This is a genomic window from Streptomyces sp. LaBMicrA B280, assembly GCF_049222185.1.
Classification (GTDB): Bacteria; Actinomycetota; Actinomycetes; order Streptomycetales; family Streptomycetaceae; genus Streptomyces; species Streptomyces murinus.
The window spans coordinates 112,971-167,483 of the sequence record NZ_JBMJCT010000009.1 but is presented as its reverse complement, the minus strand read 5'-3'; the positions used below and the strand labels follow the sequence as shown (position 1 = coordinate 167,483).

At 72.5% G+C, this 54,513-nt stretch carries 58 protein-coding genes and 2 pseudogenes (1 of these 60 cut by a window edge); 39 read left to right on the top strand and 21 right to left on the bottom strand.

Features of this window, described 5'->3' with window-relative positions:
* Nucleotides 1-203 carry the 3' portion of a DUF779 domain-containing protein gene (locus ACLF5H_RS09445; protein WP_421675602.1) on the top strand. It extends 157 nt beyond the left edge of the window, so only the last 203 of its 360 coding nucleotides appear in the window; its start codon lies off the left edge, out of view; it ends in the stop codon at nt 201-203.
* A gap of 75 nt (nt 204-278) precedes the next feature.
* A complete protein-coding gene (locus ACLF5H_RS09440) occupies nt 279-1,517 on the top strand; it encodes a phosphodiester glycosidase family protein (RefSeq protein WP_421675601.1) in 1,239 nt (412 codons plus the stop codon).
* 5 nt (nt 1,518-1,522) lie between these two features.
* Here the strand turns inward: ACLF5H_RS09440 and ACLF5H_RS09435 are convergent, their stop codons facing one another.
* From ACLF5H_RS09435 to ACLF5H_RS09415, 5 genes are all read right to left on the bottom strand, one after another.
* Complete coding sequence (locus ACLF5H_RS09435; RefSeq protein WP_111585455.1) at nt 1,523-1,717, bottom strand: hypothetical protein; 195 nt, start codon at nt 1,715-1,717, stop codon at nt 1,523-1,525.
* A 129-nt stretch (nt 1,718-1,846) separates the two neighbouring features.
* Nucleotides 1,847-2,920: an acyl-CoA dehydrogenase family protein gene (locus ACLF5H_RS09430; RefSeq protein ID WP_421675600.1), complete on the bottom strand. Its 1,074-nt coding sequence runs from the start codon at nt 2,918-2,920 to the stop codon at nt 1,847-1,849.
* Complete coding sequence (locus ACLF5H_RS09425) at nt 2,917-4,098, bottom strand: acyl-CoA dehydrogenase family protein (protein ID WP_421675599.1); 1,182 nt, start codon at nt 4,096-4,098, stop codon at nt 2,917-2,919. Before ACLF5H_RS09425 ends, ACLF5H_RS09430 begins: the two co-directional genes overlap by 4 nt.
* Nucleotides 4,095-5,060, bottom strand: coding sequence for an NADPH:quinone oxidoreductase family protein (locus ACLF5H_RS09420; RefSeq protein WP_421675598.1), 966 nt, complete (start codon nt 5,058-5,060; stop codon nt 4,095-4,097). Before ACLF5H_RS09420 ends, ACLF5H_RS09425 begins: the two co-directional genes overlap by 4 nt.
* Nucleotides 5,061-5,149: 89 nt before the next feature.
* Nucleotides 5,150-5,725, bottom strand: a complete 576-nt coding sequence (locus ACLF5H_RS09415) for a helix-turn-helix domain-containing protein (protein ID WP_421675597.1) — start codon at nt 5,723-5,725, stop codon at nt 5,150-5,152.
* Nucleotides 5,726-5,899: 174 nt separating this feature from the next.
* Here ACLF5H_RS09415 and ACLF5H_RS09410 point away from each other — a divergent pair, with 174 nt between their 5' ends.
* The 4 genes from ACLF5H_RS09410 (at nt 5,900) to ACLF5H_RS09395 (ending at nt 9,631) form a co-directional block, all read left to right on the top strand.
* Nucleotides 5,900-7,438: an ATP-dependent DNA ligase gene (locus tag ACLF5H_RS09410; protein ID WP_421675596.1), complete on the top strand. Its 1,539-nt coding sequence runs from the start codon at nt 5,900-5,902 to the stop codon at nt 7,436-7,438.
* Nucleotides 7,435-7,908, top strand: a complete 474-nt coding sequence (locus ACLF5H_RS09405) for an NUDIX domain-containing protein (protein ID WP_421675595.1) — start codon at nt 7,435-7,437, stop codon at nt 7,906-7,908. The genes ACLF5H_RS09410 and ACLF5H_RS09405 overlap by 4 nt, the downstream gene beginning before the upstream one ends.
* Before the next feature lie 77 nt (nt 7,909-7,985).
* Nucleotides 7,986-9,371, top strand: coding sequence for an NADP-dependent succinic semialdehyde dehydrogenase (locus tag ACLF5H_RS09400; protein ID WP_421675594.1), 1,386 nt, complete (start codon nt 7,986-7,988; stop codon nt 9,369-9,371).
* Between the two features lie 26 nt (nt 9,372-9,397).
* Entirely contained in the window at nt 9,398-9,631 is a 234-nt protein-coding gene (locus tag ACLF5H_RS09395; RefSeq protein WP_397987438.1) for a DUF6213 family protein, read from the top strand.
* Between the two features lie 6 nt (nt 9,632-9,637).
* Here ACLF5H_RS09395 and ACLF5H_RS09390 read toward each other — a convergent pair whose 3' ends face one another.
* A complete protein-coding gene (locus ACLF5H_RS09390; protein WP_421675593.1) occupies nt 9,638-10,297 on the bottom strand; it encodes a transcriptional regulator in 660 nt (219 codons plus the stop codon).
* Nucleotides 10,298-10,482: 185 nt separating this feature from the next.
* Between ACLF5H_RS09390 and ACLF5H_RS09385 the strand changes: the two genes are divergently transcribed.
* Genes ACLF5H_RS09385 through ACLF5H_RS09375 form a run of 3 tightly spaced genes read left to right on the top strand, consistent with a single transcriptional unit; the run spans nt 10,483 to nt 13,320 of the window.
* On the top strand, nt 10,483-11,547 hold the full coding sequence (locus tag ACLF5H_RS09385; RefSeq protein WP_421675592.1) for a type III polyketide synthase: 1,065 nt from the start codon (nt 10,483-10,485) through the stop codon (nt 11,545-11,547).
* On the top strand, nt 11,544-12,767 hold the full coding sequence (locus ACLF5H_RS09380) for a cytochrome P450 (protein WP_421675591.1): 1,224 nt from the start codon (nt 11,544-11,546) through the stop codon (nt 12,765-12,767). Before ACLF5H_RS09385 ends, ACLF5H_RS09380 begins: the two co-directional genes overlap by 4 nt.
* A gap of 7 nt (nt 12,768-12,774) precedes the next feature.
* Nucleotides 12,775-13,320, top strand: coding sequence for a cupin domain-containing protein (locus tag ACLF5H_RS09375; protein WP_421675590.1), 546 nt, complete (start codon nt 12,775-12,777; stop codon nt 13,318-13,320).
* 109 nt (nt 13,321-13,429) lie between these two features.
* Here ACLF5H_RS09375 and ACLF5H_RS09370 read toward each other — a convergent pair whose 3' ends face one another.
* Nucleotides 13,430-14,659: an acyl-CoA dehydrogenase family protein gene (locus ACLF5H_RS09370; protein ID WP_421675589.1), complete on the bottom strand. Its 1,230-nt coding sequence runs from the start codon at nt 14,657-14,659 to the stop codon at nt 13,430-13,432.
* Nucleotides 14,660-14,830: 171 nt separating this feature from the next.
* Here ACLF5H_RS09370 and ACLF5H_RS09365 point away from each other — a divergent pair, with 171 nt between their 5' ends.
* Nucleotides 14,831-15,475 (top strand): TetR family transcriptional regulator, encoded by a 645-nt coding sequence (locus tag ACLF5H_RS09365; RefSeq protein WP_421675588.1) that lies wholly within the window; start codon nt 14,831-14,833, stop codon nt 15,473-15,475.
* Between the two features lie 26 nt (nt 15,476-15,501).
* On the opposite strand, the gene def is transcribed toward ACLF5H_RS09365, so the two are convergent.
* Nucleotides 15,502-16,041: a peptide deformylase gene (gene def / locus ACLF5H_RS09360; RefSeq protein WP_421675587.1), complete on the bottom strand. Its 540-nt coding sequence runs from the start codon at nt 16,039-16,041 to the stop codon at nt 15,502-15,504.
* 153 nt (nt 16,042-16,194) lie between these two features.
* Here def and ACLF5H_RS09355 point away from each other — a divergent pair, with 153 nt between their 5' ends.
* From ACLF5H_RS09355 to ACLF5H_RS09305, 11 genes and pseudogenes are all read left to right on the top strand, one after another.
* On the top strand, nt 16,195-17,433 hold the full coding sequence (locus tag ACLF5H_RS09355) for a MurT ligase domain-containing protein (RefSeq protein ID WP_421675586.1): 1,239 nt from the start codon (nt 16,195-16,197) through the stop codon (nt 17,431-17,433).
* 20 nt (nt 17,434-17,453) lie between these two features.
* Nucleotides 17,454-18,182 carry a type 1 glutamine amidotransferase gene (locus tag ACLF5H_RS09350; RefSeq protein WP_037658850.1) on the top strand — a complete coding sequence of 243 codons (729 nt, stop codon included), beginning with the start codon at nt 17,454-17,456 and terminating at the stop codon, nt 18,180-18,182.
* Nucleotides 18,183-18,384: 202 nt separating this feature from the next.
* On the top strand, nt 18,385-19,410 hold the full coding sequence (locus ACLF5H_RS09345) for a 6-phosphofructokinase (protein WP_421675585.1): 1,026 nt from the start codon (nt 18,385-18,387) through the stop codon (nt 19,408-19,410).
* A gap of 122 nt (nt 19,411-19,532) precedes the next feature.
* The gene (locus ACLF5H_RS09340; RefSeq protein ID WP_421675623.1) at nt 19,533-20,483 is read left to right on the top strand and encodes a cytochrome c oxidase assembly protein; all 951 of its coding nucleotides are present in this window, start codon (nt 19,533-19,535) and stop codon (nt 20,481-20,483) included.
* Between the two features lie 99 nt (nt 20,484-20,582).
* Nucleotides 20,583-20,801, top strand: a complete 219-nt coding sequence (locus tag ACLF5H_RS09335) for a hypothetical protein (protein WP_421675584.1) — start codon at nt 20,583-20,585, stop codon at nt 20,799-20,801.
* Between the two features lie 45 nt (nt 20,802-20,846).
* Nucleotides 20,847-21,332: an Lrp/AsnC family transcriptional regulator gene (locus ACLF5H_RS09330; RefSeq protein ID WP_037658848.1), complete on the top strand. Its 486-nt coding sequence runs from the start codon at nt 20,847-20,849 to the stop codon at nt 21,330-21,332.
* A gap of 177 nt (nt 21,333-21,509) precedes the next feature.
* Nucleotides 21,510-22,319, top strand: a complete 810-nt coding sequence (gene ddaH / locus ACLF5H_RS09325) for a dimethylargininase (RefSeq protein WP_421675583.1) — start codon at nt 21,510-21,512, stop codon at nt 22,317-22,319.
* Nucleotides 22,319-23,536, top strand: a complete 1,218-nt coding sequence (gene rocD, locus ACLF5H_RS09320) for an ornithine--oxo-acid transaminase (RefSeq protein ID WP_421675582.1) — start codon at nt 22,319-22,321, stop codon at nt 23,534-23,536. The genes ddaH and rocD overlap by 1 nt, the downstream gene beginning before the upstream one ends.
* 293 nt (nt 23,537-23,829) lie before the next feature.
* Nucleotides 23,830-24,659 (top strand): annotated as a pseudogene (locus tag ACLF5H_RS09315) (IS5 family transposase).
* 960 nt (nt 24,660-25,619) lie between these two features.
* Entirely contained in the window at nt 25,620-26,264 is a 645-nt protein-coding gene (locus ACLF5H_RS09310; protein ID WP_421675581.1) for a methyltransferase family protein, read from the top strand.
* Nucleotides 26,265-26,371: 107 nt separating this feature from the next.
* The gene (locus tag ACLF5H_RS09305; RefSeq protein WP_421675580.1) at nt 26,372-27,097 is read left to right on the top strand and encodes a lysophospholipid acyltransferase family protein; all 726 of its coding nucleotides are present in this window, start codon (nt 26,372-26,374) and stop codon (nt 27,095-27,097) included.
* Between the two features lie 24 nt (nt 27,098-27,121).
* Here the strand turns inward: ACLF5H_RS09305 and ACLF5H_RS09300 are convergent, their stop codons facing one another.
* From ACLF5H_RS09300 to ACLF5H_RS09270, 7 genes and pseudogenes are all read right to left on the bottom strand, one after another.
* On the bottom strand, nt 27,122-27,961 hold the full coding sequence (locus ACLF5H_RS09300) for an urease accessory protein UreD (RefSeq protein ID WP_421675579.1): 840 nt from the start codon (nt 27,959-27,961) through the stop codon (nt 27,122-27,124).
* Entirely contained in the window at nt 27,949-28,626 is a 678-nt protein-coding gene (gene ureG / locus ACLF5H_RS09295) for an urease accessory protein UreG (protein WP_421675578.1), read from the bottom strand. The genes ACLF5H_RS09300 and ureG overlap by 13 nt, the downstream gene beginning before the upstream one ends.
* Before the next feature lie 56 nt (nt 28,627-28,682).
* A pseudogene (locus ACLF5H_RS09290) lies at nt 28,683-29,377 on the bottom strand (urease accessory protein UreF).
* A gap of 19 nt (nt 29,378-29,396) precedes the next feature.
* Nucleotides 29,397-31,118: an urease subunit alpha gene (locus ACLF5H_RS09285; RefSeq protein ID WP_421675577.1), complete on the bottom strand. Its 1,722-nt coding sequence runs from the start codon at nt 31,116-31,118 to the stop codon at nt 29,397-29,399.
* Complete coding sequence (locus tag ACLF5H_RS09280; RefSeq protein ID WP_421675576.1) at nt 31,111-31,422, bottom strand: urease subunit beta; 312 nt, start codon at nt 31,420-31,422, stop codon at nt 31,111-31,113. The genes ACLF5H_RS09285 and ACLF5H_RS09280 overlap by 8 nt, the downstream gene beginning before the upstream one ends.
* Before the next feature lie 11 nt (nt 31,423-31,433).
* Nucleotides 31,434-31,736 (bottom strand): urease subunit gamma, encoded by a 303-nt coding sequence (locus tag ACLF5H_RS09275; RefSeq protein WP_421675575.1) that lies wholly within the window; start codon nt 31,734-31,736, stop codon nt 31,434-31,436.
* Nucleotides 31,737-31,979: 243 nt separating this feature from the next.
* On the bottom strand, nt 31,980-32,282 hold the full coding sequence (locus ACLF5H_RS09270; RefSeq protein ID WP_421675574.1) for a type II toxin-antitoxin system Phd/YefM family antitoxin: 303 nt from the start codon (nt 32,280-32,282) through the stop codon (nt 31,980-31,982).
* Between the two features lie 88 nt (nt 32,283-32,370).
* Between ACLF5H_RS09270 and ACLF5H_RS09265 the strand changes: the two genes are divergently transcribed.
* The 3 genes from ACLF5H_RS09265 to ACLF5H_RS09255 all read left to right on the top strand — a co-directional run bounded on the left by ACLF5H_RS09265 (nt 32,371) and on the right by ACLF5H_RS09255 (nt 34,361).
* The gene (locus ACLF5H_RS09265; protein WP_421675573.1) at nt 32,371-32,997 is read left to right on the top strand and encodes an ATP-dependent Clp protease proteolytic subunit; all 627 of its coding nucleotides are present in this window, start codon (nt 32,371-32,373) and stop codon (nt 32,995-32,997) included.
* Between the two features lie 7 nt (nt 32,998-33,004).
* Nucleotides 33,005-33,313 (top strand): hypothetical protein, encoded by a 309-nt coding sequence (locus ACLF5H_RS09260; protein ID WP_421675572.1) that lies wholly within the window; start codon nt 33,005-33,007, stop codon nt 33,311-33,313.
* A 574-nt stretch (nt 33,314-33,887) separates the two neighbouring features.
* Nucleotides 33,888-34,361: a C40 family peptidase gene (locus tag ACLF5H_RS09255; RefSeq protein ID WP_421675571.1), complete on the top strand. Its 474-nt coding sequence runs from the start codon at nt 33,888-33,890 to the stop codon at nt 34,359-34,361.
* A 153-nt stretch (nt 34,362-34,514) separates the two neighbouring features.
* Here ACLF5H_RS09255 and ACLF5H_RS09250 read toward each other — a convergent pair whose 3' ends face one another.
* The gene (locus ACLF5H_RS09250) at nt 34,515-34,973 is read right to left on the bottom strand and encodes an ATP-binding protein (protein WP_421675570.1); all 459 of its coding nucleotides are present in this window, start codon (nt 34,971-34,973) and stop codon (nt 34,515-34,517) included.
* A gap of 213 nt (nt 34,974-35,186) precedes the next feature.
* On the opposite strand from ACLF5H_RS09250, the gene ACLF5H_RS09245 reads away from it, so the two are divergent.
* Together ACLF5H_RS09245 and ACLF5H_RS09240 are read left to right on the top strand one after the other, a co-directional pair.
* Nucleotides 35,187-36,050: a helix-turn-helix domain-containing protein gene (locus tag ACLF5H_RS09245; RefSeq protein WP_421675569.1), complete on the top strand. Its 864-nt coding sequence runs from the start codon at nt 35,187-35,189 to the stop codon at nt 36,048-36,050.
* Nucleotides 36,051-36,060: 10 nt separating this feature from the next.
* Entirely contained in the window at nt 36,061-36,285 is a 225-nt protein-coding gene (locus ACLF5H_RS09240; RefSeq protein WP_421675568.1) for a DUF397 domain-containing protein, read from the top strand.
* Nucleotides 36,286-36,375: 90 nt separating this feature from the next.
* Here ACLF5H_RS09240 and ACLF5H_RS09235 read toward each other — a convergent pair whose 3' ends face one another.
* Nucleotides 36,376-37,503 carry an 8-amino-7-oxononanoate synthase gene (locus tag ACLF5H_RS09235; RefSeq protein ID WP_421675567.1) on the bottom strand — a complete coding sequence of 376 codons (1,128 nt, stop codon included), beginning with the start codon at nt 37,501-37,503 and terminating at the stop codon, nt 36,376-36,378.
* Nucleotides 37,504-37,650: 147 nt separating this feature from the next.
* On the opposite strand from ACLF5H_RS09235, the gene bioB reads away from it, so the two are divergent.
* From bioB to ACLF5H_RS09215, 4 genes are all read left to right on the top strand, one after another.
* Nucleotides 37,651-38,853: a biotin synthase BioB gene (bioB, locus tag ACLF5H_RS09230; protein ID WP_421675566.1), complete on the top strand. Its 1,203-nt coding sequence runs from the start codon at nt 37,651-37,653 to the stop codon at nt 38,851-38,853.
* On the top strand, nt 38,846-40,135 hold the full coding sequence (locus tag ACLF5H_RS09225; RefSeq protein WP_421675565.1) for an adenosylmethionine--8-amino-7-oxononanoate transaminase: 1,290 nt from the start codon (nt 38,846-38,848) through the stop codon (nt 40,133-40,135). Before bioB ends, ACLF5H_RS09225 begins: the two co-directional genes overlap by 8 nt.
* Before the next feature lies 1 nt (nt 40,136).
* Complete coding sequence (gene bioD / locus ACLF5H_RS09220; protein ID WP_421675564.1) at nt 40,137-40,853, top strand: dethiobiotin synthase; 717 nt, start codon at nt 40,137-40,139, stop codon at nt 40,851-40,853.
* Nucleotides 40,854-40,915: 62 nt separating this feature from the next.
* Nucleotides 40,916-41,602 (top strand): class I SAM-dependent methyltransferase, encoded by a 687-nt coding sequence (locus tag ACLF5H_RS09215; protein ID WP_421675563.1) that lies wholly within the window; start codon nt 40,916-40,918, stop codon nt 41,600-41,602.
* Here the strand turns inward: ACLF5H_RS09215 and ACLF5H_RS09210 are convergent, their stop codons facing one another.
* Both ACLF5H_RS09210 and ACLF5H_RS09205 read right to left on the bottom strand, forming a co-directional pair.
* Nucleotides 41,603-41,941: a fic family toxin-antitoxin system, toxin component gene (locus tag ACLF5H_RS09210; RefSeq protein ID WP_421675622.1), complete on the bottom strand. Its 339-nt coding sequence runs from the start codon at nt 41,939-41,941 to the stop codon at nt 41,603-41,605. It abuts the gene before it with no gap.
* A gap of 52 nt (nt 41,942-41,993) precedes the next feature.
* Nucleotides 41,994-42,236: a toxin-antitoxin system HicB family antitoxin gene (locus ACLF5H_RS09205; protein WP_421675562.1), complete on the bottom strand. Its 243-nt coding sequence runs from the start codon at nt 42,234-42,236 to the stop codon at nt 41,994-41,996.
* A gap of 206 nt (nt 42,237-42,442) precedes the next feature.
* Between ACLF5H_RS09205 and ACLF5H_RS09200 the strand changes: the two genes are divergently transcribed.
* From ACLF5H_RS09200 to mug, 9 genes are all read left to right on the top strand, one after another.
* The gene (locus ACLF5H_RS09200) at nt 42,443-43,270 is read left to right on the top strand and encodes an ABC transporter ATP-binding protein (protein WP_421675561.1); all 828 of its coding nucleotides are present in this window, start codon (nt 42,443-42,445) and stop codon (nt 43,268-43,270) included.
* Nucleotides 43,271-43,274: 4 nt separating this feature from the next.
* Nucleotides 43,275-45,839, top strand: a complete 2,565-nt coding sequence (locus tag ACLF5H_RS09195) for an ABC transporter permease (RefSeq protein WP_421675560.1) — start codon at nt 43,275-43,277, stop codon at nt 45,837-45,839.
* 78 nt (nt 45,840-45,917) lie between these two features.
* Nucleotides 45,918-46,802, top strand: coding sequence for an LLM class F420-dependent oxidoreductase (locus ACLF5H_RS09190; protein ID WP_421675559.1), 885 nt, complete (start codon nt 45,918-45,920; stop codon nt 46,800-46,802).
* Between the two features lie 45 nt (nt 46,803-46,847).
* Nucleotides 46,848-47,309 (top strand): GNAT family N-acetyltransferase, encoded by a 462-nt coding sequence (locus tag ACLF5H_RS09185; protein WP_421675558.1) that lies wholly within the window; start codon nt 46,848-46,850, stop codon nt 47,307-47,309.
* A gap of 173 nt (nt 47,310-47,482) precedes the next feature.
* Nucleotides 47,483-48,826: a hemolysin family protein gene (locus ACLF5H_RS09180; protein WP_421675557.1), complete on the top strand. Its 1,344-nt coding sequence runs from the start codon at nt 47,483-47,485 to the stop codon at nt 48,824-48,826.
* The gene (locus tag ACLF5H_RS09175) at nt 48,823-49,836 is read left to right on the top strand and encodes a hemolysin family protein (RefSeq protein WP_421675556.1); all 1,014 of its coding nucleotides are present in this window, start codon (nt 48,823-48,825) and stop codon (nt 49,834-49,836) included. Before ACLF5H_RS09180 ends, ACLF5H_RS09175 begins: the two co-directional genes overlap by 4 nt.
* A gap of 63 nt (nt 49,837-49,899) precedes the next feature.
* Nucleotides 49,900-50,715: an SGNH/GDSL hydrolase family protein gene (locus ACLF5H_RS09170; protein ID WP_421675555.1), complete on the top strand. Its 816-nt coding sequence runs from the start codon at nt 49,900-49,902 to the stop codon at nt 50,713-50,715.
* A gap of 82 nt (nt 50,716-50,797) precedes the next feature.
* On the top strand, nt 50,798-52,240 hold the full coding sequence (gene purB / locus ACLF5H_RS09165) for an adenylosuccinate lyase (RefSeq protein WP_358668460.1): 1,443 nt from the start codon (nt 50,798-50,800) through the stop codon (nt 52,238-52,240).
* A gap of 56 nt (nt 52,241-52,296) precedes the next feature.
* A complete protein-coding gene (gene mug, locus ACLF5H_RS09160) occupies nt 52,297-52,785 on the top strand; it encodes a G/U mismatch-specific DNA glycosylase (RefSeq protein ID WP_421675554.1) in 489 nt (162 codons plus the stop codon).
* Nucleotide 52,786: 1 nt separating this feature from the next.
* Here the strand turns inward: mug and ACLF5H_RS09155 are convergent, their stop codons facing one another.
* Both ACLF5H_RS09155 and ACLF5H_RS09150 read right to left on the bottom strand, forming a co-directional pair.
* Nucleotides 52,787-53,503, bottom strand: a complete 717-nt coding sequence (locus ACLF5H_RS09155; RefSeq protein ID WP_421675553.1) for an ABC transporter permease — start codon at nt 53,501-53,503, stop codon at nt 52,787-52,789.
* Nucleotides 53,504-53,505: 2 nt separating this feature from the next.
* On the bottom strand, nt 53,506-54,426 hold the full coding sequence (locus ACLF5H_RS09150) for an ABC transporter ATP-binding protein (RefSeq protein ID WP_421675552.1): 921 nt from the start codon (nt 54,424-54,426) through the stop codon (nt 53,506-53,508).
* Between the last annotated feature and the right edge of the window lie 87 nt (nt 54,427-54,513).

The window sequence follows — 54,513 nt, the reverse complement described above, 5'->3', positions numbered from 1 at the left end:
GCGGCTCCGACGTGCTGCTCGCCGAACTGGCCGTGCCGGGCGTGGCGGAGCCGGTCACCTTCTGGATGTCGCGCAGCCAGTACGAGGTCTGGAGCCACACCCGGCTCATCGTGGACGTGGTCCCGGGCCGGGGCAGCGGATTCTCCCTGGAGGCACCCGAGGGGGTGCGTTTTCTCACCCGTTCTCGCGTAGTCGACGCCTAGTCCGCCCGTCGGCCGCCCCGGTCTGGTGCACTGCCCCTGGAGACAGGGACAGTTGACGAGACATCAGGGGGCACGGTGACCAGACGTCGTAGGCGTTCGGCGGCGGGCAGAGCGGTTCTCACGGTTGTCACGGCGTTCGGCGTGCTGGCCGGCGCGGCCCTCGCGGGGGCGGCGCCGGCCGGTGCCGCCTCGGCGGGCACCGCCATCGCGCCGGGCGTCACCTACCGGCAGTTCGACCTCCCCGCGGCCGCGGGCACCACGCACGCCCATCTGCTCACGGTCGACCTCGGCGATCCGCGGGTGCGCGTCGGTCTGCTGCGTCCGGGCGCGGTGGCCGCCCGGGCCACGGTGTCCCAGATGGCGAACGCGGCCAGGGCGGTCGCGGGCGTCAACGGGGACTTCTTCGACATCACCGAGACCCAGCACCCGGGCGTGGACCCCACCGGGGCGAGCGTCGGCCCGGCCGTGGCGAGCGGCCGGGTCCTCAAGGCGGCGGTGCCGGACGGCCAGCGCTTCGGACCCGCGCTGCCGCCGGGCACGGACACCGAGGACGTCCTCGGCGTGGGCACCGACCACCGGGCCCGCCTGGACCGCCTCACCCTGACCGGCTCGGTCACCACCCCGGCGGGCAGGCTGCCGCTGAAGGGCCTCAACCAGTACGCGCTGCCGGAGAATTCGGTCGGCGCCTACACCTCCGACTGGGGTGACGCCTCGCGCGAGCGCGCGGTCTGCGGCACCGACACGGACCGGGGGGCGGGGTGCGGCGCCGAGACGTACGAGGTGACGGTGCGCGGTGGCTGGGTGGTCTCCGTCGCCGACGCCCCGGGCGGCGGCGCGATCCCGGCGGGCACCACGGTCCTGCTGGGCCGCGAGGAGGGCGCCCGGCGGTTGCGCGCACTCGCCGTCGGGGACGCGGTGTCCGTGACCCACCGGCTGGCCGCGGCGGACTCCCGGGTCGCCTACGCCTTCGCGCTCGGCGGCTTCCCGGTACTGCGCGACGGCGTGCCGCTCGCCGGGCTGAACGACACCACCTCGGCGGTGCGCACCGTGGTGGGCTTCGACGACGGCGGCCGGCGGCTGCTGATCCTGGCCCTGGACGGCGCCGTCGCCTACCGGTCCGGCCTGACGGTCGCCGAAGAGGCCACCGCCATGCGGTCGTTGGGCGCCACCGACGCGTTCAACCTGGACGGCGGCGGCTCCACCGAGATGGTCACCCGGGACGCCGGGGCGGCCGCCGTGACGGTCCGCAACCATCCGAGCGGCGGCGCCGAACGGCCCGTGGCGAACGGGGTCGGCGTCTTCGCCAGGGGCTGACCGGCTCAGGGCCGCAGGCTGCTCACCAGCGCGGCCGTCGCGTCGAGCCCGTTGTGAATGGTCGGCGCCATGCTCGAACACGCCAGATAGAAGCCGAGCATCATGCAGACCAAGGCGTGGGAGACCTTCAGCGAACCGTTGCGCATGAAGATCACGGCCAGGATCAGGAGCAGCAGCACCACAGAGATGGAAATCGCCATCGGGAACCTCCTCCGCCACGCCCATGAGCGGCGTTCGGCCGCAAGTGTGGCGTAGCGGAGGGTTCCACCGGGCAGCTGACATGTCCTCCGATCGTGTGATGTTTCAGGCGTTACAGCCCTGATGCGGCGCTAAGGGGCCCGCAGCTCGACCAGTTCGGCCAGGGCCTCGCGGTGGGCGCCCGCGGTGCCGTGGGCGAGGGAGTCGGCCTTGGCCCGCTTCAGGCACAGGTGCACGGGGTGCTCCCAGGTCATGCCGATCCCGCCGTGCAGCTGGAGCGCCTCCTCGGCGGCGCGCACGGCGACGGGGGCGGCGTACGCCTGGGCGACGGCCACCGTGATGTCGGTGTCCTCGCCGGTGGCCAGCGCGTCGGCGGCGGCGCGGGCGGCGGCCCGCAGGCTCACCACCTCCAGCCACAGCTGGGCGAGCCGGTGCTTGAGCGCCTGGAACCCGCCGACCGGCCGGTTGAACTGCTTGCGCTCCTTCAGATACCGCACCGTCTCCGTCAACGCCCAGTCGGCGAGGCCCAGTTGCTCGGAGGCGAGCAGCCCGGCGGCGGCCCGCAGGGCCCGTCGTACGGCGGGCTCCGCGTCGCCGAGGCGGCGGCCGGGCGCCCCGTCGAGGGTGACGGTGGCGAGCGGCCGGGTGAGGTCCAGGGAGACCTGGGGCGTGCGGGTGACGGCGTCGGCGGCCACCGCGTACAGCCCGCCGTCGTCGGCCGGGACAAGCAGCACATCCGCGACGGCCGCGTCCGCGATCCCGGTCAACTCGCCGTGCAGGGTGCCGCCTTCGAGCCGTACGACGGGCACCGCGGCGCCCGGGGCGAGGTGCAGCCCGACGGCGAGCACGCCGATGGTGCGCCCGGTCGCGAGCTTGCCCAGCAGTTCCCCGTCACCGCAGCCGAGCAGGGCCTCGGTGGCCACCACCGCGCTGGTGAGGTACGGCACCGGGGCGACCGCCCGGCCCAACTCCTCCAGGACGACGGCGGCTTCGCGGTGGCCGGCGCCCTGACCGCCGAGCGACTCGGGGATCAGCAGCCCGGCCAGGCCCATGCCCTGCGCGAGGGACGTCCACAGGGCGAGGTCGTGCGGGGCCGCCGACTCGGTGCGGGCGATGACCTCGGCCGGGGCGCAGTGGTCGGTGAGCAGGTCCCGTACGGCCGCCCGCAGCGCCTCTTCCTCCTCCGAGTACAGCAGGTCGGTCATCGGGCCAGGTCCTTCCAGGCGACGTCCTTGTCGGTGCGGGGCTCGGCGGGCAGCCCGAGGACGCGTTCGGCGACGATGTTCAGCAGGACCTCGCTGGTCCCGCCCTCGATGCTGTTGCCCTTGGCCCGCAGATAGCGGTATCCGGCGTCCCGTCCGGTGAAGTCCACCAGCTCCGGGCGGCGCATGGTCCAGTCGTCGTACAACAGGCCCTGTTCGCCCCGGAGTTCCACCTCCAGGCCGCTGATCTCCTGGTTGAGGCGGGCGAAGGCGAGCTTCATGCCGGCGCCCTCGGGTCCCGGCTGCCCGACGGTGAGCTGCTGGCGCAGGCGTTCGCCGGTGAGCCGGGCGACCTCGGCCTCCACCCAGAGCTTCAGCAGCCGCTGGTGCAGATCGTGGGTGCGCAGCTCCGGGCGCTCCCGCCAGGTCTTCGACACCGGGCCGATCATGCCGCCCTCACGGGGCAGCCGCATGCCGCCGATGGCGACGCGTTCGTTGTTGAGCGTGGTCTGCGCGACCCGCCAGCCCTCGCCGACCGCGCCGAGGCGACGGCTGTCGGGGATGCGGACATCGGTGAGGAACACCTCGTTGAACTCGGCCTCACCGGTGATCTGCCGCAGCGGCCGGACCTCGACGCCGGGATCGGTCATGTCGCACACGAAGTAGGTGATGCCCTGGTGCTTGGGCACGGCCGGGTCGGTGCGGGCGATCAGGATGGCCCAGCGGGCGAGATGGGCGCTGGAGGTCCACACCTTCTGCCCGTTGACCACCCAGTCCTCGCCCTCCCGGACGGCCCGGGTGCCGAGCGCGGCCAGGTCGGAGCCGGCGCCGGGCTCGCTGAACAGCTGGCACCAGACCTCCTCGCCCGTCCACAGCGGCCGCAGCAGCCGGCGCTTCTGCTCCTCGGTGCCGTACTGGAGGATCGTCGGGGCGGCCATGCCGAGGCCGATGCCGATCCGCCGGGGGTCGTTGTCGGGGGCGCCCGCCGCCGCCAGCTCGGCGTCCACCACGGCCTGGAGGGAGCGCGGCGCGCCGAGGCCGCCCAGCCCCTCGGGGTAGTGCACCCAGGCGAGGCCCGCGTCGAAGCGGGCGCGCAGGAAGTCCAGCCGCTCGGTCCGCCCGGGCGGGTGCGCGGCGAGGAACTCCCGGGTAAGGTCCCGCAGTTGACCGGCGCCGCTCACGCCGCCCCCTCCGTCGTCACGGCGATCCGGCCGGTGCTGCGGCCGTCCGCCACCTTCTGCACGGCCGCCGCCGCCCCGGCCAGCGGCACCCGCTCGCTCACCAGCGGCTTGATCGCGCCGCGCGCGGCCAGCTCGGTCAGCTGCTCGTGGCAGTGCTGGACCAGCTTGGGGTTCTTGGTGTTGTACAGGCCCCAATGGAGGCCCAGGACCGCGTAGTTCTTCACCAGGGCGTGGTTGAGCGCCGGGTTCGGGATGGTGCCGCTGGCGAAGCCGACGACCACGATCCGGCCCTCGAAGGCGACCAGCTTGGCGGACTGCGCGTAGGCCTCGCCGCCGACGGGGTCGTAGATCACATCCGCGCCGCGCCCACCGGTGGCCGCCTTCACGGTGGCGATGACGTCCTCGGCCCGCCGGTCCACGACCAGGTCGCAGCCCAGCTCCCGGGCGACCGCGGCCTTCTCGGCGCCGCCGACCACGCCGATCACGGTGGCCCCGGCCGCCTTGCCGAGCTGCACGGCCGCGCTGCCGACGCCACCGGCCGCGGCATGCACCAGCAGGGTCTCGCCCGCTTCGAGCCGGGCCCGGCGGTGCAGCCCGAACCAGCCGGTCTGGTAGCCGATGTGCAGCGCGGCGGCCTCCGCGTCGTCCAGCGCCCCGGGCGCGGGCAGCAGGGCGGCGGCGTCCGCGAGGGCGTACTCGGCGAAGCCGCCGTAGGGCAGCGCGGGAGTGGCGAGCACCCGGCGGCCGTCCTCGGTCTCACCGCAGATCTCCACGCCCGGGGTGAACGGCAGCGGCGGCCGCACCTGGTACTGCCCCCGGCACAGCAGCGCGTCGGGGAAGTTGACGTTGGCCGCCCGCACCCGCAGCAGCACCTGGCCGTCGCCCGGGACGGGCCGCCCGGTCTCGGTGAGGCGCATCACCTCGCTCGGCTCACCGTTCTCGTGCACCTGCCATGCCTGCATACGGGGCCTCCACGCGACCGCATCGTCCGACCGGATCCGTCCGCATACTAAGCGGTCGCTTGCCTATCAGGGAACACCCCCCGAAAGGCTCATGCGCGCGCCGCGGGGCGCGCCCGCACATGCATCCGCTCCCCCTGGGGTCCGAACAGGCTCAGAAACTCCACCGGGCCCTCCCCCGCGGACCCGAACCAGTGCGGGACCCGGGTGTCGAACTCGGCCGCCTCCCCCGCCGCCAGCACCACGTCATGCTCGCCGAGCACCAGCCGCAGCCGCCCGGACAGCACGTAGAGCCACTCGTACCCCTCATGGGTGCGCGGATCCGGCTCCCCCGTGCGCGGGGGTTCGAGGACCTTGTACGCCTGGAGGCCACCGGGCTGGCGGGTCAGCGGCCAGAACGTACGGCCGTGCCGCCGCACCGGCTCGGCGCGCACCCGGGGGTCGCCGACGGGCGGCGCGCCGACCAGTTCGTCCAGCGGGACCTGGTGGGCCTGGGCGATCGGCAGCAGCAGCTCCAGGCTGGGTCTGCGCAGGCCGGACTCCAGGCGGGAGAGCGTGCTCACGGAGATGCCGGTGGCCTGGGAGAGCGCGGCCAGGGTCACCTCCCGCTCCTTGCGGATCCGGCGCAGCCGGGGGCCCACCTCGGCCAGGACATCGTCGGTACTCATACAGACATTGCAGATTCGGCATGCCGAGTTGTCAATCCCGCAAATTCGAAGACCCGCGCAGGTGCGCCCCGAAGGGGCGCGGGGAACTGCGCGACCAGCCACAACGGACCCGCACCGGACAACGAAGCGCACCCACACCGCGCGTCCGGCGGAGCCCTGCGGCACCCTGGGGGCATGTTGCTCAGTCGGCTCGCGGAGGTCTCGGGGGAGGTGGCGGCGACGGCGGCCAGGTCGCGGAAGGTCGCGTTGCTCGCCGAGTTGTTCAGGGAGGCGGAGGCGGAGGACGTGCCGGTCGTCATCCCGTATCTGGCCGGGCGGCTGCCGCAGGGGCGGCTCGGGGTCGGCTGGAAGGTGCTGGGGCGGCGGGTGCCGGCGGCGGCCGAGGCCACGCTCACCGTCCGCGAGGTCGACGCGGCCCTCACCGAGCTGGGCCGGGTCTCCGGGGCCGGTTCCCAGGCCGAGCGGGCCCGGCTCGTCGGCGCTCTGCTGGGCGCGGCCACCGAGGCCGAGCAGCGCTTCCTCCTCGGCCTGCTCACCGGCGAGGTCCGCCAGGGCGCCCTGGACGCCGTCGCGGTGGAGGGCCTCGCCCGGGCGACCGGCGCGGTGGCGGGGGACGTACGCCGGGCGGTGATGCTGTCCGGCTCGCTCCAGACCGTCGCCGAGGCCCTGCTGGGCGAGGGGCCCGAGGCGCTCGGCCGGTTCCGGCTCACCGTCGGCCGGCCCGTGCTGCCGATGCTGGCGCACAGCGCGGCTTCCGTCGCCGAGGCCGTTCAGAAGCTGGGCGCGTGCGCGGTGGAGGAGAAGCTGGACGGCATCCGGGTGCAGGTGCACCGGGACGGCGACACGGTCCGCGTGCACACCCGCACCCTGGACGACATCACCGCCCGGCTGCCCGAAGTGGCCTCCGCCGCACTGGAGTTGAGCGGCGACCGGTTCATCCTGGACGGCGAGGTGATCTCCTTCGACGCGGCCGGACGGCCCCGGTCCTTCCAGGAGACCGCGGGCCGCGTCGGCTCCCGCACGGATGTGGCGCGGGCGGCCGAACAGGTCCCGGTCTCCCCCGTCTTCTTCGACGTCCTCGCGGCCGACGACCGCGATCTGCTCGATCTGCCCTTCGCCGAGCGGCACGCGCACCTGGCCCGGCTGGTGCCCGAGCCGATGCGGGTGCGGCGCACGCTGGCCGAGGGCCCCGGGGACATCCCGGCGGCGCGGCGCTTCCTCGCCGACACCCTGGCCCGCGGCCATGAGGGCGTGGTGGTGAAGTCGCTGACCGCCCCCTACAGCGCGGGCCGCCGCGGCGCCGCCTGGCTCAAGGTCAAGCCGGTGCACACCCTCGACCTGGTGGTGCTGGCCGCCGAATGGGGCCACGGCAGACGCACCGGCAAGCTGTCCAATCTGCACCTGGGCGCCCGCACCGCGGACGGCGGCTTCGCGATGCTCGGCAAGACCTTCAAGGGCCTGACGGACGCGCTGCTGACCTGGCAGACCGAGCGGCTGCTGGGACTGGCGGTCGAGGACGACGGCTGGACGGTCCGGGTGCGCCCCGAACTCGTCGTGGAGATCGCCTACGACGGCCTCCAGCGCTCCTCCCGCTACCCGGCCGGCGTCACCCTGCGCTTCGCCCGCGTGATCCGCTACCGCGAGGACAAGAGCCCCGCCGAGGCCGATACCGTGGAGGCCCTGCTCGCCGCCCACCCGGAGGTCACACCGTGACGGTGCGTACGACGAGACGCAGCGCGGGACTGCTGGTGTACCGGCGCACCGGCGACGGGCTCGAAGTGCTGCTCGGCCATATGGGCGGCCCGCTGTGGGCGAAGAAGGAGGCCGGCGCCTGGACCGCCCCCAAGGGCGAGTACGAGGCGGGCGAGCCCCCGTGGGAGGCGGCCCGGCGGGAGTTCCAGGAGGAGCTGGGCCTCGCGCCGCCCGACGGGGAGGCCGTACCGCTCGGCGAGGTCGTGCAGAAGAACGGCAAGGTCGTCACGGCCTGGGCGCTGCCCGGGGACCCGGACCTGAGCGGCTTCAGCCCCGGCACCTTCACCATGGAGTGGCCGCCGCGCTCGGGGCGGCAGGCGGAGTTCCCGGAGCTGGACCGGGTGGCCTGGCTCGGCCTGGCGCGGGCCCGTGAGGTGATCATCACCGCGCAGGCCGCGTTTCTCGACCGGCTGGCGGAGCACTCGGGCTGAACAGGCGACCTGGCGTTGCGCCCCGGCGGGCCGCGCGCGAAGGTCGAAGCACAGCCCGCTTCCAGGGGAGGTCAGCCATGCCCATCGCGACGGTGAACCCGGCGAACGGCGAGACGCTCAAGACGTACGAGGCCATGGGCGAGGAGGAGCTGGAACGCCGGCTCCAGCTCGCTGAGGCCACGTTCCGCACGTACCGGAGGACCCCGTTCGCCGAGCGCGCCCGGCTGCTGAACCGGGCCGCCGACCTGCTGGAGGAGGACCAGCAGGAGATCGGCAGGGTCATGACCACCGAGATGGGCAAGCCGGTCAAGCAGGCCCGCGCGGAGGCCGCCAAGTGCGCCAAGGCCATGCGCTGGTACGCGGAGCACGCCGAGGCCCTGCTCGCCGACGAGGAGCCCGCCGAAGCGGACGTCCGCGACTCCGGGGCGGCCCGGGTCCGGGTCCGCTACCGCCCGCTGGGCCCGGTGCTCGCGGTGATGCCCTGGAACTTCCCGCTCTGGCAGGTGATCCGGTTCGCCGCGCCCGCGCTGATGGCGGGCAATGTGGGCCTGCTCAAGCACGCCTCCAACGTCCCGCAGACCGCCCTGTACCTGGAGGACCTGTTCCACCGGGCGGGCTTCGCCGAGGGCTGCTTCCAGACACTGCTGGTCGGCTCCGCCGCGGTGGACGACATCCTGCGCGACGAGCGGGTCAAGGCGGCCACCCTCACCGGCAGCGAGCCCGCCGGGCGGGCGGTCGCCGCCACCTCCGGGGAGATGATCAAGAAGACGGTCCTGGAGCTGGGCGGCAGCGACCCGTTCGTGGTCATGCCCTCCGCCGATGTCGACCGGGCCGCCGAGGTCGCGGTGACCGCGCGCGTGCAGAACAACGGGCAGTCCTGCATCGCCGCCAAGCGGTTCATCGTGCACCGCGATGTCTACGACGCCTTCGCCGAGCGGTTCGTCGCGGGCATGAAGGCGCTCAGGATCGGCGACCCGCTGGACGAGGACACCGAGGTCGGACCGCTCTCCAGCGAGCAGGGCCGCGAGGACCTGGAGGAGCTGGTCGACGACGCGCGGCGCAGCGGGGCCGAGGTGCTGTGCGGCGGGAGCCGCTCCGAGGGGCCCGGCTGGTACTACCCGCCGACCGTGCTCGCCGGGATCACCCGCGAGATGCGCATCCACCGCGAGGAGGCGTTCGGACCGGTCGCCACGCTGTACCGGGCCGACGATCTGGACGAGGCGCTGCTCATCGCCAACGACTCGCCGTTCGGGCTGAGTTCGAATGTCTGGACGCGCGAGGAGAGCGAAGTCGAGCGGTTCGCCCGGGACCTGGAGGCCGGGGCGGTGTACGTCAACGGGATGACCGCCTCCCATCCGGCGTTCCCCTTCGGCGGTGTGAAGCGCTCGGGGTACGGGCGTGAGCTGTCCGGGCACGGAATGCGGGAGTTCTGCAACATCACCACGGTTTGGCAGAGTGCGTGAGGTATGCGCGGCTACCATCTTCTTTTGTGAACCGCGAAGTGACTCTGCCTCTGATCGTCGACGACCACGGGACCCTTCAGGTGGCCGCCGCCGATGTGAGCAAGTTGTTGCGGACCGTCGGCGGACGCTGGCTGCGGCTGGTCGAGACCGGGGAACAGCGGCTGGACGAGGACACGGTGGCCGAGCTGACGATCGAACTCGCCAAGTTGGCCGACCGTATCGACGTGGCGTGCATCGCGCACAGCAGCGGGGCGCCGTAGGTCCTTCTAGCCGGTCGGTGCGAGCGCCCTCCAGAATTCGGCCTCGTACGTCTGGAGCAGTCCCCCGTACAGGTGCGCGAGCCCGTTGTCCAGCGTCCCGGCGTCCAGCGCCGCCCGCACCGCCGCCGTCGCCCGCCGGTCCAGCTCCGGGGCGGGCTCGGCGAAGAAGTCGAAGAAGGCGCGGGCCGCGTCGTCGAAGCCGTAGTGGGCGCGCAGGCCCGCGGCGATCCGGGCGCAAGTGCCGCCCCATGTCGAGAAGTTCGCCGTCAGCGCCACCACCACGTCCGCCGGGGACGCGTTGAGCGCGAGCCAGGCGACGTACGCGGGATAGGACTGACAGCCGGCCCGGGGGACGTACCCGCGCGCGCGTTCCGCCGTGACCCCGCACGCCTTCGCGAAGGCCGCGAGGTGCCCGGCGGCCAGCTCCTCCCCCGCCGCGAGCGTGCGGAAGAAGGCGGCGGACGCGGAGTCGGCGCGGGCGGCCAGATGTTCGAAAGCAGCCCGGTCGGCGGGGATCACCCACCGCTGTTCCAGGGCCAGCACGGCCAGCAGCTCGACGGGTGCCTCGCCGCGTTCGACGAGCGGCACGACCGGATTGGCCGCGGGGTCCGGGGCGAGGGCCGCGACGGCCGTCCCCAGCAGGGCTTTCGCGTTAACGGTCGGCATGGATTTTTCCCTCGTCCGGCGTCGGAAGTCCTCCTTCGAGCCTGACACGGCGTCCCCGGTTCGGAGTAACCCAGCGCGAGATCGTGGTCCTGACGGGTGACGGTGGATGGAGCACCTCCTGAGGTGAACCACCTTCTGACCGGTGGGTGAAGGCCCGCCGGACACGCGGAAAGCAGGGACGGTTCATGGCGACTTTGTGCAGACCCTCGGTGTCGGTCCCGGAGCACGTGATCACGATGGAGGAGACGCTGGAGCTGGCGCGCTCCCGCCACGCGGACCACCCTCAACTGGCGCTGGCACTGAGGCTCATCGAGAACACCGGCGTGAAGACCCGGCACATCGTGCAGCCCATCGAGGAGACCCTCAAGCACCCCGGCTTCGAGGACCGCAACAAGCTCTACGAGCACGAGGCCAAGGCCCGGGTGCCCGCGGTGATCCAGCGGGCGCTGGACGACGCCGAACTCCTCACCACCGACATCGACGTGATCATCTATGTGTCGTGCACGGGCTTCATGATGCCCTCGCTCACGGCCTGGCTGATCAACGAGATGGACTTCGACAGCACCACCCGGCAGCTCCCCATCGCCCAGCTGGGCTGCGCGGCCGGCGGTGCGGCGATCAACCGGGCCCACGACTTCTGCACGGCGTACCCGAACGCCAACGCGCTGATCGTGGCCTGCGAGTTCTGCTCGCTGTGCTACCAGCCCACCGACCTCGGCGTCGGCTCGCTGCTGTCCAACGGCCTGTTCGGTGACGGCATCGCCGCCGCCGTGGTGCGCGGACGCGGCGGCCGGGGCGTCAGGCTGGAGCGCAACGGCTCCTACCTGATCCCGAAGACCGAGGACTGGATCGCCTACGACGTCCGGGCCACCGGCTTCCACTTCCTGCTGGACAAGCGGGTGCCGACCACCATGGAGCCGCTCGCCCCGGCGCTCAAGGACCTGGCGGGCAACCACGGCTGGGACGCCACCGACCTGGACTTCTACATCATCCACGCCGGTGGTCCGCGCATCCTCGACGACCTCAGCAAGTTCCTGGAGGTCGAGCCGAACGCGTTCCGGTTCAGCCGGTCCACGCTCACCGAGTACGGCAACATCGCGAGCGCCGTCGTCCTGGACGCGCTGCGCCGGCTGTTCGACGAGGGCGGCCCCGAGGAGCGGGCGCGCGGACTGCTCGCGGGCTTCGGCCCCGGCATCACCGCGGAGATGACGGTCGGCCGCTGGACCGACGGCGACGGGGGCGGGCGATGACGGAGACCGAGGAGGCGACGCTCGCCGAGGCCGTGCCGCCGGTCCGCCACTGGCCGGCGCTCGACCTCACCGGAACCGACTTCGACCCGGTGCTCGCCGAGCTGATGCGCGAGGGCCCGGTCACCCGCATCCAGCTGCCCAACGGCGAGGGCTGGGCGTGGCTGGTCACCCGGCACGACGATGTGCGGATGGTGACCAACGACCCCCGCTTCGGCCGTGAGGCGGTCATGGACAAGCCGGTCACCCGGCTCGCCCCGCACTTCATCCCGGACCGCGGCGCGGTCGGCTTCCTGGACCCGCCCGACCACACGCGGCTGCGCCGCTCGGTCACCGCGGCCTTCACCGCCAGGGGCGTGGAGCGGGTGCGCGAGGAGGCGCGGGCCATGCTGGACGAGCAGATCGACCAGCTCCTGAAGGACGGCCCGCCGGCCGATCTGACGGCGGCGATCCTCAGCCCGTTCCCGATCGCGGTGATCTGCGAGCTGATGGGCGTCCCGGCCGCCGACCGGCACGACATGCACGAGTGGACCCAGCTGATCCTGTCCTCCGCGCACGGCAAGGAGGTCAGCGAGCGGGCCAAGCGCGAGATGAGCGCGTACTTCTCCGGCCTCATCGGGGCGCGCGGGGGCAGCACGGCCGAGGACGTCACCTCGCTGCTGGGCGCCGCCGTGAGCGCGGGCGAGGTCACCCTGGAGGAGGCCGTCGGACTCGCCGTCCTCCTCCAGATCGGCGGCGAGGCGGTCACCAACAACAGCGGGCAGATGTTCTATCTGCTGCTGACCCGCCCCGAGCTGGCCGAACGACTGCGCCGCGAACCGGAGATCCGCCCGAAGGCGATCGACGAGCTGCTGCGCTACATCCCGCACCGCAACGCGGTCGGGTTGTCCCGGATCGCCCTTCAGGACGTGGAGATCAGGGGCGTCCGGATCCGCGCGGGCGACGCGGTCTACGTGTCGTACCTGGCCGCGAACCGCGACCCGGAGGTCTTCCCCGACCCGGAGGAGATCGACTTCTCCCGGTGTCCCAACCCGCATGTGTCGTTCGGTTTTGGACCGCACTACTGCCCGGGGGGTCAGCTCGCCCGGCTGGAGTCCGAGCTGCTGGTCGACGCGCTGCTGGACCGGATCCCGGGTCTCAGGCTGGCCGTACCGCCCGAGGAGGTGCCCTTCAAGAAGGGGGCGCTGATCCGCGGTCCCGAGGCCCTGCCCGTGATGTGGTGATCCGGCGATGACGACGATCGAAGGGCTGACATCGGCATCGGTCGACGGGCTGCTCGTGCCGCCGGGCCAGGGCCGGGTGATGGAGACGCCCGCACAGCGGGTCACGTTCAAGGTCACCGGCACGCACTCGCGGATGGCCTCCACCTTCGAGGTGGAGGTCCCGCCGGGCTTCGACGTCGGCGCCCATGTGCACACCCGCAGCGAGGAGTTGTTCTACGTCCTGGAGGGCGAGCTGGACGTGCTCGCCTTCGAGCCCCGCATTCGCACCCCCGACAGCTGGAAGGGGTGGGAGTCGAGTTCGGGCAACCGGGTGGTGCGGGCGACTCCGGGCACGGTCATCGTCGTACCCCCGGGCTGTCCGCACGCCTTCGCGAACCCCACGGACACCCCCGCCAAGATGTTCTTCCAGGCGAGCCCGCCCCCCGACCACGAGCGCTATTTCGAGGAACTCCTCGAAATCCTCCGCGACGGCGGCCCGCCCGATCAGGAGGCGATAGAGGCGCTGCGGTTGAAGTACGACATCGAACAACTCACGCCTTTGAAGCACAGGTGAGTTGAGCGCCCCCGAAGGGGCGCGGGGAACTGCGCGATCAGCCACCGTCAACAGGCGGCCGAAATCGCGCAGTTCCCCTTTCCGGCGCTATCGAGAAGCGAGCGGATCGCTACCGGATCGGCATACCGGAAAGCGTCCGCGCGATGACGAGCCGCTGAATCTCGCTGGTCCCCTCGAAAATCGTGTAAATGGCCGCGTCCCGGTGCATCCGCTCGACCGGATATTCCCGGGTGTACCCGTTTCCGCCGAGGATCTGGATCGCCTGCGCGGTCACCTTCTTCGCGGTCTCGCTGGCGAACAGCTTCGACATCGAGCCCTCGGCGGCCGTGAACCGCTTGCCGCTGATGGCCATCCAGGACGCCCGCCACACCAGCAGCCGCGCCGCGTCGATCTGCGTCCGCATATCGGCGAGCTGGAATGCGACGCCCTGGTTGTCGATGATGGGACGCCCGAACTGCTCCCGGGTCCTCGCGTATTCGAGCGCGACCTCGTAAGCGGCGCGGGCGGTGCCGACGGCCATCGCGCCCACCGCGGGCCGGGACGCCTCGAACGTGGCCATCGCCGCGTTCTTCACACGTTCGCCACCGGCCGCCTTCGCCTTCTCCCTGGCGCGCGCCAGGCGCTCGTCCAGCTTCTCCTTGCCGCCGAGCAGGCAGGAGCCGGGAACGCGCACGTCATCGAGGACGACCTCGGCGGTGTGCGAGGCGCGAATGCCGTGCTTCTTGAACTTCTGGCCCTGCGCGAGACCCCGTGTGCCCGGCGGGACGATGAAGGAGGCGTGGCCCTTGGAGCCCAGCTCGGGGTCGACGCCGGCGACGACGACATGGACGTTGGCGATGCCGCCGTTGGTCGCCCAGGTCTTCGTGCCGTTGATCACCCACTCGTCCGTGGCCTCGTCGTACACCGCACGCGTGCGCATGGACGCCACGTCGGAGCCGGCGTCGGGCTCGGAGGAGCAGAACGCGGCGACCTTCACATCGGTGGCGTCGCCGTACATCTGCGGGATCCAGGTGCCGATCTGCTCCTCGGTGCCGTTGGCGAGGACGCCCACCGCGGCCAGGCCGGTGCCCACGATGGACAGGGCTATCCCCGCGTCGCCCCAGAACAGCTCCTCCATGGCCATCGGAATGCCGAGGCCGGTGGGGTCGAAGTACTGCTGCGCGTAGAAGTCGAGGGAGTAGATGCCGACCTTCGCGGCCTCCTGGATGACCGGCCAGGGGGTCTCCTCGCGCTCGTCCCACTCGGCCGCCGCGGGCCGGATCACATCGGCGGCGAAGCCATGGAGCCAGTCCCGGACTTCCTTCTGTTCGTCGTTCAGCTCCATGGTGAACTCGGCCATGTCCCCTCCAGCGGCGGTACGATGTGTTACTTACGGTAACCCGAGTCTGTTACCGACCGGTAGGAAAAGTCAACCTGCCCTGACTCCTCGGTATCCCGTTCGATGTCAGCGGCCCGGTCAGTGTTAGTTTGCGCAGGCGTCACCGAATCAACACGGGTGGGGAGAGCATTCATGGACACCACACAGCGGACCGATCAGCAACGGTCCGCCGACCGCCGACGGCGCGAGCTGCTGGAGGCCGCCGACCGGGTGGTGCTCCGCGACGGCCCGCAGGCGTCGATGAACGCGATCGCCGCCGAGGCGGGCATCACCAAGCCCATCCTCTACCGGCACTTCGGCGACAAGGGCGGGCTCTACGCCGCGCTCGCCAAGCGGCACACCGACGCCCTGCTGTCCTCCCTGCGGGCCGCGCTCGACGCCCCGGCGGAGCGGCGCGAGCGGGTGGAGTCCACGCTGGACACCTACCTCGCCGCCATCGAGGCCCGGCCCCAGGTCTACCGGTTCCTGATGCACCCCTCCGAGGGCAGCACCGGCACCGACCAGGGTTTCGACGTCGGCAAGCACAGCGCCCCGCTGCTGCGGCGGATGGGCGAGGACCTGGCCCAGGTCATCGAGGAGCGGGTGGACCTCGGTCCCGGCAGCCAGCGGCTCGCCCGGGTCTGGGGGCACGGCATCGTCGGCATGATGCACGCGGCCGGCGACTGGTGGCTCGGCGAACGCCCCTGCTCCCGCGCCGAGTTGGTGCGCTCGCTGGCCGACCTGCTGTGGGGGCGGCTCGCGGCCGCCGGGGACCGGGTGGGCGGCCCCGGATTCTGAACCACCGCTTCCGGGCCCCGCGGGGGTCAGCGGCCCCAGGCGGCCCGCCCGATCTGCCGCTCGAGCCTCCTCTTGCGCCACCCCGTCACACGGTCCGCGTACACCCGGCCCGCCAGGTGGTCGCACTCGTGCTGGAGGCAGCGCGCGAAGAAGCCCGTGCCATGGACGGTGACGGGCTCGCCGGTGACCGTGAAACCCTCGACCACGGCATGGTCGTACCGCTCGGTACCCGCCTCGAGGCCCGGCAGGGACAGGCAGCCCTCGGGGCCCCGCAGCACGATCCCGTCCGCCGCGACCAGACGGGGATTCACCACATGCCCGAGATGCCGGACATCGTCGTCGTCCGGGCAGTCGTAGACGAACACCCGCAGCGGCACCCCGACCTGATTCGCGGCCAGGCCCACCCCCTGGGCCGCGTACATCGTGGCGAACAGGTCCTCCACGAGCGCCGCGAGGCCGGGACCGAAGTCGGTGACGTCCCCGCAGCGTTCGCGCAGGCAGGGGTCGCCGAGCAGGGTGAGAGGCCGGACGCGCCCGTGGACGCCCGGAATGGAACCGTGTCGCATGGCGGCAAGGGTACGGTTCGTTCAGCTCATGCCCGCCGCAGTGGGTGCGGACCGGGATTCGGGTGTGCGAATGGATCTCGATAGGCTGAGGGTTCACACCACGTTGCCGGATGGCCCCAGGCGCGGCGCGTACGCAAGGAGGATCGAGAACTGATGGCAGGCAACTCGGACCCGCTCACGCCGCGGGCCAAGCTGGCCGTGACCGCGGGCAAGGCGGTCGCAGCGGCATCGCGGGCCGCCGGACGTGGCAGCGGGTCGGTGATCGGGGGCAAGGTCGCGCTGAGACTCGACCCCGACCTCCTGGCGCGGCTGGCCCAGAACCTGGACGTCATCCTGGTGTCCGCCACCAACGGCAAGACCACCACCACCCGGCTCATCGCGGAGGCGCTGCGCGCCGCGGGCCCGGTCGTGTCGAACGCGCTCGGCGCCAACATGCCGGCGGGCATCACCTCCGCGCTGGCGGGTGGCTCGGACGCCAAGTTCGGCGTCATAGAGGTCGACGAGAAGTACCTGGCCGGAGTGGCCCGGGACACCGACCCGAAGTGCATCGCGCTGCTGAACCTCTCCCGCGACCAGCTCGACCGCGCCGCCGAGACCCGGATGCTCGCCGAGAACTGGCGCGAGGGCCTGGCCGGCTCCAAGGCGGTCGTCATCGCCAACTGCGACGACCCGCTGGTCGTCTGGGCCGCCTCCTCGTCCCCGAACGTGGTCTGGGTCGCGGCCGGGCAGATGTGGAAGGACGACGCCTGGTCCTGCCCGTCCTGCGGTGGCGTGATGCAGCGCCCCGGGGACGACTGGTACTGCGGTGAGTGCGGCTTCCGCCGGCCCACGCCCACCTGGGCGCTGTCCGGGGACCACGTCCTCGACCCGCACGGCTCCGCCTGGCCGATCCACCTCCAGCTGCCGGGCCGCGCCAACAAGGCAAACGCGGCCAGCTCCGCGGCCGTCGCCGCCGTCTTCGGGGTGCCGCCGCAGGTCGCCCTGGAGCGGATGTACCAGGTGCAGGCGGTGGCCGGCCGGTACGACGTCGTGCAGTTCCAGAACCGCGACCTTCGCCTGCTGCTGGCCAAGAACCCGGCCGGCTGGCTGGAGACCTTCTCGCTGATCGACCCGCCGCCCGCCCCGGTGATCCTGTCCGTGAACGCCCGCGGGGCCGACGGCACCGACACCTCCTGGCTGTGGGACGTCGACTACACCCGGCTCACCGGCCACCCGATCTTCGTGCTCGGGGACCGCAAGCTGGACCTCGCGGTGCGCCTGGAAGTCGCCAACCAGCACTTCCAGGTCTGCGAGAACCTCGACCAGGCCGTGCAGCTGTGCCCGCCCGGCCGGATCGAGGTCATCGCGAACTACACCGCGTTCCAGGACCTGCGCCGCCGCGTCGGCAACTGATCTTCGAAGGGGATCACCTCATGAGCGACAACCAACTGCGGCTGGTGTGGATCTACCCGGACCTGCTGAGCACCTACGGCGACCAGGGCAACGCCCTCGTCGTCGAGCGCCGGGCCCGGCAGCGCGGCCTGGACGTGGCCCGGCTCGACGTGCGCAGCGACCAGCCGATCCCGACCTCGGGCGACATCTACCTGATCGGCGGCGGCGAGGACCGTCCGCAGCGGCTCGCCGCCGAGCGGCTGCGCCGTGACGGGCACCTCCAGCGGGCGGTGCAGAACGGCGCCATCGTCTTCTCCGTGTGCGCCGGCTACCAGATCCTCGGCCACGAGTTCATCAACGACCTCGGCCAGCGCGAGCCGGGCCTCGGCCTGCTCGACGTGGTCTCGGTGCGCGGCGAGGGCGAGCGCTGCGTCGGTGACGTGCTCGGCGACATCGACCCGCAGCTCGGCCTGCCCCCGCTGACCGGCTTCGAGAACCACCAGGGCGTCACCCACCTCGGCCCGACCGCCCGCCCCTTCGCGCGGACCAAGATCGGCCGGGGCAACGGCACCGGGGACGGCACGGAGGGCGCGTACAACGGGACCGTCTTCGGCACGTACATGCACGGTCCCGTCCTCGCCCGCAACCCGCTGATCGCCGACCTGCTGCTGAAGCTGGCGCTCGACGTCAACGCGCTGCCGCCGATCGACGACCGCTGGTACGACGCCCTGCGCGAGGAGCGCATCGCGGCGGCGCAGCAGCCGGCGTAAGCCTCGCGTCAGGGGGTTCTCAGCGGGTTCCGGCAGGCTCGTGGTGGGCCCGCCTGACGGCGCGTCCGCTCATCTGGGCGGACGCGTCCAGCAGGCGGACGCCCGCTACGGAGCCACCCCCTCACGCCGGTAGGGTGACCGGGAATCCGCCGGACAACGTGGTCCGGTCTCCCGGCCCACGTTCGAGAAGGTAATACGGGCTATGCGCATTGGTGTCCTCACGTCCGGCGGCGACTGCCCCGGTCTGAACGCCGTCATCCGGTCCGTCGTGCACCGTGCGGTCGCCGACCACGGCGACGAGGTCATCGGTTTCCGGGACGGCTGGAAGGGCCTCCTGGAGTGCGACTCCGTCAAGCTCGACCTCGACGCCGTCGGCGGCATCCTGGCCCGCGGCGGCACCATCCTCGGCTCCTCCCGGGTCCGCCCCGAGCATCTGCGCGACGGCGTGGAGCGGGCCAGGGGGCATGTCGCGGAGCTGGGTCTGGACGCGATCATCCCGATCGGCGGCGAGGGCACCCTCAAGGCGGCCCGGCTGCTGTCGGACAACGGGCTGCCCATCGTGGGCGTGCCCAAGACGATCGACAATGACATCGCTGTCACCGATGTCACCTTCGGCTTCGACACCGCCGTGACCGTGGCGACCGAGGCCCTGGACCGGCTGAAGACCACCGCCGAGTCCCACCAGCGGGTGCTGATCGTGGAGGTCATGGGCCGGCACACCGGCTGGATCGCCCTGCACTCCGGCATGGCGGCCGGTGCCCACGCCGTCGTCGTACCGGAACGGCCCTTCGACATCGAGGAGTTGACCCGCAAGGTCGGCGCGCGGTTCGCGGCGGGCAAGCGGTTCGCCATCGTGGTCGCCGCCGAGGGCGCCAAGCCCCGGGCCGGCTCCATGGAGTTCGACGAGGGCGGCAGGGACGTCTACGGCCACGAGCGCTTCGCCGGCATCGCCCGCCAGCTCTCCATCGAGCTGGAGCAGCGCCTCGGCAAGGAGGCCCGGCCGGTCATCCTCGGGCATGTGCAGCGCGGCGGCACGCCGACCGCCTACGACAGGGTGCTGGCCACCCGCTTCGGCTGGCACGCCGTGGAGGCGGTGCACCGGGGCGAGTTCGGGATGATGACGGCGCTGCGCGGCACCGACATCGTGATGGTGTCGCTGGCCGAGGCCGTGGAGACCCTGAAGACGGTCCCGGTGGAGCGGTACGACGAGGCGGAGTGCGTGCTTTAGTCCGGCCCTGAACTACCCGCCCCCGGTCATCGGCGTGATCGGGGGCGGTCCTACTCTTATGGGCGGACAGAAACGTACAACCCCCATGAATCAGGAGCCGCCGCATGGATCACATGGGACACATGGATCACAGCGGGCACGGCATGGTGATGGATCTGCCGCCGTTCACGCTGGGGCGGGGGCTCGAGTTCTCGGCCGAGCCCTTCTTCCTGATCACCTGCCTGCTCGGGCTCGGCCTGTACGCGTGGGGGGTCGTACGACTGCGCCGGCGCGGCGACGCCTGGCCCGTGGCCCGCACCTTCTCCTACGTCATCGGCGTGCTGACCATCATGCTGGTGATGTGCACCAAGCTGAACGACTACGGGATGGTCATGTTCAGCGTGCACATGGTGCAGCACATGGTCATCAGCATGCTGTCGCCGATCCTGATCCTGCTCGGCGCCCCGGTCACCTTGGCGCTGCGCGCGCTGCCGACCGCGGGCCGGGGCCGCAAGGGGCCGCGCGAGCTGCTGCTGATGCTGCTGCACAGCCGGTACATGCGGGTCATCACCCACCCGCTGTTCACCATCCCGATGTTCATCGCGAGCCTGTACGTGCTCTACTTCACCCCGCTGTTCGACTTCCTGATGGGTTCGAGGACCGGGCACATCGCGATGATGGTGCACTTCCTCGCGGTCGGTGTCGTCTTCTTCTGGCCGATCATCGGCGTGGACCCGGGCCCGCACCGGCCGGGTCATCTGATGCGGATGCTGGAGCTGTTCGCGGGCATGCCGTTCCACGCGTTCTTCGGCATCGCGCTGATGATGGCGTCCACGCCGATGGTGAACACCTTCCTGCACCCGCCCGCCTCCCTCGGCGTCGACCCGCTGTCCGACCAGAACAACGCCGGCGGCATCGCCTGGGCGTTCAGCGAGGTCCCGTCCGTGCTGGTGCTGATCGCGCTGCTGTTCCAGTGGTACAGCTCCGAGAAGCGCCACGCCAGGCGCACGGACCGGCAGGCGGACCGGGACGGCGACAAGGAGCTGGCGGAGTACAACGCCTACCTGGCGTCCCTGAACGCACGCCAGGGCTGAGCCGGGCGCGCCCCGGACGCCGGGTCGGGGGTATCCCTTACGGGTGGATGCCGGGGCACACTGACGGGGAGTCGGACGGTCCAGGAGGAGGGTCTCGCGATGACCGGTTCCACCGATGGCTCCACGCACGGCTTCAACCACGGTGCCGCGCACGGCTCCGCCCATGCCGGCGCCATCAGGACGATGGGCGCGCTCACGGCCGGCACCCTCGTCGCCGTGACCGCCTACACCGTCGTACTCGGCGGCGACGGATGGCTGTGGTTCGGCTGGGTGGTGCTGGGGCTGCTGACCCTCGCCATGGCCGTCACCCAGTCGTAGCCGCCCCCGGCGTCTTGGACGCTCCCGGCTGATTACATTGCCCGCATGAGCAGCAGGACCGCGTCCTTCGACGAACTCGACCGCAAGATCATCACCGCGCTGATGGCGAACGCCAGGACCAGCTTCGCCGAGATCGGCGCGGCGATCGGGCTGTCCGCGACGGCGGTCAAGCGGCGCGCGGACCGGCTGCGCGAGACCGGGGTGATCACCGGTTTCACGGCGACGGTCGAGCCCTCCGCGCTCGGCTGGCGCACGGAGGCGTACGTCGAGGTCTACTGCGAGGGCGCCGCCCCGCCCCGGCGGCTCGCGGAGGTCGTCCGCAACCATCCGGAGATCACGGCGGCCATGACGGTGACCGGCGCGGCGGACGCGCTGCTGCATGTGCGGGCGCGGGACGTGGACCACTTCGAGGAGGTGCTGGAGCGGATCCGCACCGTGCCCTTCATCCGGAAGACGATCAGCGTGATGGTGCTCTCCCATCTCATCCCGGACAGCCCGGAGGCGGGTGCCACCCAGGCGGCCCCCGAGTGACCCGGAGATGACCTTCGGAGGGTGATGAGGAATATGCGCACCAGGCCTGCGTGATCGAGCCCGACAACGCAGCGATGTTGCAGGTCCACGCAGCTTTTTGCGCTTGTCGTGCGTCCTCGTTCCTTTCTACCGTGGAGTCACCCAACAGTGACAGACGGAAACCGGAGGGAACCCTCTGTGTCCGAAAGCCGTGAATCGCGCCCTCGGCGCTTCCTGGTCTGTGAACCCAGACACTTCGCGGTGCAGTACGCGATCAATCCCTGGATGAACCCCGACCGGCCGGTCGATGTGGATCTGGCGCGCGAGCAGTGGCAGGAGCTGATCCGCGTCTACCGGGCCCACGGCCATACCGTCGACGCCGTCGAGCCGGTGCCGGGCCTGCCCGACATGGTCTTCGCGGCCAACGCGGCCTGCGTGGTCGGCGGCCGGGTCTTCGGCTCGCTGTTCCACGCGCCGGAGCGGCGCCCCGAGTCGCTGCACTACGACACCTGGTTCAAGACGGCGGGCTACACCGTCCACCGGCCCGAAGCGGTGTCCGAGGGCGAGGGCGACCTGGTGTGGACGGGCCGGTACGTACTGGCAGGCACCGGGTTCCGCACCACCCGGGAGGCGCATCGTGAGGCGCAGGAGTTCCTGGGGCACCCGGTGATCGGCCTGACACTGGTGGATCCGTACTTCTACCATCTGGACACGGCGCTGTTCGTGCTGGACGACGCCAATGTCTGCTACTACCCGGAGGCGTTCTCGCCGGGCAGCCGCGAGGTGCTGCGGCGCCTGTTCCCGGACGCGGTGGAGGCCACCCGCGAGGACGCGATGTCCTGGGGCCTGAACTCGGTGTCCGACGGCCGGCACGTGTTCATCGCACCCCAGGCCGAGGCGCTGTCCGCGCGCCTCGCCGACCACGGTTACGTTCCCGTCCCCGTCGACCTGTCGGAGTTCCACAAGGCCGGCGGTGGCATCAAGTGCTGCACCCAGGAGATCCGCTGATGACCGCACCCGCGCGCACCCGTACGTCCGACGATCTGATCCGTGCGGAGGAGCCGGTCCTGGCGCACAACTACCACCCGCTCCCGGTGGTCGTGGCACGGGCCGAGGGCACCTGGGTGGAGGACGTCGAGGGCCGCCGCTATCTGGACATGCTCTCCGGGTACTCGGCGCTCAATTTCGGCCATCGTCACCCGGCGCTGATCGAGGCCGCCCACCGCCAGCTGGACCAGCTGACGCTCACCTCCCGGGCGTTCCACAACGACCGGCTCGCCGAGTTCGCCGAACGGCTCGCGGCGCTGACCGGCCTGGACATGGTGCTGCCGATGAACACCGGCGCGGAGGCGGTGGAGAGCGGCATCAAGGTGGCCCGCAAGTGGGCCTACGACGTCAAGGGCGTGCCCGCCGATCAGGCCACGATCGTGGTCGCGGCGGACAACTTCCACGGCCGTACGACGACGATCGTGAGCTTCTCCACGGACGAGACGGCGCGGGCGGGCTTCGGTCCGTTCACTCCGGGCTTCAGGATCGTGCCGTACAACGATCTGGCCGCGCTGGAGGGGGCCGTCGACGAGAACACGGCGGCGGTGCTGATCGAGCCCATCCAGGGCGAGGCCGGGGTGGTCATCCCGGACGACGGCTATCTGACCGGCGTGCGCGAGCTGACCCGGCGCAAGGGCTGTCTGCTCATCGCGGACGAGATCCAGTCGGGCCTCGGGCGTACGGGCCGCACCCTCGCCGTCGACCACGAGGACGTGGTGCCGGACGTGCTGCTGCTCGGCAAGGCGCTCGGCGGTGGCATCGTGCCGGTGTCGGCGGTGGTGGCCCGGCGCGAGGTGCTGGGCGTGCTGCACCCGGGCGAGCACGGCTCGACGTTCGGCGGCAACCCGCTCGCGGCGGCGGTCGGCATCGCGGTGCTCGAACTGCTGGAGACCGGTGAGTTCCAGCAGCGGGCCGCCGAGCTGGGCGTGATCCTGCGGGACGGCCTGACCGAGCTGGTGGGCAAGGGCGTGCTGGGCTTCCGCTCCCGCGGTCTGTGGGCGGGCGTCGACGTCGACCCGGCGATCGGCACCGGGCGGGAGATCAGCGAGCGCCTGATGCGGGAGGGGATCCTGGCGAAGGACACCCACGGCTCCACGATCCGCCTGGCACCCCCGCTGACGATCACGGCGGAGGAACTGCGTTCGGCACTCGGGACGCTGGGGCGAGTGCTGAGCTAGGGGGCGGCCGGGGGCTCCCTGAGGAACCGGTTGCCGGGGGCTGGTTCCCTGGGGGGTCGCGGGGGGCTGGTCGCGCGGGGCTGGCTTAGGAGGGCTGGTGCTTCCTGGAAGGCTGGTCCCGGAGGACTCGTCGCCGGGGCGGGCCTAGGAGGGCTGCTCCCGGAGGGCCGGTGGCGGGGGCGGGTCTAGAAGGACTGGTCCCGGAGGGCCGGTCCCGGAGGACTGGTCGCGGAGGGGCTGGTCCCCTAGGCAGTGTCTTCAAATGATCTTGCCTGGTGGATCATGGTGGCGTGATACGTCGTCATGAACTGTCTGATGCCGAGTGGGAGTTCGTCCGGCCGTTGCTGCCCGAGTCGTTGCGGGGGCGGAAGCGGCTGGACGACCGCAGGGTCCTGAACGGGATCGTGTGGAAGTTCCGCACCGGTGTCGCCTGGCGGGATGTGCCCGAGCGTTACGGGCCGTAGGCCACGCTCCATACCCGTTTCCGCAGGTGGGCGGTGGACGGAACGTTCGACCGGATGCTCCGAGCCGCCCAGGCGAAAGCCGATGTGGCTGGTGACGTCGAGTGGCTCGTCTCGGTCGATTCGACCGTCGTCCGTGCCCACCAGCACGCAGCCGGGGCTCGAAAAGTGGGCTCCGGAACCCAGCTCTCGGCCGGTCCAGAGGCGGTCTGACCAGCAAGATTCACCTCGCCTGCGACGGCCGGGGCCGTCCCCTCGCCTTCGTGGTCACGGGCGGCAACACCAACGACTGCACCCGGTTCACCGCCGTGATGGAAGCGATCAGGGTGCCCCGGATCGGGCCGGGACGGCCCCGCGTCCGGCCCGACCACGTCCTGGGCGACAAGGGCTACAGCTCGAAGGCGATCCGCACCTGGCTCCGCCGCCGCGGCATCCCGCACACGATTCCCGAACGGGCCGACCAGATCCGCAACCGAGCCCGGCGGGGCAGCCGCGGAGGCCGCCCGCCGGCCTTCGACCGCGAGGCATACAAACACCGCAACGTCGTGGAACGGTGCTTCAACCGTTTGAAGCAGTGGCGCGGGATCGCCACCAGGTACGACAAGACCACTGAGTCTTACGAAGCAGCCGTCACCCTCGCCTCACTCCTGATGTGGGCGTGACATTTGACGACAGAACCTAGGTGGGGTCCCGGGGAACCGGTTGCCGGGGGCCAGCTCCCCGGGGGGCTCGGGGGCTGGTCGCGGGGGGGCTGGCTTAAGAGGGCGGGCTTGGAGGACTGGTCGCGAAGAGCTGGTCGCGGAGGCGGGTCCTGGGGGCCGGTGCCGGTGCCGGGGGCGGTGTTAGGAGGCCAGTCTCGCAGGCTGGTCCCGGAGGCCCGGCCCTAGGGAGACCGGTGCGGGGCGCCATTCCCGGGGGCGGATCATGGGGGCAAGTGCCGGGGGCTAGGAGGCCAGTCCTGCGGGCTGATCCCGGGGGCCGGTGCTAGGAGGTCAGTCCGCGGGGCCGATCCCGGGAGCCCCATGGGGCTGGCCGCCGGGGCGTCTGGGGGGCGGCCCCAGAGGGTCGGTTGCCAGTTGCAGGGAGCTGGGGCCGGGGCCAATTCCGGGGGGCCGATCTCCCGGGCCGGGGCCAGTCCCGAGGACCGATCCCCGGTGCTGAGGATGGTGCTGGGGGTCGATCCCCGGAGCCGATCCCGGCAGCCTCATGGGCCGGTCGCCGGGGCGCCCGGAGGACCAGTTGCCGTTGCAGGGCGCCGGTCTGAGGGCCAGTTACAGGGGGCCCGTCCCGAGGGCCGGTCCCAGGAAGCCAGGCCCGGGGCCTCATGGGGCCGGTCGCCAGGAACCCGGGGCCAGAGAATCAGTCGCGGGGCGGCCGTCGCAGGGGGCGGCCCCGGGGAGGGCGGTCCCAAGGGCGGGTCGCCGAGGTCGGTCCCGAAGCCCGGTCTCTCAAGGGGCCGGTGCGAAGCCGCCCGGTGCCAAGGGAACGGGCGCAGCCGGGTGGGCGCAGGCTCCGCCGAGCGGGCGGCCTACTCGTCGGGGGCTCTCCATCCGTGGGTGGAGAGGTCTCCATCGACCCGTGGGTGCTGGTGGGCGGTGGGGTGCGGGGCGCAGCCTTGGGGCATGAACTCGCTGCGTCCGGCACTCGCCGTCCTCACCAGTGTCTGCTTCCTGGTCTTCGCCGCCGCCTGGCTCCTCGGCGCCGCCTACTTCGGCATCAGAGCCCACGGCGGCGTCCGCGGCTGGCTGCGCGCGTCACGCGCCTCCGTGTCACGCCGGGTCTTACTGATGGCAGGCGTGGCCCTGTTCCTCTTCGTGGTCCGGCACACCCGCGGCTTCTGGGCACACCTCCAGTTCTGGCAGCCCGAACTGGCCCTGCTCGGCGCCCTGCTCGCTCTCCTCTCCACCGCCCTGCTGCTGTGGGCCCGCTGGGTGCTGGGCACCATGTGGGACAGCGTCCCCTCCCTCCAGCAGAATCACGAGCTGCGCACGGACGGCCCGTACCGACTGGTCCGCCACCCCATCTACACCGGCATCCTCGGGCTGCTCACCGGCTCGATGCTGACCGGCGGCTTCGGCGCCTGGATCGCCTTCCTGGTCGCCGCGATCCCCTGGCTGCTGCGCCGGGTCCGTACCGAGGACGCCCTGATGGCGGGCGAGTTCGGCACCGCGTACGACGCCTACCGGTCCCAGGTCCCGGCCCTGATACCCCGGCCCCGCCCCGCCCAGCCGCATCCGCACGGCGTCGGTGACGGCGGGCGCCCCTAGCCCCGGGCCGATTGCGCCAAGCTCTCCGGTCCGGTTGCCCCCGGAGGCAAGTGGCAGCACGCTGTCCTCGCGGCCCAGCCGAGCCGCCGGAGTGAGGAGCGGCCCCCTTGTTCTACTACCTGCTCAAGTACGTCCTGCTGGGTCCCCTGCTCAGGCTGGTCTTCCGGCCCCGGATCGAGGGCCTGGACCACGTGCCGGCGACGGGTCCGGCGATCATCGCCGGGAACCATCTCTCCTTCTCCGACCACTTTCTGATGCCGGCGATCCTCAAGCGGCGTATCACCTTCCTCGCCAAGGCCGAGTACTTCACCGGACCCGGCATCAAGGGCCGGCTCACCGCGTTCTTCTTCCGCAGCGCCGGGCAGATCCCGGTGGACCGCTCGGGCAAGGAGGCGGGGCAGGCGGCGATCCGCGAGGGCCTCGGGGTGCTGGACAAGGGCGAACTGCTGGGCATCTACCCGGAGGGGACGCGCTCGCACGACGGGCGGCTGTACAAGGGCAAGGTCGGAGTCGCCGTGATGGCCCTGCGGGCGGGCGTCCCGGTGATCCCCTGCGCCATGATCGGCACCTTCGAGGCCCAGCCGCCCGGCAGGACCCTCCCCCGCGTCCGCCCCGTCACCATCCGCTTCGGCAAGCCCCTCGACTTCTCCCGCTTCGCGGGGATGGAGCAGCAGAAGGCGGTCCTGCGGGCCGTCACCGACGAGATCATGTACGCCATCCTGACCCTGTCCGAGCAGGAGTACGTCGATCAGTACGCCGCCGTCGCCAAGGCCGAGCAGCCCACGGAGAAGGGCGCGAGGGAACGCAGGTTCCCGAAGGCGCCGCTCGGCTGACGCCCACCCCTCACCCCCGGCCCCTCAGCCCAGCAGGGCCCGCCCCTCGTCCAGCACCCGGCGCAGCCGCAGCGCGTCCGGGGCGAGGGCGGTGACCAGGGCGGCCGGTCCGGGCAGCGGCATCAGGGCGGCGTGGTCGCCCAGCATCCGGGGCGCGGGCGGATGCTCGGCGAACTCGGGCCGTACGACGAGGAGTTGGCCCACGGCCCGGTGTCCCGCGAGGGCTGCGGGCCCGTCCCAGCCGCCGGGGGCTCCGGGGCCGCAGGACAGCTGCTGGTCCAGGAGGGTGCGGCCGGCGACGCGCAGGGTGAGACGGGTGGTGAGCAGACCGGGCCGCTCCCCCGCCCGCCCGAGCACCTGCTCCTCACGGAGCACCAGCCGGGCACCGGCGGCGAGTTCGGCGAGGGTGGTGACGCGCAGGTCGCTGCCGATGGCCGAGATCAACTGCTCGGGCAGCCAGTGCAGTTCGGCGCCGTCGGCCACATCGAGCCGGACGTCGTAGCGGGCCTCGCCGGGGGCCTGGCCCGGCAGGGCGAGGGTGGCCGCGGCGGAGCCGAGCCACAGCCGGGCGCCCTCCTCCACCCGGGCGTTCAGCGAGAACCGGTCGCCGCCGAGGGGACCGCTCATCGCACCGACGACCATCACCCGGGCCTCGGCTCCACTCCCCCGGACCCGCCGCAACGCCAGCGGACCCGAGCCGTCCAGCACGGGCAGCGCGGTGCCCCCACGCCCATCGGCACGGGCCAGGATCCGGGCATCGGCGCGGACACCGGCGGGGGCCGTGCCCGGGAGCTCGATCCCGGCGCCGGTCGGGGCCGCGCCCGGAGCCCCGACCCGGGCGTCGGTGAGGGTCATGCCGTCCACGCGGTGAGCCGTTCGCGGACCCAGGCGGCCACGTCGGCGACGCCGCTCTCGCCGCGCAAGGACTGGAGCACGACGGGGAGTTCGGCGCGCTGGGCCTTGGCATCGGCGGCCATCCGGGCGAGGTCGGAGCCGACGTAGGGGGCGAGGTCGGTCTTGTTGACGATCAGCAGGTCGGCGGTGGTGACGCCGGGGCCGCCCTTGCGCGGGATGTCGTCGCCACCGGCCACGTCGATGACGAAGATCTGCGCGTCCACCAGGCCCTTGGAGAAGGTCGCGGTGAGGTTGTCGCCGCCGGACTCCACCAGGATCAGGTCCAGCGGGCCGACGGTCTCCTCCAGATCCTCGACGGCCTCCAGGTTGGCGGAGATGTCGTCCCGGATCGCGGTGTGCGGGCAGGCGCCCGTCTCCACGGCGGTGATCCGCTCGGGCGGCAGCACGGCCTCCCGCAGCAGGAACTCGGCGTCCTCGCGGGTGTAGATGTCATTGGTGACGACGGCGAGGGACAGCTCGTCCCGCAGCTGACGGCAGAGCGCGGCCACGGTGGCGGTCTTCCCGGATCCCACGGGCCCGCCGAGCCCGATGCGCAGGGCACGGGGGGTCCCGTCCGGTCGATGGGCGTCGGCGCTCACGGCGGCGGGGCCGTGGTGGGAGTGGTCGAGGTGCATCTACGACTCCTGGAGGACGGAGGGCTTGTTCACAAGGGGGTGGTGCGGGGCGGAGATCAGGACGCGAACAGCCGGGCCGGCCAGGAGGCGTGGGCCTCGGCCATGATCTCCAGCAGCGGGCCGGACGCCGCGGGCAGCGCGTGGTGCCCTTCCGCGGCGGCTCTCCCCGCCGCGTCGACCGCCGTCCGCGCGACCGCGTCCAGCTCCGGTGCCAGCCGGGCCAGTACGCCGGTCGCGTCGAAGGGGTCGAGGCTGAGCAGTCGTACGGTCGCCGTCGCCGGTCCGCTCACGCTCTCGTACAGGGCGCAGTACGCCGCGTCCGAGGGCCCGAGCCCGGCCGCCCGGGCGGCGAGTCCGAGGACCACGGGCTGGTGGGCGCCCTTGGGGAAGCACCGGGCGATCCCGTCGAGTTCCGGGCACGGCCAGCTCGCCCGCGCGGCCCGCAGCAGCTGGCGGCCGAGTCGGCGGGCGGCGAGCCGTAGCGCCGGGGAGGGCGTGCGGGCGTCCGCCGCCGCGTCCGTGCGTCCGCCGCCGCGTCCAGCTCCCGGGGGTCGAGGCCGAGCGCGGCCGCCGCCGCGAGCGCGCCCGCGACCAGTCCGGCCGTGTGCAGCCGTCCCCGGCAGAAGTCCTCCAGGTCCCCGGCGCAGGTGATGCGCCCCGCCTTGACGGCGGCCTCGGCTCCGCCGGAGTGGGCGTGCCCTCCGGCGGGGAAGCGGCCGTCGGCCAGCACGAGCAGTGCCGCGTGTGTCAGCACGGTGTCGTCGATGCCGTCAGAAGAGGAAATAGCGCTGGGCCATGGGCAGTTCGGCGGCCGGGGTCGCCTCGACCAGTTCGCCGTCGATGTGCACGGCGAAACTGTCGGGGTCGATCCGGACGTCGGGGCGGGCGTCGTTCTCCCGCATGTCGGCCTTGGTGACCGCGCGCGTGGAGTCGATCGCCACAAACCGTTTGCCGAGCCCGAGCCGTTCCGGCAGTCCGTCCTCCAGGGCGAGCGAGGAGACGAAGTTGACGGAGTTGGCGGCCGGGGCGCGGCCGATCGCGCCGTACATCGGGCGGGGCAGGATCGGCTGCGGGGTGGGGATGGAGGCGTTGGCGTCGCCCATCTGCGCGTAGGCGATCTGGCCGCCCTTGAGCACGAGGAGCGGCTTCACCCCGAAGAAGGCGGGCTCCCACAGCACGAGGTCGGCGAGCTTGCCCCGCTCCACGGAGCCGGTCTCGGTGGCGAGGCCCTGGGCGAGCGCCGGGTTGATCGTGTATTTGGCGACATAGCGCCGTACCCGGTGGTTGTCGGCGCGGCCGTCGCCGGGCAGCGCGCCCCGGCGCCGCTTCATGACATGGGCGGTCTGCCAGGTCCGCAGGATCACCTCGCCGACCCGGCCCATGGCCTGGGAGTCGGAGGAGATGATCGAGATCGCGCCGAGGTCGTGGAGGATGTCCTCCGCGCCGATGGTGGAGGGCCGAATCCGGGACTCGGCGAAGGCGAGGTCCTCGGGGACGGCCGGGTTGAGGTGGTGGCAGACCATCAGCATGTCGAGGTGTTCCTCGGCGGTGTTGACGGTGAACGGCCGGGTCGGGTTGGTGGAGCTGGGCAGCACGTGAGGCTGGGAGACCACGGTCATGATGTCGGGCGCGTGCCCGCCACCCGCGCCCTCGGTGTGGTACGAGTGGATGCCCCGGCCCCGGATCGCGGCGAGGGTGTCGCCGACGAACCCGGCTTCGTTCAAGGTGTCGGTGTGGATGGCGACCTGGATGCCGGTGCGGTCGGCCACGGTGAGCGCGGCGTCGATGACGGCCGGGGTGGAGCCCCAGTCCTCGTGCAGCTTCAGACCGACGGCGCCGCCGCGGATCTGGGACAGCATCGCGTCGTGACTGACGGTGTTGCCCTTGCCGAGGAAGCCGATGTTCAGGGGGTAGGACTCCATCGCCTCCAGCATCCGGGCGAGGTGCCAGGGGCCGGGTGTGACGGTGGTCGCCTTGGAGCCCTCGGCGGGGCCGGTGCCGCCGCCGACCAGGGTGGTGATGCCGGAGGCCAGCGCCTCGTCGGCGACCTGGGGGCAGATGAAATGGACATGCGCGTCGATGGCGCCGGCCGTGAGGATCCGCCCGTTGCCCGCGATGATCTCGGTCTCGGGGCCGATCACCAGGTCGGAGTGGACGCCGTCCATGGTGTCGGGGTTGCCGGCCTTGCCGAGGGCGGTGATACGGCCGTCGCGGATGCCGACGTCGGCCTTGACGATGCCCCAGTGGTCCACGACGACGGCCCCGGTGATCACGGTGTCGGGGGTGCCGTCGGCCCGGGTGGCCCGGGACTGGCCCATGGACTCGCGGATGACCTTGCCGCCCCCGAAGACCGCCTCGTCCCCGGCGCGGCCGGGTCCGCCCGAGCGGTCCTCCTCGATCTCGATCAGCAGATCGGTGTCGGCGAGCCGGATGCGGTCGCCGGTGGTCGGTCCGAACAGGTCGGCGTAGGCGGCGCGGGAGATCTCAGGCATCGAGGGCACCCCCGGTCTCGGCGCGCAGCCCCGGCACGATCCGGGCGCCGGTGAGAGGGACGAGTTCGACGTCGACGGGGATGCCGGGCTCGAAGCGCACGGCGGTTCCGGCGGCGACGTTCAGCCGTCTGCCGTGCGCGGCGGCGCGGTCGAACTCCAGTCCGGGGTTGGCCTCGGCGAAGTGGTAGTGGGAGCCGACCTGGACGGGCCGGTCGGCGGCGTTGAGCACGGTGAGCCGGGTGACGGCCCGGCCCTCGTTGACGCGCACGGGGTCGTCGGCGAAGAGGATCTCTCCGGGAATCATCGCGGCCCCCGTCAGAGGATCGGCTCGTGCACGGTGACGAGTTTGGTGCCGTCCGGGAAGGTCGCCTCGACCTGGACGTCGTGGATCATCTCCGCGATGCCGTCCATGACGTCGTCCCTGGTGAGGAGCTTGCGGCCGGTGGACATCAGCTCGGCGACGGTACGGCCGTCGCGCGCGCCCTCCAGGATGTGCGAGGTGATGAGGGCGACCGCCTCGGGGTGGTTCAGCCGAAGACCGCGGGCCCTGCGCTTCTCGGCGACGTCGGCCGCCACATGGATGAGCAGCCGCTCTTGTTCGTGCGGGGTCAGTTGCACGTCCCACCTCACAGTCCTCGCTCCGGACCGCGCGGGGCCCGGGTGCCGCAGCCACCGCGACGGGAGTCAGGTGTAACACACGGACGAACAGGGACCGACCGTGATCAATGGGGGCACAAAAACCCTCCGGTGGCATGGATCCGCAGGCTAGTTCGCCGGAGTTTCAACGACGTTAACCAGCCTTTGGGCGGCGCATGACCGCCGTATGGCACCGGCGATAACCGCGGGGCGGCCAGGGACCGTTCAGGATCCGCCCGGCCCCCGGTACTCCGCCGCGATGCCGAAGCGCTGGCGTTCGCGCGGAGCGGACGGCACCTCATGGACGGCGGACTCACGGATGCGCGAGACCGAGCTGGCCACCTGTTCCTCGCCCGGCTCGTCGGCGGCGTCGAGGGCCTCGAGTCGTGCCAGGTCGGCGGCCGAGACCAGCGCGGCCAGCGGCTTGCCGTGCCGGGTCACGACGACGCGCTCGGCGCCGTACACCACCCGGTTGATCAGGTCGGCGAGCTCAGCCCTGGCTTGCGTCACCGGAATCTCGTAGGCCATAGCCCCATCATAACGTCAGGTACGTCCTGTACATTCTGTACAGAAGTCGGAGATCGCCGGTCTCCGTCGTGAGGAGGGGTGTGCCCAGATGTCCCGACCGTCCGCCCGTTACGTCCTGCCCGAGTTCACCGAGCGCGCCGACTTCGGGGAGCGGCGGATCGATCCCTACTCGAAGCTGTTCGAGAACCGGGTCGTCTTTCTCGGCACGCCCCTGGACGAGACGGCGGCCAGTGATGTGATCACCCAGTTCATGCACCTCGAACACCTGGCCCCGGACCGGGACATCACGCTGTACCTGAACTGCCCGGGCGGCTCGTTCCACGCGATGACGGCGGTCTACGACACGATGCGGTACGTAAGCTGCGATGTGGGGACGTACTGCCTGGGCCAGGCCGCCTCGGTCGGCGCCGTGCTGCTGGCCGCCGGCACCCCCGGCAAGCGGTTCACCCTGCCCGGCGCCCGCGTGGTGCTCTCCCAGCCCGAGCTGCCCGAGCCGGCGCAGGGCCAGCCGAGCGATCTGCTCATCCAGGCAGGCGAACTGGTCCGGCTGCGCACCCTGATGGAGGAGATGCTGGTCCGGCACACCGGGCGCACCGAGGAGCAGGTCCACCAGGATCTGGAGCGCGATCTCATGCTGGACGCGCCGGGCGCGCGGTCGTACGGGCTGGTGGACGGCGTGGTGCCCAGCCGCCGGGACCTGCCGGGCGAGCGGTGACCCGGCCGTGCTGCCCGAGGAACTGCCGCCGCTGCCCGCGCTGACGCACGCGGAGGGCGAGCTGGTCGACCACTATCTGTCGGTGGTCGATCTGCTCGGCAGGATCAACCCGGCGCGCGAGGGGGACACCTATCGCGGGCTGCGCGCCGCGCAGGCGCTGGTGCGCAAGGCGGAAGAGCTGCGCGACGCGCTGGAGCTGATGCACGACCGGGGCGAGCGGGAGGTGCACGGGGGCACGTTGGCACGGGCGCTGCGGGTGCTCGACGGTGAGCGCCGGGTCGCTCGCGTCGCGCTCCCGCCGGACGCCGTGGACTGATCCGGACGGCCGCCGGATCCGGTGGGTGCGGGGTGTCCGCGCGACCGCCGGGTCCGGGCGCGAAACGGTCCGAACGACGTACCGCCGACCGGTGTATATCCGGATCCGTTTCCGGTTCTCCCGAGTTGCGCGCGGGCCATGTCCGTGCCCCGCGCGCGGCCGCCTTTTCCCAGGTCCGGGGCTACGCACCGGAACTGACGGAGCATCGAACAGAGCAGCTTCCACCCGAACGGGCGAGTGGTGAGTAACGCCACAAATCCCCGATTCCGTTGGGATTTTCGGACAGCTGTGGGTGAAGATCCCTGTCTGACGACAAGCCCCCGCCACCGCGGCGGGGCGGTCCGGGCGGACGCCGAGTCCTGCCGCCGCCCGGATGACCGGTCGACAGGAGTGGATCGGCAGGAGTGGAGGACCCAGGCAGTACGGGTCCCCGGAACGGTCGGCAGTCCGCGTGAGCGGGCGGACGGACGCTTCGGGCGGCCCTTGGGGTGAAGCCGTGGCAACGCGGCCGGGCTACTTCGCCAGCCCGAATCCGACAGGTCATCCTTCACAGGCGGCTGACGAAGGGTTGCGCATGACTGCGCTCAATCGTGTCCCGTCGCTGATGGCCCGTGCCGGTACGGCCTCGGCCCTCACCCTGGCCGCCGTGGGCGGCTCGATCGCGGTTCCCGGCCTCTCCACGGATGCCTCGGCCGCGACGATGGCGACGAAGGCCCTGAACATCGCGGCGTCCAAGAGGGGCGCCCCGTACCAGTGGGGGGCCGTCGGGCCGCGACGGTTCGACTGCTCGGGGCTGACGCTCTATTCGTTCAAGAAGGCCGGGAAGAAGCTGCCGCGGACCGCCGCGCAGCAGTACAACAAGACGCACCACATCTCCTCGGGCAGCCGCAGAGCCGGCGACCTGGTGTTCTTCCACTACGGCTCGAACGTGTACCACGTCGGCATCTACGCCGGTCACAACAAGATCTGGCACGCGCCCAAGAGCGGTTCCGTGGTGCGGCTGGAGAAGATCTGGACCAAGAGCGTCTGGTACGGCCGGGTCAGCTGACCCGCCCGCGCACGGGGGAGCGACTCCAGCCACCGGGCCGCTCCTTGTGCCTTCCCCCTTCACCCGGCGCCGCCTCCAGCCCCCGGGCGGCCCGGGACGGGTCCCGCGCACCCGCCGGATGAACGTTTCGCGGCTCCGCGTCGGGCTCCCCCGCTACGGCTCCTGACGGCCCGCCGTCGCCACCGGTTCGGCCGGGACGGTCCAGGGCAGGTCGATGGAGACCGTCTTGCCGCCCTCCCGGGTGGGGCGGACGCGGAGCCTGCCGCCGCACTCGGCGGTGAGCCAGCGGATGATGACCATGCCGCGGCCGTTGTCCTGCTGCACGGCCGCGGGCAGTCTCTTCGGGAAGCGTGGATGACTGTCCGTGACCCCGATGCGCAGCTGTTCGTCGCGCTCCAGCGCGATGTCGACCGTGAAGGTCGGGGACTGCCCGAAGGTGTGCTGTACGGCGTTGGTGGCCAGTTCGGAGACGATCAGCCGCACCGTGTCGGCCGCCTCGGTGTCCGAGGGCAGACCCCACTCCGCCAGGGTGCTCACCACGTACGACCGCGCGGCGGCGACCGAGGCGGGATCGCTCGGCAGGGTGACGGATGCTTCCAGGTGGTCTGCCATGGCGACGTCGTCCCTTTCCCACGGGACCGGAGTCCTCCATGGAGCGGATGGTTCGAGTACGGTCCCGGACTGGTGCTTCCTCGTCAGACTGCCACCACCGGACCGGTCACGGGGAGCGATCCACCAAGATGTGCATATATCTGTCGCTCGATGCGGTGAACTCTGCGACGGGAGACCGCATGGGGGCAGCCCGTAAGGAGTAAGGAGGAGCCCATGCAGAACGGGCCGGCAGTGCGCCGCCGCAAATTGGGTGCCGAACTGCGCACGCTGCGCACCGGTGCGGGGCTCACCAGTGGGGAGGCGGCCCGTCTGGTCGGCTGGCACCAGTCGAAGGTGAGCCGTATCGAGACGGGTGCCAGTGGCGTGAAACCGGCCGATCTCCGGTTACTTCTGGACGCCTACGCCGTGCGCGACGCCCAGCTGCGCGAGCTGCTGCTGATGCTGGCGGGCTCCGAGGAGGGCGACGGCGACCGCAATCGCTGGTGGCACGCCTACCGCGGGGTGCTCCCGCCGACGTACCGGGACTTCATCAGCCTGGAGTCGCAGGCCCGCGCGATGCGCACGCTGGAGACGACCGTCGTGCCCGGTCTGCTCCAGACGGCCGACTACGCCCGCGCGGTGACCCGGGCGGCCGTCAAGGACCTGGCCGAGGAGCGCCTGGACGCGCTGGTGGAGGTGCGCCTGGCCCGGCAGGACGTGCTGCGCTCGAACCCGCCGCTGGAGCTGTCCGCGGTCCTGGACGAGGCGGTGCTGCGCCGCGAGGTGGGCGGCCCCCAGGTGATGGCACGTCAGCTGGAGCGGCTCATGGAGGCGGCTCGGTTGCCCCAAGTGCGGCTCCAGGTACTGCCGTTCGGGGCGGGAGCGCATGTCGGCCTCACCGGGCCTTTCGTTATTTTCTCATTTCCGAGCACTTCTGATCTCGATGTGGTTGTTCTAGACCAGTTGACGAGTAGCCTCTACCTGGAGCGGAAAGAAGACCTCCGGGCGTACTCGGAGGCCTTCCGGAACCTCCAGAGCCACGCTCTTTCCCCCCACGATTCGCTGGACTACATCGCCGGGATAGGTGACGGCGCGTAAGGAGGCACCATTGTCAGCTCTGCCTCGGAACGTCCCTGCCAGTACCGACCTGTACGACGTGCGCTGGCTGCGCAGCAGTTACAGCACGGGAGCCAACAACTGCGTGGAGACGGCACGGCCGCGCTCCGGACCCTCCTCCGGACTGCTCGCCGTGCGCGACTCGAAGGATCCCACCGGACCCGCGCTGCTCTTCTCCGCGGACAGCTGGGCCGGCTTCGTGGCCGCGCTCCGCTGAAACCCGCCGGACCGGTCCGAACGCTCGCGGGACCGGTCGAGACACCTGCCGGACCCGATCAGCCGCGCAGCACGGCCGTGTCACGCCGACTCATGGTCGCGTTTCGCCGATCACCCGCACCGCGTGGGCGATCTCGGCCCCGGAGAGGTCCGCGCGGGCGGTCAGCCGCAGCCGCGAGATGCCGTCGGGCACGGAGGGAGGACGGAAACAGCCCACGGCCAGACCCGCCGTACGGCAGTCGGCCGCCCAGCGCACCGCCTGCTCCGGGGACGGGGCCCGTACGGAGACCACCGCGGCGTCCGGACGCACCGCCTCCAGACCCGCGGCGGTCAGCCGTGCGTGCAGCTCACCCGCCACCTCGCGGGCCCGCGCCGCCCGTTCGGGCTCCCTGCCGAGCAGCCGCAGGGCCGCGAGGGCCGCACCGGCCGCCGCGGGCGCGAGCCCGGTGTCGAAGATGAACGTGCGGGCCGCGTTGACCAGATGGTCGATCACCCGTGCCGGACCCAGCACCACCCCGCCCTGGCTGCCGAGCGACTTGGACAGCGTGGCCGTGGCCACCACGTCCGGCGCGCCCGCGAGTCCGCTCGCCCGCGCCGCGCCCCGGCCGCCGTCGCCCAGTACGCCGAGGCCGTGGGCGTCGTCCACGACGAGCCCCGCGCCGCGCTCCCGGCACGCCTCGGCGAGCCCCGCCAGCGGCGCGCGGTCCCCGTCGACCGAGAACACGGTGTCCGAGACCACGATCGCCGCTCCCTCATGGGTGGCGAGGGCCTTGCGCACGGCCTGCGGGTCGGCGTGCCCGACGACCTGGGTCTCGCCCCGGGCGAGCCGGCAGCCGTCGATGAGCGAGGCGTGGTTGCCCGCGTCGGAGACGACGAGCGAGCCGTGCGGGCCGAGCGCGGTGACCGCGGCCAGGTTCGCGGCGTACCCGGAGGAGAAGACCAGGGCCGCCTCGAAGCCGCAGAACGCGGCCAGTTCCCGCTCCAGTTCGGCGTGCAGCTCGGTGGTGCCGGTGACCAGCCGGGAGCCGGTGGCGCCGCCGCCCCAGGTCCGGGCGGCCCGGGCCGCGCCCTCGGTCACCTCGGGGTGCCGGGCGAGGCCCAGGTAGTCGTTGCTCGCCAGGTCCAGCAGCGGGGAGGCGGCGGGGCGCGGGCTGAGGCGCCGTACGAGTCCGGCCCGGTGACGCGCCCGGGCCTGCTCCTCGATCCAGCCGAACGCCATGAGTCCTCCGGAGGTTTTGTAGGTAGCGCACAGACCCTAGCTGGCCCGCCCGGCACCCACCGTGTGGCAATACCCACACGGTGAACGGTGTTCCTTGTGCGAACTCTCCTTGGCCCGGGGCGGTCCCGTAAGACAGGATCGGGCCTCATGGACCTGCTGAACACGCTGGTGGACAAGGGGCTTCGGCGCGAGCTGCCGACCCGCGAGGAAGCGCTCGCCGTGCTGGCCACCTCCGACGACGACCTGCTCGATGTGGTGGCCGCGGCCGGCAAGGTGCGCCGGCACTGGTTCGGCCGGCGCGTGAAACTGAACTACCTGGTCAACCTCAAGTCCGGCCTGTGCCCCGAGGACTGCTCCTACTGCTCCCAGCGGCTCGGCTCCGAGGCGGGCATCCTCAAGTACACCTGGCTCAAGCCCGACGAGGCGTCCCAGGCCGCCGCCGCGGGGCTCGCGGGCGGCGCCAAGCGCGTCTGCCTGGTGGCGAGCGGGCGCGGCCCGACGGACCGGGACGTGGACCGGGTCTCGCAGACCATCAAGGCCATCAAGGACGGCAACGAGGGCGTCGAGGTGTGCGCCTGCCTCGGGCTGCTCTCCGACGGCCAGGCCGAACGGCTGCGCGAGGCCGGCGCGGACGCCTACAACCACAACCTGAACACCTCGGAGTCGACCTACGGGGAGATCACCACCACCCACACGTACGCCGATCGGGTGGACACGGTGCAGAAGGCGCACGCCGCCGGTCTCTCGCCGTGCTCCGGTCTGATCGCCGGTATGGGCGAGAGCGACGCGGACCTGGTGGACGTCGTCTTCTCGCTGCGCGAGCTGGACCCGGACTCCGTGCCGGTGAACTTCCTGATCCCGTTCGAGGGCACCCCGCTGGCCAAGGAGTGGAACCTCACCCCGCAGCGCTGCCTGCGGATCCTCGCGATGGTCCGCTTCGTGTGCCCGGACGTGGAGGTGCGGATCGCGGGCGGCCGTGAGGTGCATCTGCGCACGATGCAGCCGCTCGCGCTGAACCTCGCCAACTCCATCTTCCTCGGCGACTACCTGACCAGTGAGGGCCAGGCGGGCAAGGCCGATCTGGAGATGATCGCCGACGCCGGTTTCGAGGTGGAGGGCGCCGAGCAGGTCACCCTGCCGGAGCACCGGGCGGGCGGCGGTGGCTGCCACCAGGGTGCCGGCACCGGCTGCCACGACTCCGCCGCGGGTGGCTGCCACGAGGGCGCCGGGGTCTGCGGTCCGGCCCCCGCGGAGCCCGCCGGTGAGCCGGTGGCCGCGAACGAGCCCCGTACCGACCTGGTCGCCGTCCGCCGCCGGGGCGCCGGAACGGATCTCGCGCCCAATGCCTGACCTGCCCCACCTGAGCGTCCCCGAGCTGCTGGAGCTGGACCGGCGGCACGTCTGGCATCCGTACGGACCGATGCCCGGGCGTGCCGAACCGCTCGTCGTGGAATCGGCGAGCGGGGTCCGGCTGCGGCTCGCGGACGGCTCGGGCGAGCTGGTGGACGGCATGTCGTCGTGGTGGTCGGCGATCCACGGCTACAACCACCCGGTGCTCAACGAGGCGGCGCGGCGGCAGCTGGAGCGCGTGAGCCATGTGATGTTCGGCGGGCTCACCCATGAGCCCGCCGTCCGGCTCGCGAAGCTCCTTGTCGACATGTCGCCCGAGGGTCTTGAGCATGTGTTCCTGGCCGACTCCGGCTCGGTGTCGGTCGAGGTCGCCGTCAAGATGTGCCTCCAGTACTGGCGTTCGCTCGGCCGCCCCGGCAAGCAGCGGCTGCTGACCTGGCGGGGCGGCTACCACGGGGACACCTGGCAGCCGATGTCGGTGTGCGACCCCGAGGGCGGGATGCACGAGCTGTGGTCCGGCGTGCTGCCGCGCCAGGTCTTCGCGGACGCGCCGCCCGCCGGGTACGAGGAGTCGTACGCGGAGCAGCTGCGCGAGCTGATCGGGCGGCACGCGGACGAGCTGGCCGCGGTGATCGTGGAGCCGGTGGTGCAGGGCGCGGGCGGGATGCGCTTCCACTCCCCCGGGTATCTGCGGGTGCTGCGCGAGGCGTGCGACGCGCATGACGTGCTGCTGGTGTTCGACGAGATCGCGACCGGATTCGGGCGTACGGGCGCGCTGTTCGCGGCGGATCACGCGGCCGTCACCCCGGATGTGATGTGCGTGGGCAAGGCGCTGACCGGCGGCTATCTGACGATGGCGGCCACGCTGTGCACCTCACGGGTGGCGAGGGGGATCTCCCGCGGCGAGGTGCCGGTGCTGGCGCACGGCCCGACGTTCATGGGCAATCCGCTGGCCGCCGCCGTGGCCTGCGCCTCGCTGGAACTGCTCAGGGGCCAGGACTGGCGGGCGGAGGTCAAGCGGATCGAGGCGGGTCTGACCGCGGGTCTCGCCCCGGCGGCCGGGCTGCCGGGTGTCCGGGACGTACGAGTGCTGGGCGCCATCGGGGTCGTCCAGCTGGACCACGAGGTCGACATGGCGGCGGCCACCCGTGCGGCCGTCGCGGAGGGCGTCTGGCTGCGCCCGTTCCGCGATCTGGTGTACACGATGCCGCCGTACGTCACCTCCGACGAGGACGTGGCGAGGATCGCGCGCGCGGTGTGCGCGGCGGCACGGGAGGGATGAGATGCCGGTACTGGTGATCACGGGGACGGGCACGGAGGTCGGCAAGACCGTCACCACGGCCGCCGTCGCCGCGGCGGCGCTCGCGGCCGGGCGTTCGGTGGCCGTCCTCAAGGCCGCCCAGACGGGGGTACGGCCCGACGAGCGCGGGGACGCCGACGAGGTGGCCCGGCTCGCCGGTGCCGTCACGGCCGAGGAAGTCGCCCGCTATCCCGAGCCGTTGGCCCCGGGCACGGCGGCGCGGCGGGCCGGCCTGCCGCCGGTGCATCCGCAGGAGGTGGCCGAGCGGGCCGCCAAGCTGGCCGCGGAGCACGATCTGGTGCTGGTCGAGGGGGCGGGCGGGCTGCTCGTACGGTTCGACACGGCGGGCGGCACCCTGGCCGACGCGGCGCGGTCGCTGGGCGCGCCGGTGCTGATCGTGGCCCAGGCGGGCCTGGGCACGCTGAACGCCACGGAGCTGACGGCGCGCGAGCTGCGCCGGCACGGCCTCGAACCGCTCGGTGTGGTGATCGGCAGCTGGCCCACCGCGCCCGACCTGGCCACCCGCTGCAATGTCGCCGATCTGCCCGAGGTCTCCGGCGCGCCCCTGCTGGGCGCCCTGCCCGCGGGCGCGGGCGCCCTGCCCCCGGCAAGCTTCAGGGTGTCGGCCCCGGGCTGGCTGTCCCCGCGGCTGGACGGCACCTGGGACGCGGAGGCCTTCCGCGCGCGGGAAGGCGCCTAGCGGCTGTCCGGGGCGGACCGTGGGGATACTTCCTCCAGGTCCGTGATGTCCGGGAGGTCGGTATGCGGCTGGGGTCCGAGGCGCCGGGGCCGGGGGCCGTGCGGCATCCGGTGTTCGCGCGGTACTACGCGCGTGTCAGTGCCGGCGCTGACGAGCGGCTCGGGTTCGCCGGGGTGCGGGGGCGGCTGCTCGCCGGGCTGACCGGCCGGGTGATCGAGGTCGGCGCGGGCAACGGGCTCAACTTCGCCCGCTATCCCGCGACCGTCGCACAGGTCGTCGCCGTCGAACCGGAGCCGTTGCTGGGCCGGTTGGCGCGGGAGTCGGCGCGGCGCGCACCGGTGCCGGTCGCCGTGCTGCCCGGCGCGGCGGAGGCGCTGCCCGTGCGGGGCGGGGCGTTCGACGCGGTGGTGCTGTCGCTGGTGCTGTGCAGCGTGCGCGATGTGGCGCGGGCGCTGGACGAGGCGCGGCGGGTGCTCAGGCCCGGCGGGCAGCTGCGGTTCTTCGAGCACGGGCGCGGCGGCGGACCGGCGATGCGGCTGGCCCAGCGCGCCCTCGACCGTACGGTGTGGCCCGCGCTCGCCGGGGGCTGCCATCTGGCCCGGGACCCGGTGGCCGCGCTGCGCCGCGCCGGGTTCGAACTCGGGCCGTACCGCGAGCTGTCGCTCCCGGAGGGCGGACCGCGGCTGCCGGCCTCGTACTGCGTGCTGGGGACCGCCTGGCGCCCGGGCGACGGATCGGGCGGCGGCTGATCACAGGCTCCAGCGGCGCAGTTCCCGGGCGATGTCGTCGATGCTCGCCGCGCCGTCCTTGACCAGCCGGGCGAGGTCGCGCACCTGTTCCGGCGTGGTGACGACCTTGGCGCCGCTGGCGACCAGATAGGCGTAGGCGACCGCGGAGGCGAACAGCGCGTTGGAGCGTTCGAGCGCCGGCACATGGATGAGCAGCTGGAGGAGGGCGGCGGCGCGCGTGTACGGCGACTCGTACACCGGCACGCCGAAGATCTCCGCCCGGTGCCGGGCGACGGCGGCGATCAGCGCGCCCCAGTCGGTGACCTGCGGGTCCCCGGGCGTCTTCTGTTCGGCGAGCATGAGCAACCAGGCGAGGTCGATGCTCAGCCCGTTCGGGGAGTCGCTCAAGGGATCAACTGCGTCCTTCGCCCGGAGTGGTGCCGCGCGCCTCGGTGAACTCCTCGGCGAACACGGACTCGTACTGCTTCATGAAGTCGGCGGCGGCCTCCACGAAGGTGCGGCCGGTTTCACCGGTGTCCTGTCTGACCAGTTCCTCGATGTAGCGGTTGACGCTCATCCCGCGGGCCAGCGCGCGCTCGCGCGCCGCGCGGGCGGTGCCCTCGTCCACGCGCACGTTCAGCTGGGTCTTCGCCATGCCTCGACGCTAGCGCCCGAGCGCTAGCAGGGGCAAGCGGAGCCGGAAGCACAAGGGGGCGCACGGGCGCGGCCCACCGGGGCTCGCCGGAACCCCGCCCGTGGGCGCCCCTGTCGCCTCCGACTCCGCCGCCGCCGATTCCCGCTGTGCGGCCGCTCACATTAGGCTCACCCGGGACAGCTCGTACCGGTGACCGGGAGGCCGTCTTGTCCACATCCGCCGCCGCACAGCACGCCCCCGGCCGCGCGCCGGGTGAGGGGACCGCGGCTCGCGCCCGCGGGCTGACCAAGGCATACGGCGCGGGCGAGACCGCCGTGCTCGCGCTGGACTCGGTGGACGTGGACATCGCGCGGGGCCGGTTCACCGCCGTGATGGGGCCCTCGGGGTCCGGCAAGTCCACGCTGATGCACTGCCTGGCGGGGCTCGACACCGTGTCGGCCGGGCAGGTGTGGCTGGGCGAGACCGAGATCACGGGGCTGCGGGAGCGGGAGCTGACCCGGCTGCGGCGGGACCGGATCGGGTTCATGTTCCAGTCGTTCAATCTCATCCCGACGCTGACCGCCGCCGAGAACATCACCCTGCCGATGGACATCGCGGGCCGTAAACCGGATCAGGCATGGCTCGATCAGGTGATCGACACGCTCGGGCTGCGGGGACGGCTCGGGCATCGGCCGAGCCAGCTCTCGGGCGGTCAGCAGCAGCGGGTGGCGTGCGCCAGGGCGCTGGCCTCCCGGCCCGAGCTGATCTTCGCCGACGAACCGACCGGAAACCTCGACTCGCGGGCCGGTCTCGAGGTGCTGGGCATTCTGCGCGGGGCGGTGGACGACCTGGGGCAGACCGTCGTCATGGTCACCCATGACCCGGGCGCCGCCGCCCACTCCGACCTGGTGCTCTTCCTCGCCGACGGGCGGATCGTGGACGAGCTGGTCCGGCCGACGGCGGAGCGGGTCCTGGAGCGGATGAAACGGTTCGACGGGGAGCGGACGAGACGGCTCGACGACACGCGCGGCGGCGATGCCGGGCGGGAGGACTGACCCGGTGCTCAAGGCGACCCTGAGGAGCTTCCTCGCGCACAAGGGGCGGCTCGCGCTGTCCGCGCTGGCCGTGGTGCTGTCCGTGGCGTTCGTCGCGGGCAGCCTGATCTTCTCCGACACGGTCACCCGCACGTTCGACCGGCTGTTCGCCTCCACCGCCGCCGATGTGACCGTGCAGCCCAAGCGCGATCTGATGTCCGCGCGGGCGAGCGGTGCGGTGCAGACACTGCCCGCCGCGCTGCGGGACACGGTGGCGAAGGCCGACGGGGTGGCGGCGGCGCGCGCCGACGTACAGGTGCAGAACCTGGTGGTGGTCGACCGCCACAACCGCTCGATCAGCCCGACCAACGGCGCGCCCACCCTCGCCGGCTCCTGGTACCCGACCCGGCACAGCCCGGTGGAGCTGACCTCCGGGCACGCCCCGCACGGTCCGGGCGAGGCGCTGCTGGACGCCGACACGGCCGGGAAACGAAAGGTGCGGATCGGCGACACGCTGACCGTGCAGGCGCAGCCCGGCATGTTCCGGGTGCGGGTCGTCGGGATCGCCACGTTCACCACGACCAACCCGGGCGCGGCGCTGCTCTTCCTGGACCCCGCCGCGGCCGGGGACCGGCTCCTCGGCTCGGCCGCGCGGGCCACCGGCATCTCCGTGGATGCCGCCCGGGGCGTCTCCGACGAGCAGCTCGCGCGCCGGGTGGCCGCGGCGCTCGGCCCGCACGCCGCGACGTACGACGTGAAGACGGCGAACGAGCAGGCCAAGTCGGCGGCGGCCAGTCTCGGCACGTTCCTGGACGTCATCAAGTACGTCATGCTGGGCTTCGCCGGGGTCGCGCTCCTGGTGGGGGTGTTCCTGATCGTCAACACCTTCTCCATGCTGATCGCCCAGCGCACCCGGGAGCTGGGCCTGCTGCGCGCGCTGGGCGCCGACCGGCGGCAGGTACGGCGCTCGGTGCTGACCGAGGCGCTGCTGCTCGGCCTGGTCGGTTCGACGCTCGGCCTCGCGGCCGGGATCGGACTGGCGTTCGGGCTGATCGACCTGATGCGGGCGTTCGGCATGAATCTGAACGCCGCCCAGATGGTGATCGGCTGGGGCACGCCCGTCGCCGCGTACGGGGTCGGGCTCGGTGTGACCTTCGTGGCCGCCTATCTGCCCGCCCGGCGCGCGGCGGCCGTCTCCCCCATGGCGGCGCTCGCGGACGCCGAGGTCGCCGGTGTGGGCAAGCCGTTGCGGGCGCGGGCGATCGCCGGGGCGGCGGTCGGGGCCGTGGGCGCGGCGGCGCCCGATCTGGCCACGCGCACCGGGCCCGCCGCCGCGCTGCTGGGCGCCGGGGTGGCGCTGACGCTGATCGCGACCGTGGTGGCCGGGCCGCTGCTGGTGCGGCCGGTGATCCGGGTGCTGGGCGCGGGTTTCCCCGCCGTGTTCGGGGCGGTGGGCCGGATGAGCCGGCGCAACGCCCTGCGCAATCCCCGCCGTACCGGTGCCACGGCCGCCGCGCTGATGGTGGGCCTGGCCCTGGTGGGCGGGATGTCGGTGGCGAGCGCGTCCATGTCGGCGTCGTTCGACCAGCAGATCGACAAGCGGCTCGGCGCCGACTTCACCGTCCAGAACGCCAACTTCACCCCGTTCACCCGGCAGATCGCCGACCGGGTGGCCGCGACCAGGGGCGCCGGGCTGGTCGTGGCGCAGCGGCTGACCCGGATCGCCGTACGGCTGCCCGACGGCGGGCGGGTGCAGACGGGCGCGGTCGGCTACGGTCCGGGCCTGGACGACGTCGTGCACATGTCCTACGCGCGGGGTGGTTCGGCGGCCGCGCTGGCCGACGGGCACCTCGCCCTGGACGCGGGTTTCGCCCGGGACCACGGGGTGCGGCTCGGCAGCGTGCTGCCGGTGGAGTTCCCGGGCGGCCGCCGGGCGGGGCTGACGGTCGGCGCGCTCACGGAGCAGTCCGGCACCGGCGGCTTCGGCGAGCAGGGCGGTGTCTTCTTCGGTCTCGGCACACTGGAGCGATACGCGCCCGGCGGCCAGGACTCCGCGCTGTACGTGAACGCCGCGCCCGGCACCGCGCCGAAGGACCTGCGCCCCCGCCTCGAACAGGCGCTCAAGCCGTTCCCGCAGGTGCAGGTGCGCGACCAGAGCGACTACAAGCAGCTGGTCCACGACCAGATCGGGGTGCTGCTGTACCTGGTGTACGCGCTGCTGGGGCTGGCGATCGTCATCGCGGTGCTCGGCGTGGTCAACACCCTCGCCCTGTCGGTGGTGGAGCGCACCCGGGAGATCGGGCTGCTGCGCGCGATCGGTCTGGGGCGGCGGCAGCTGCGGCGGATGATCCGGCTGGAGTCGGTGGTGATCGCGGTGTTCGGCGCGGTGCTCGGTCTCGCCCTCGGCCTGGTGTGGGGCGTGTGCATGCAACGGGTGCTGGCGCTGCGCGGGTTGACGGCGTTCGCGATCCCCTGGGGCACGATCGTGGCCGTGGTCGTCGGCTCCGCGGTGGTGGGGGTCGTCGCCGCCGCGCTGCCCGCGCTGCGGGCCTCCCGGATGAATGTGCTGGCCGCGATCGCCCACGAGTGAACGCCCTCCGAACATGTCGGCACTCGATGTGATGGGATGCCAGCTGAAGGTCAATTCGCTTACGGTTGAGGAGACTTCATGTCACGCCGGTTCCGTTTCGGGGTCAACATGCTCACGCCCGCGTCCGCGGCCGAGTGGCGCGCGAAGTGCCGCCGTGCCGAGGAGCTGGGCTACGACGTGATCCTCGTCCCCGACCATCTCGGCTGGGTGGCGCCCTTCCCGGCGCTGGTCGCGGCGGCGCAGGCGACCGAGCGGGCCCGGGTCGGCACGCTGGTGCTCAACGCGGGTTTCTACAACCCGGCGTTGCTGGCCCGGGAGGTCGCGACCACGGACGCGCTCACCGGCGGGCGGCTCGAACTCGGCCTGGGCACCGGCTATGTGCGGGAGGAGCACGAGGCGGCCGGGCTGCCGTTCGGCTCCGCGGGCGAGCGGGTGGACCATCTGCGGCACACCGTCGAGGAGTTGGCGCGGCTGCTCGGCTCCGAGGAGCACCAGCCGCGCCCGGAGCAGGCCCGGGTGCCGCTGCTGATCGGCGGCAACGGCGACCGGATGCTGCGGCTGACCGCCGAGCACGCCGACATCGCGGCCTTCTCGGGCGTCCGGACGGGCAGCACGCGGTCACTCGCACCGCTCACCGCCGACGAGCTGGACGAACGGGTGGGACGCTACCGGGAGTTCGCGGCCGGCCGGGCCGAGCCCGCCGAGCTGAACCTGCTGATCCAGCAGGTGGCGATCACCGACGATCCCGGGACGGCACTCACGTCCGTGCTGGAGCGGCAACCGCACCTGACCCTGGAAGCCGCGCGGGCGCTGCCGATCATGCTGGTGGGCCCGCTGGAGGACGTCGTGGCGAAGATCAGGGCGCAGCGCGAGCGGTACGGATTCACCAACCTGACGATCCTGGAACCCCGGATGGAGGAGTTCGCGCCGGTGATCGAGCGGCTGCGCGCCGAGTCCGCATGATGGAAACCCCGGCGCGCGGGAGCCGGCCGCGATCAGGGTGGCCGCATGAACGAGTCACCGCACGAGCCACTGCACGAGCCGCCGCACGAGCTGCGCGTACGTGCCGCCCTGCCCGATGACCTCGACGCCGTGCTCGCCTTCTGGCGTACGGCCGCCGAGGGCACCAGCATCAGCGACGACCGCGCCGGGGTGGAGCGCCTGCTGGAGCGCGACCCCCAGGCGCTGATCCTGGCCGAGCGGGACGGTGAGCTGGTCGGCACCGTGATCGCGGGCTTCGACGGCTGGCGCTGCCATCTGTACCGGCTCGCGGTGGCCCCCGAGCGGCGGCGCCAGGGCGTCGCCAGGGCCCTGCTGGCCGCCGCCGAGGAGCGTTTCGCGCGCCTCGGCGGGCGGCGCGCCGACGCGATGGTGCTGGTGCGCAATGAGCGGGCGCGGTACGCGTGGAGCGCGGCGGGGTACGCGCCCGAGGAGCGGTGGCGGCGCTGGGTGAAGCCGCTCACCGCCTGAGGCCGATGAGTTGTCCACAGCCTCCCCGGCACTGCTTTGCCCATCCTTTACCCTGGAGAGAGCACTCGGTCCTCTGTGAAAGGTAGTGAGCGTCCACCCATGGGCGAGCCCCCCGGCCCGCGACACCGCGCGTCCCACCGTTCCCCGTCCGATCATGGGACGGGGGTGACCCGATGACCGAAGTGCTGCTGCTTCTGGTGGCGATCCTGCTGTCTCTCGCCTGCGGCGCGTTCGTGGCCGCGGAGTTCTCGCTGACCACGGTCGAGCGCGGCGAGCTGGAGCGGGCCGCGCAGCGCGGCGAGCGGGGCGCCGCGGGCGCCCTGAAGGCCGTCCGGAACCTGACGTTCCAGCTGTCCGGCGCCCAGCTCGGCATCACCGTCACCAACCTGGTCGTCGGCATGCTCGCCGAGCCCTCGATCGCCAAGATGCTCGCCGGGCCGTTCCGCGCCATGGGCCTGTCCGGCGGCGCGGCGCAGTCGGCGGCCCTGGTGCTCGGCACCGCGCTGTCCACGGTGTTCCTGATGGTCGTCGGCGAGCTGGTGCCCAAGAACTGGGCGATCTCCTCGCCGCTGGCCGTCGCCAAGCGGGTGGGCACCCCGCAGCGCTGGTTCAGCGCCGCCTTCCGGCCCTTCATCGCCCAGCTGAACAACACGGCCAACCATGTCGTACGCCGGCTCGGTCTCGAACCCGCCGAGGAGCTGGCCTCCGCGCGTGGGCCGCAGGAGCTGGCCGCGCTCGCCCGGCACTCCGCCAAGCAGGGCGCCCTGGAGGCGGACACCGCCGAGCTGTTCGTACGGACACTGAACCTGGCCGACCTGACCGCGGAGAACGTGATGACCCCGCGCGTCCAGGTCATCGCCCTGGAGGAGCAGGCGACCTGCGAGGACGTGGCGAACGCCACCCGGGCGACCGGCCTGTCCCGCTTCCCGGTCTTCCGCGGCAACCTCGACTCCGTGGTCGGCACCGTGCACATCAAGGACGTCCTCGCGGTGCCCGCCGAGCACCGCCGCCACCGCCGTATCTCGCATCTGATGCGGGAGCCGCTGCTGGTGCCCGAGTCCCTCACCGTCGACCGGCTCCTCGACCGGCTCTCCGGCCGCCGCACCATGGCCGTCGTCATAGACGAGTACGGCGGCACGGCGGGCGTGGCGACCCTGGAGGACATCGTCGAGGAGGTCGTCGGCGAGGTCCGTGACGAGCACGACCCGCACGAGACGCCCGACCTCGCCCCGGCCGGCGCGGACGAGAGCGGCCGGGCCCTGTACTCGGCCGACGGCGCCGTCCGCACCGACCAGCTCGCGCGCGTCGGACTGCGGGTGCCCGACGGGCCGTACGAGACCCTGGCCGGTCTGGTCGCCACCGAACTGGGCCGGATACCGGAGATCGGCGACCGGGTCGAGATCGCGGGCTGGCGCCTCGACGTGGTGGACGCCTCCGGGCGGCGCGCCGCCCGGGTGCTGCTGCACGCGCCGCTGGACGACGAGCGCGGGGACCGGACGACGGAGGGGGCGCGATGATCGCCGTACAGCTGCTGATCGGTCTGGCCACCCTCGTGGTCAACGCGTTCTTCGTGTCCGGCGAGTTCGCGCTGATCTCGGTGCGCCGCTCGCAGATCGAGCCGCTCGCGCAGGAGGGCGACCGGCGGGCGAAGAGCGTGCTGTGGGGCCTGGAGCACGTCTCCGCGCTGCTGGCCGCCGCCCAGCTCGGCATCACGCTGTGCACCCTGGTCCTCGGCGTGGTCGCCGAACCGGCCATCGCGCATCTGCTGGAGCCGGTGTTCCACACGGTGGGCGTGCCACCGGGCGTGGGCCACGTGGTGTCGTTCGTGATCGCGCTGACCCTGGCGACGTATCTGCACATGCTGCTGGGCGAGATGGTGCCCAAGAACATCTCGCTCGCGGAGCCGGTGCGCGCCGCTCTGCTGCTCGGGCCGCCGCTGGTCGCGCTGTCCCGGGCGCTGCGCCCGGTGATCTTCACGGTGAACGCGTTCGCCAACGCGCTGCTCAGGCTGCTGCGGGTGGAGGCCAGGGGCGAGGTCGCGGCGACCTTCACCGACGCCCAGCTCGCCGAGATCGTCAAGGACGCGAGCGAGGCGGGCCTGATCGACGACCGGGCCCAGGAGCGGCTGCACGACGCCCTGGAGCTGGGCAGCCGTCCGGTCCGGGACGTCGTGGTGCCCCTGGAGCGGGTGGTGTACGCGCAGGTGGGCGTCACCCCGGAGCAGTTGGAACGGCTGTCGGCCGAGTCGGGCTTCTCCCGGTTCCCGGTGGTCGACCCGGGCCGCCGTATCGTCGGGTATCTGCACGTCAAGGACGCGCTGGACGCCCTGCCCCAGGACCTGCCGTTCGAGCTGCGCGACATGCGGCCGATCGCCCGGGTGAAGGCGGACACCCCGCTGGACGACGTGCTCACCGCGATGCGCGGCAGCCGCAACCACGTGGCGGCCGTCCTCGGCGACGACGGGCGCCTCGCCGGGCTCGTGACCATGGAGGACGTGCTGCGGGAGCTGTTCGGGCAGCCGGCCTGAGCGCGTCGGTCTCCCCGACCGACCGACCGCTGGGTATGGAGCCGGGATACCATCGCTGTCGCCATGCAGACGAATCCCACTTCTCCCCCGTACACCAGCCTGGTCGCGATCGGCGACTCCTTCACCGAGGGCATGTCGGACCTGCTGCCCGACGGCTCCTACCGGGGCTGGGCGGATCTGCTCGCCGCACGGATGGCGGCGAGCGCCCCCGGCTTCCGGTACGCCAATCTCGCCGTGCGCGGCAAGCTGATCGGGCAGATCGTCGACGAGCAGGTGGCCGCGGCCGCCGCGATGAACGCCGATGTGGTGACCCTGGTCGGCGGGCTCAACGACACCCTGCGGCCCACATGCGACATGGGCCGGGTGCGCGGGCTGCTCACCGAGGCCGTGGAGCGGCTCGCCCCCTCCTGCGGGCGGCTGGTGCTGATGCGCAGCCCCGGCCGCCAGGGCCCGGTCCTTGAGCGGTTCCGGCCGCGCATGGAGGAGCTGTTCGCCACCGTGGACGAGCTGGCCGCGAAACACGGCGCGCTCGTCGTCGACCTGTACGGCGCCCCCGCGCTCGCCGATCCCCGGCTGTGGGGCGTGGACCGGCTGCATCTGACGGCCGACGGGCACCGCCGGGTGGCCGAGGCGGTCTGGCAGACGCTCGGCTACCCGCCCGAGGACACCGAGTGGCAGGTGCCGATGGCGGCCACCGCGCCGCCGGCCTGGCTCGACCGGCGGATGGCGGACCTCCGCTTCACCCGGCAGTACCTGCTGCCCTGGATAGGCAGGCGGCTGACCGGCCGCTCCTCCGGGGACGGCCTGCCGGCCAAGCGCCCGGAGCTGCTGCCGTACGAGACGCCCGAGGCCCGAGAGGCGTACGAGGGCCGGGCGTGACGGGGCGCGGCGCGCTCTCGTAGCTTCCGACGAACGGGGGCGTGGCGCTGGCCTGCACAAACCGCCAGTAGACTCTGGACACGTGACTTCAGCGCCCGCCAAGCCCCGCATCCCGAACGTCCTCGCCGGACGCTACGCCTCCGCCGAGCTCGCCACGCTCTGGTCGCCCGAGCAGAAGGTGAAGCTGGAGCGGCAGCTCTGGCTCGCCGTGCTGCGGGCCCAGAAGGACCTCGGCATCGAGGTGCCGGACGAGGCGATCGCCGACTACGAGCGTGTCCTCGACACCGTCGACCTGGCCTCGATCGCCGAGCGCGAGAAGGTCACCCGGCACGATGTGAAGGCACGGATCGAGGAGTTCAACGCCCTCGCCGGGCACGAGCACGTGCACAAGGGCATGACCTCCCGTGACCTCACGGAGAATGTCGAGCAGCTCCAGATCCGGCTCTCCCTTGAGCTGATGCGCGACCGCAGCGTGTCCGTCCTCGCCCGCCTGGGCAAGCTGGCCGGCGAGTACGCCGAGCTGGTCATGGCCGGCCGCTCGCACAACGTGGCCGCGCAGGCCACCACCCTCGGCAAGCGCTTCGCGACCGCCGCCGACGAGCTGCTCGTGGCCTACGGCCGCGTCGAGGAGCTGCTCGCCCGCTACCCGCTGCGCGGCATCAAGGGCCCGGTGGGCACCGCGCAGGACATGCTGGACCTGCTGGGCGGCGACGCGGCCAAGCTCGCCGAGCTGGAGCAGCGGATCGCCTCCCACCTGGGCTTCTCCCAGGCGTTCACCTCGGTCGGGCAGGTCTACCCGCGCTCGCTGGACTACGAGGCCGTCACCGCGCTGGTGCAGCTGGCGGCGGCGCCGTCCTCGCTGGCCAAGACGATCCGGCTGATGGCCGGCAACGAGCTGGTCACTGAGGGCTTCAAGCCGGGCCAGGTCGGCTCCTCGGCGATGCCGCACAAGATGAACACCCGCTCCTGCGAGCGCGTCAACGGCCTGATGGTGATCCTGCGCGGCTACGCCTCGATGACCGGCGAGCTGGCGGGCGACCAGTGGAACGAGGGCGACGTGTCCTGCTCCGTGGTGCGCCGTGTCGCGCTCCCGGACGCGTTCTTCGCGCTGGACGGCCTGCTGGAGACCTTCCTGACCGTGCTCGACGAGTTCGGCGCGTTCCCGGCGGTCATCGCCCGTGAGCTGGACCGCTACCTGCCGTTCCTCGCCACCACCAAGGTGCTGATGGGCGCGGTGCGCGCCGGGGTCGGCCGCGAGGTCGCGCACGAGGCGATCAAGGAGAACGCCGTCGCCACCGCCCTCGCCATGCGCGAGCAGGGCGCCGAGCGCAACGATCTGCTGGACAAGCTCGCCGCCGACGAGCGGCTGCCGCTGGACCGTGACCAGCTGGCCGCGCTGATGGCCGACAAGCTGTCCTTCACCGGCGCCGCGGCCGACCAGGTCGGCGTGGTCGTCGGCCGGATCGAGGAGATCGTCAAGCAGCGCCCGGAGGCCGCCGGCTACACCCCCGGAGCGATCCTCTGACTCCGCGTCTTTCGAAGGCGGACCTGGAGGCCGCCCGCGACCGCCTCGTCCCGGACGTGGTCGCGGGCGGCCTCCGGGTCCTCTTCTGCGGCATCAACCCGGGCCTGATGACGGCGGCCACCGGCCACCACTTCGCCCGCCCCGGCAACCGGTTCTGGCCGGTGCTGCACCTGTCCGGCTTCACCCCCCGGCGGCTGGAACCGGCCGAGCAGGGGGACCTGCTGTCGTACGGCCTCGGCATCACCAACGTCGTGGCCCGCGCCACCGCCCGGGCGGATGAGCTGACCGCCGAGGAGTACACCGAGGGCGGCCGGCTGCTGACCGAGAAGGTACGGCAGCTCGCGCCGCGCTGGCTCGCCGTGGTCGGTGTGACCGCCTACCGCGCCGCCTTCGCCGACCGCACCGCCCGGATCGGCCCCCAGCAGCGCACCATCGGCGACACCCGGATCTGGGCTCTCCCCAACCCCAGCGGTCTGAACGCCCATTGGACGGCGGCGACGATGGCGGAGGAGTACGGGCGGCTGCGGCTGGCGGCCGCGGACTGACTCAGGCGTCCCTGCGGCTCACGGACCACGCCCCCGCCAGCAGCGCCGCCGCCGCCCACAGGGCGCACACCGCGAGGCCGGTCCAGGGGCCGAGGGGGCCGTCCCAGGTGCTGTGCAGGGCGACCTGGCCCGCGCGGTCGGGGAGGAAGTCGGCGACGCCCGCGGACATGTCGCCGATCACGAAGGACACGATCAGCAGGAACGGGATCAGGATCGAGAGGGTCGCGACACCGCTGCGCAGTACGGCGGTGAGGCCCGCGGCGAACAGGGCCATCAGGGTGAGCTGGAGGCCGCAGCCGACGGCGCCGCGCAGCCCCTGTGCCCAGGTCGGGCCGTCGGCGCCGAGGACGGCCTTGCCGACCAGGAGGGTCACCGCTCCCGTGAGCAGTCCGACGGCGAGCGCGGGCAGGGCGATCGCGGCGGCCTTGGCGGCGAACCAGCGGGGCCGGTCCGGGGTGGCCGCCAGCGTCAGCCGCAGCGCCCCGCCCCGGAACTCCGCCGCCACGGCCGTCGTACCGAAGGCGATCGCGGCGATCTGCCCGAAGCTGATGCCGAAGAACGCCGAGAACAGCGGGTCGGGGTCGTTCTCGTCGGGAGAGGCCGAGGCGAGCGCGGAGAAGGCGGCCGTGACGAGGACGACCGCGGCCAGCGAGCCGAGGAGCGAACGCAGGGTGCGGATCTTGATCAGCTCGGCGCGGAGAACCGGGACGAACGGCATGGTCAGACCTCCTGGGGCTGGGTGGTGAACTCGGCTTCGGCGGCGGTCAGATCGAGGTACGCCTGCTCCAAGGTGCCCTCGCGGGCGGCCAGTTCGAGGACGGGCACGCCTTCCTGGGCGAGCAGGTGGCCGAGTTCCTCGGCGCGGGTGTGCCGTACCGTCCAGGCGCCGTCCGGGTGCCGTACGGCGTCGTGGCCGTGCCGGGCGAGCAGCTCGCCGAGCGCGCCCGCGTCGGAGCTGCGCACCCTGACCTCGGGCTGGACGCGGGCGTCGATGAACTCCCGCACGGGGGTGTCGGCGAGGAGGCGGCCGCGGCCGAGGATCACCAGATGGTCGGCGAAGGAGGCGGTCTCGTTCATCAGATGGCTGGAGACCAGGACGGTACGGCCGTCGGCGGCGAGGCCGCGCAGCAGGGTGCGGATCCAGACGATGCCCTCGGGGTCGAGGCCGTTGGCGGGCTCGTCCAGCAGGATCACCCCGGGGTCGCCGAGCAGGGCCGCGGCGATGCCGAGGCGCTGGCGCATGCCGAGCGAGTAGGTGCCCACCCGGCGCCGGGCCACCTCCGCGAGACCGGTCTGTTCGAGGACCGCGTCCACGCGGGCGCCGGGGATACGGTTGCTCGCCGCGAGGGCCCGCAGATGGTCGCGGGCGCTGCGGGAGCGGTGCGCGGCCCCGGCGTCCAGCAGGGCGCCCACCCGGCGCAGCGGCTCGCTCAGCGCGGCGTACGGCCGGCCGCCGATGGTCGCGGTGCCCGCGGTGGGGCGGTCGAGGCCGAGGACGAGACGCATGGTGGTGGACTTGCCCGCGCCGTTGGGGCCGAGGAAGCCGGTGACCCGGCCGGGGCGGACGCTGAAGCTCAGACCGTCCACGGCCCGCCCGGTGCCGTACTCCTTGGTGAGGTCGCGTACGTCGATACTGGTCATGGCTTCAGCCTGGCGGGGCACGGGAGTTGACGCCTCCCCCACCGGTGGGGACCGTCTCCCCCGCGCGGGGGAGGTCCGTTGTCAGTG

Coding starts and splice junctions, on each gene's coding strand:
- ACLF5H_RS09210 (WP_421675622.1), bottom strand. CDS start 41,941: ATGCTCGCCGAACAGAAGACGCCCGGGGACCCGCAGGTCACCGACTGG.
- ACLF5H_RS09385 (WP_421675592.1), top strand. CDS start 10,483: ATGGCGACTTTGTGCAGACCCTCGGTGTCGGTCCCGGAGCACGTGATC.
- ACLF5H_RS09410 (WP_421675596.1), top strand. CDS start 5,900: ATGTTGCTCAGTCGGCTCGCGGAGGTCTCGGGGGAGGTGGCGGCGACG.
- ACLF5H_RS09330 (WP_037658848.1), top strand. CDS start 20,847: ATGAGCAGCAGGACCGCGTCCTTCGACGAACTCGACCGCAAGATCATC.
- ACLF5H_RS09375 (WP_421675590.1), top strand. CDS start 12,775: ATGACGACGATCGAAGGGCTGACATCGGCATCGGTCGACGGGCTGCTC.
- ACLF5H_RS09245 (WP_421675569.1), top strand. CDS start 35,187: ATGCAGAACGGGCCGGCAGTGCGCCGCCGCAAATTGGGTGCCGAACTG.
- ACLF5H_RS09355 (WP_421675586.1), top strand. CDS start 16,195: ATGGCAGGCAACTCGGACCCGCTCACGCCGCGGGCCAAGCTGGCCGTG.
- ureG (WP_421675578.1), bottom strand. CDS start 28,626: ATGCACCTCGACCACTCCCACCACGGCCCCGCCGCCGTGAGCGCCGAC.
- ACLF5H_RS09190 (WP_421675559.1), top strand. CDS start 45,918: ATGTCACGCCGGTTCCGTTTCGGGGTCAACATGCTCACGCCCGCGTCC.
- ACLF5H_RS09345 (WP_421675585.1), top strand. CDS start 18,385: ATGCGCATTGGTGTCCTCACGTCCGGCGGCGACTGCCCCGGTCTGAAC.
- ACLF5H_RS09400 (WP_421675594.1), top strand. CDS start 7,986: ATGCCCATCGCGACGGTGAACCCGGCGAACGGCGAGACGCTCAAGACG.
- ACLF5H_RS09175 (WP_421675556.1), top strand. CDS start 48,823: ATGATCGCCGTACAGCTGCTGATCGGTCTGGCCACCCTCGTGGTCAAC.
- ACLF5H_RS09255 (WP_421675571.1), top strand. CDS start 33,888: ATGACTGCGCTCAATCGTGTCCCGTCGCTGATGGCCCGTGCCGGTACG.
- ACLF5H_RS09270 (WP_421675574.1), bottom strand. CDS start 32,282: ATGGCCTACGAGATTCCGGTGACGCAAGCCAGGGCTGAGCTCGCCGAC.
- ACLF5H_RS09350 (WP_037658850.1), top strand. CDS start 17,454: ATGAGCGACAACCAACTGCGGCTGGTGTGGATCTACCCGGACCTGCTG.
- ACLF5H_RS09335 (WP_421675584.1), top strand. CDS start 20,583: ATGACCGGTTCCACCGATGGCTCCACGCACGGCTTCAACCACGGTGCC.
- ACLF5H_RS09280 (WP_421675576.1), bottom strand. CDS start 31,422: ATGATTCCCGGAGAGATCCTCTTCGCCGACGACCCCGTGCGCGTCAAC.
- ACLF5H_RS09250 (WP_421675570.1), bottom strand. CDS start 34,973: ATGGCAGACCACCTGGAAGCATCCGTCACCCTGCCGAGCGATCCCGCC.
- ACLF5H_RS09225 (WP_421675565.1), top strand. CDS start 38,846: ATGCCTGACCTGCCCCACCTGAGCGTCCCCGAGCTGCTGGAGCTGGAC.
- ACLF5H_RS09380 (WP_421675591.1), top strand. CDS start 11,544: ATGACGGAGACCGAGGAGGCGACGCTCGCCGAGGCCGTGCCGCCGGTC.
- ACLF5H_RS09170 (WP_421675555.1), top strand. CDS start 49,900: ATGCAGACGAATCCCACTTCTCCCCCGTACACCAGCCTGGTCGCGATC.
- ACLF5H_RS09265 (WP_421675573.1), top strand. CDS start 32,371: ATGTCCCGACCGTCCGCCCGTTACGTCCTGCCCGAGTTCACCGAGCGC.
- ACLF5H_RS09155 (WP_421675553.1), bottom strand. CDS start 53,503: ATGCCGTTCGTCCCGGTTCTCCGCGCCGAGCTGATCAAGATCCGCACC.
- ACLF5H_RS09390 (WP_421675593.1), bottom strand. CDS start 10,297: ATGCCGACCGTTAACGCGAAAGCCCTGCTGGGGACGGCCGTCGCGGCC.
- ACLF5H_RS09435 (WP_111585455.1), bottom strand. CDS start 1,717: ATGGCGATTTCCATCTCTGTGGTGCTGCTGCTCCTGATCCTGGCCGTG.
- ACLF5H_RS09415 (WP_421675597.1), bottom strand. CDS start 5,725: ATGAGTACCGACGATGTCCTGGCCGAGGTGGGCCCCCGGCTGCGCCGG.
- ACLF5H_RS09370 (WP_421675589.1), bottom strand. CDS start 14,659: ATGGCCGAGTTCACCATGGAGCTGAACGACGAACAGAAGGAAGTCCGG.
- ACLF5H_RS09205 (WP_421675562.1), bottom strand. CDS start 42,236: ATGGCGAAGACCCAGCTGAACGTGCGCGTGGACGAGGGCACCGCCCGC.
- ACLF5H_RS09180 (WP_421675557.1), top strand. CDS start 47,483: ATGACCGAAGTGCTGCTGCTTCTGGTGGCGATCCTGCTGTCTCTCGCC.
- def (WP_421675587.1), bottom strand. CDS start 16,041: ATGCGACACGGTTCCATTCCGGGCGTCCACGGGCGCGTCCGGCCTCTC.
- ACLF5H_RS09215 (WP_421675563.1), top strand. CDS start 40,916: ATGCGGCTGGGGTCCGAGGCGCCGGGGCCGGGGGCCGTGCGGCATCCG.
- ACLF5H_RS09310 (WP_421675581.1), top strand. CDS start 25,620: ATGAACTCGCTGCGTCCGGCACTCGCCGTCCTCACCAGTGTCTGCTTC.
- ACLF5H_RS09150 (WP_421675552.1), bottom strand. CDS start 54,426: ATGACCAGTATCGACGTACGCGACCTCACCAAGGAGTACGGCACCGGG.
- bioD (WP_421675564.1), top strand. CDS start 40,137: ATGCCGGTACTGGTGATCACGGGGACGGGCACGGAGGTCGGCAAGACC.
- ACLF5H_RS09235 (WP_421675567.1), bottom strand. CDS start 37,503: ATGGCGTTCGGCTGGATCGAGGAGCAGGCCCGGGCGCGTCACCGGGCC.
- ACLF5H_RS09365 (WP_421675588.1), top strand. CDS start 14,831: ATGGACACCACACAGCGGACCGATCAGCAACGGTCCGCCGACCGCCGA.
- ACLF5H_RS09340 (WP_421675623.1), top strand. CDS start 19,533: ATGGATCACAGCGGGCACGGCATGGTGATGGATCTGCCGCCGTTCACG.
- ACLF5H_RS09420 (WP_421675598.1), bottom strand. CDS start 5,060: ATGCAGGCATGGCAGGTGCACGAGAACGGTGAGCCGAGCGAGGTGATG.
- bioB (WP_421675566.1), top strand. CDS start 37,651: ATGGACCTGCTGAACACGCTGGTGGACAAGGGGCTTCGGCGCGAGCTG.
- rocD (WP_421675582.1), top strand. CDS start 22,319: ATGACCGCACCCGCGCGCACCCGTACGTCCGACGATCTGATCCGTGCG.
- ACLF5H_RS09185 (WP_421675558.1), top strand. CDS start 46,848: ATGAACGAGTCACCGCACGAGCCACTGCACGAGCCGCCGCACGAGCTG.
- ACLF5H_RS09430 (WP_421675600.1), bottom strand. CDS start 2,920: ATGACCGACCTGCTGTACTCGGAGGAGGAAGAGGCGCTGCGGGCGGCC.
- ACLF5H_RS09285 (WP_421675577.1), bottom strand. CDS start 31,118: ATGCCTGAGATCTCCCGCGCCGCCTACGCCGACCTGTTCGGACCGACC.